Origin of the sequence: uncultured Campylobacter sp. (assembly GCF_937997535.1) — a bacterium.
In the GTDB taxonomy this organism is placed as follows: domain Bacteria; phylum Campylobacterota; class Campylobacteria; order Campylobacterales; family Campylobacteraceae; genus Campylobacter_B.
The window spans coordinates 1-44,121 of the sequence record NZ_CALKTT010000101.1 but is presented as its reverse complement, the minus strand read 5'-3'; the positions used below and the strand labels follow the sequence as shown (position 1 = coordinate 44,121).

Annotated in this window: 45 protein-coding genes and 2 pseudogenes; 24 read left to right on the top strand and 23 right to left on the bottom strand. The window is 46.8% G+C overall.

The features are described from left to right. The 9 genes and pseudogenes from Q0117_RS10225 to Q0117_RS10185 all read right to left on the bottom strand — a co-directional run. Positions 1–472 (bottom strand): annotated as a pseudogene (locus tag Q0117_RS10225) (membrane protein insertase YidC); the annotation flags it as partial. Continuing rightward, positions 472–810 carry a membrane protein insertion efficiency factor YidD gene (gene yidD, locus Q0117_RS10220; protein ID WP_297926654.1) on the bottom strand — a complete coding sequence of 113 codons (339 nt, stop codon included), beginning with the start codon at positions 808–810 and terminating at the stop codon, positions 472–474. The pseudogene Q0117_RS10225 and the gene yidD, both read right to left, overlap by 1 nt. Next, the gene (gene rnpA / locus Q0117_RS10215) at positions 807–1,115 is read right to left on the bottom strand and encodes a ribonuclease P protein component (protein WP_297926656.1); all 309 of its coding nucleotides are present in this window, start codon (positions 1,113–1,115) and stop codon (positions 807–809) included. Before rnpA ends, yidD begins: the two co-directional genes overlap by 4 nt. A 14-nt stretch (positions 1,116–1,129) precedes the next feature. Further along, on the bottom strand, positions 1,130–1,264 hold the full coding sequence (gene rpmH / locus Q0117_RS10210) for a 50S ribosomal protein L34 (RefSeq protein ID WP_005873223.1): 135 nt from the start codon (positions 1,262–1,264) through the stop codon (positions 1,130–1,132). Positions 1,265–1,339: 75 nt separating this feature from the next. Then, positions 1,340–1,693, bottom strand: coding sequence for a hypothetical protein (locus Q0117_RS10205; RefSeq protein WP_297926650.1), 354 nt, complete (start codon positions 1,691–1,693; stop codon positions 1,340–1,342). Continuing rightward, positions 1,690–3,048 (bottom strand): efflux transporter outer membrane subunit, encoded by a 1,359-nt coding sequence (locus tag Q0117_RS10200; RefSeq protein WP_005873225.1) that lies wholly within the window; start codon positions 3,046–3,048, stop codon positions 1,690–1,692. Before Q0117_RS10200 ends, Q0117_RS10205 begins: the two co-directional genes overlap by 4 nt. Positions 3,049–3,061: 13 nt before the next feature. Next, complete coding sequence (locus tag Q0117_RS10195) at positions 3,062–4,990, bottom strand: MacB family efflux pump subunit (protein WP_297926647.1); 1,929 nt, start codon at positions 4,988–4,990, stop codon at positions 3,062–3,064. A gap of 21 nt (positions 4,991–5,011) precedes the next feature. After that, complete coding sequence (locus Q0117_RS10190; RefSeq protein WP_297926643.1) at positions 5,012–6,196, bottom strand: efflux RND transporter periplasmic adaptor subunit; 1,185 nt, start codon at positions 6,194–6,196, stop codon at positions 5,012–5,014. A 64-nt stretch (positions 6,197–6,260) separates the two neighbouring features. Further along, a complete protein-coding gene (locus tag Q0117_RS10185; RefSeq protein WP_297926639.1) occupies positions 6,261–7,130 on the bottom strand; it encodes an EamA family transporter in 870 nt (289 codons plus the stop codon). 150 nt (positions 7,131–7,280) lie between these two features. On the opposite strand from Q0117_RS10185, the gene glmU reads away from it, so the two are divergent. The 16 genes from glmU (at position 7,281) to Q0117_RS10105 (ending at position 24,803) form a co-directional block, all read left to right on the top strand. Further along, a complete protein-coding gene (gene glmU / locus Q0117_RS10180; RefSeq protein WP_297926632.1) occupies positions 7,281–8,582 on the top strand; it encodes a bifunctional UDP-N-acetylglucosamine diphosphorylase/glucosamine-1-phosphate N-acetyltransferase GlmU in 1,302 nt (433 codons plus the stop codon). Then, a complete protein-coding gene (gene coaBC, locus Q0117_RS10175) occupies positions 8,575–9,756 on the top strand; it encodes a bifunctional phosphopantothenoylcysteine decarboxylase/phosphopantothenate--cysteine ligase CoaBC (RefSeq protein ID WP_297926627.1) in 1,182 nt (393 codons plus the stop codon). The genes glmU and coaBC overlap by 8 nt, the downstream gene beginning before the upstream one ends. A 3-nt stretch (positions 9,757–9,759) precedes the next feature. Continuing rightward, positions 9,760–10,437, top strand: coding sequence for a polyprenyl diphosphate synthase (gene uppS, locus Q0117_RS10170; protein WP_177387938.1), 678 nt, complete (start codon positions 9,760–9,762; stop codon positions 10,435–10,437). Between the two features lie 337 nt (positions 10,438–10,774). Next, positions 10,775–11,200, top strand: coding sequence for a hypothetical protein (locus tag Q0117_RS10165; protein WP_297926585.1), 426 nt, complete (start codon positions 10,775–10,777; stop codon positions 11,198–11,200). 65 nt (positions 11,201–11,265) lie between these two features. After that, positions 11,266–12,021: an A24 family peptidase gene (locus tag Q0117_RS10160; RefSeq protein ID WP_297926574.1), complete on the top strand. Its 756-nt coding sequence runs from the start codon at positions 11,266–11,268 to the stop codon at positions 12,019–12,021. Next, on the top strand, positions 12,014–13,045 hold the full coding sequence (locus Q0117_RS10155; RefSeq protein ID WP_297916887.1) for an LptF/LptG family permease: 1,032 nt from the start codon (positions 12,014–12,016) through the stop codon (positions 13,043–13,045). Before Q0117_RS10160 ends, Q0117_RS10155 begins: the two co-directional genes overlap by 8 nt. Before the next feature lie 607 nt (positions 13,046–13,652). Beyond that, positions 13,653–14,351 carry a tRNA pseudouridine(38-40) synthase TruA gene (gene truA, locus Q0117_RS10700; protein WP_366807803.1) on the top strand — a complete coding sequence of 233 codons (699 nt, stop codon included), beginning with the start codon at positions 13,653–13,655 and terminating at the stop codon, positions 14,349–14,351. 233 nt (positions 14,352–14,584) lie between these two features. Continuing rightward, the gene (locus Q0117_RS10145; protein ID WP_291937906.1) at positions 14,585–15,526 is read left to right on the top strand and encodes a TAXI family TRAP transporter solute-binding subunit; all 942 of its coding nucleotides are present in this window, start codon (positions 14,585–14,587) and stop codon (positions 15,524–15,526) included. An 8-nt stretch (positions 15,527–15,534) separates the two neighbouring features. Beyond that, a complete protein-coding gene (locus Q0117_RS10140) occupies positions 15,535–17,616 on the top strand; it encodes a TRAP transporter permease (protein WP_297926556.1) in 2,082 nt (693 codons plus the stop codon). Between the two features lie 628 nt (positions 17,617–18,244). Then, entirely contained in the window at positions 18,245–20,368 is a 2,124-nt protein-coding gene (locus tag Q0117_RS10135; RefSeq protein ID WP_297926555.1) for a TonB-dependent receptor, read from the top strand. Beyond that, the gene (locus Q0117_RS10130; RefSeq protein WP_297926550.1) at positions 20,362–21,258 is read left to right on the top strand and encodes an alpha/beta hydrolase-fold protein; all 897 of its coding nucleotides are present in this window, start codon (positions 20,362–20,364) and stop codon (positions 21,256–21,258) included. The genes Q0117_RS10135 and Q0117_RS10130 overlap by 7 nt, the downstream gene beginning before the upstream one ends. Before the next feature lie 168 nt (positions 21,259–21,426). Further along, positions 21,427–21,678 carry a hypothetical protein gene (locus tag Q0117_RS10125; RefSeq protein WP_297926533.1) on the top strand — a complete coding sequence of 84 codons (252 nt, stop codon included), beginning with the start codon at positions 21,427–21,429 and terminating at the stop codon, positions 21,676–21,678. Positions 21,679–21,877: 199 nt separating this feature from the next. Then, positions 21,878–22,336, top strand: coding sequence for a CidA/LrgA family protein (locus Q0117_RS10120; RefSeq protein WP_297926528.1), 459 nt, complete (start codon positions 21,878–21,880; stop codon positions 22,334–22,336). Then, positions 22,333–23,025, top strand: a complete 693-nt coding sequence (locus tag Q0117_RS10115; protein ID WP_297926515.1) for an LrgB family protein — start codon at positions 22,333–22,335, stop codon at positions 23,023–23,025. The genes Q0117_RS10120 and Q0117_RS10115 overlap by 4 nt, the downstream gene beginning before the upstream one ends. 9 nt (positions 23,026–23,034) lie before the next feature. Then, on the top strand, positions 23,035–23,601 hold the full coding sequence (locus Q0117_RS10110) for an AAA family ATPase (protein WP_297926502.1): 567 nt from the start codon (positions 23,035–23,037) through the stop codon (positions 23,599–23,601). A gap of 518 nt (positions 23,602–24,119) precedes the next feature. Further along, entirely contained in the window at positions 24,120–24,803 is a 684-nt protein-coding gene (locus tag Q0117_RS10105; protein ID WP_297926491.1) for a tetratricopeptide repeat protein, read from the top strand. Between the two features lie 250 nt (positions 24,804–25,053). Here Q0117_RS10105 and Q0117_RS10100 read toward each other — a convergent pair. Next, positions 25,054–25,218 (bottom strand): annotated as a pseudogene (locus tag Q0117_RS10100) (flagellar basal body rod C-terminal domain-containing protein); the annotation flags it as partial. Between the two features lie 213 nt (positions 25,219–25,431). Here Q0117_RS10100 and Q0117_RS10095 point away from each other — a divergent pair. Then, positions 25,432–26,490 (top strand): hypothetical protein, encoded by a 1,059-nt coding sequence (locus Q0117_RS10095; protein WP_297926468.1) that lies wholly within the window; start codon positions 25,432–25,434, stop codon positions 26,488–26,490. Positions 26,491–27,116: 626 nt separating this feature from the next. On the opposite strand, the gene folP is transcribed toward Q0117_RS10095, so the two are convergent. The 5 genes from folP to Q0117_RS10070 are packed head-to-tail and all read right to left on the bottom strand — an operon-like array spanning position 27,117 to position 31,078. Beyond that, positions 27,117–28,253, bottom strand: a complete 1,137-nt coding sequence (folP, locus tag Q0117_RS10090; protein WP_297926460.1) for a dihydropteroate synthase — start codon at positions 28,251–28,253, stop codon at positions 27,117–27,119. Next, positions 28,250–28,873, bottom strand: a complete 624-nt coding sequence (locus Q0117_RS10085) for a DNA polymerase III subunit delta' (protein ID WP_297926453.1) — start codon at positions 28,871–28,873, stop codon at positions 28,250–28,252. Before Q0117_RS10085 ends, folP begins: the two co-directional genes overlap by 4 nt. After that, positions 28,870–29,403: a HobA family DNA replication regulator gene (locus Q0117_RS10080; protein ID WP_005873254.1), complete on the bottom strand. Its 534-nt coding sequence runs from the start codon at positions 29,401–29,403 to the stop codon at positions 28,870–28,872. Before Q0117_RS10080 ends, Q0117_RS10085 begins: the two co-directional genes overlap by 4 nt. Then, positions 29,403–30,608 (bottom strand): aspartate kinase, encoded by a 1,206-nt coding sequence (locus Q0117_RS10075; protein ID WP_295151394.1) that lies wholly within the window; start codon positions 30,606–30,608, stop codon positions 29,403–29,405. The genes Q0117_RS10080 and Q0117_RS10075 overlap by 1 nt, the downstream gene beginning before the upstream one ends. Beyond that, positions 30,608–31,078, bottom strand: a complete 471-nt coding sequence (locus tag Q0117_RS10070; protein ID WP_005873256.1) for an RNA pyrophosphohydrolase — start codon at positions 31,076–31,078, stop codon at positions 30,608–30,610. Before Q0117_RS10070 ends, Q0117_RS10075 begins: the two co-directional genes overlap by 1 nt. Positions 31,079–31,214: 136 nt before the next feature. On the opposite strand from Q0117_RS10070, the gene hemW reads away from it, so the two are divergent. The 6 genes from hemW to Q0117_RS10040 are packed head-to-tail and all read left to right on the top strand — an operon-like array spanning position 31,215 to position 36,356. Beyond that, the gene (hemW, locus tag Q0117_RS10065; RefSeq protein ID WP_297926434.1) at positions 31,215–32,288 is read left to right on the top strand and encodes a radical SAM family heme chaperone HemW; all 1,074 of its coding nucleotides are present in this window, start codon (positions 31,215–31,217) and stop codon (positions 32,286–32,288) included. A 57-nt stretch (positions 32,289–32,345) separates the two neighbouring features. Continuing rightward, entirely contained in the window at positions 32,346–33,038 is a 693-nt protein-coding gene (gene tatB, locus Q0117_RS10060; protein ID WP_297926422.1) for a Sec-independent protein translocase protein TatB, read from the top strand. A gap of 15 nt (positions 33,039–33,053) precedes the next feature. Then, positions 33,054–33,809, top strand: coding sequence for a twin-arginine translocase subunit TatC (gene tatC / locus Q0117_RS10055; RefSeq protein WP_297926387.1), 756 nt, complete (start codon positions 33,054–33,056; stop codon positions 33,807–33,809). A gap of 1 nt (position 33,810) precedes the next feature. Beyond that, positions 33,811–34,830: a tRNA preQ1(34) S-adenosylmethionine ribosyltransferase-isomerase QueA gene (queA, locus tag Q0117_RS10050; RefSeq protein ID WP_297926357.1), complete on the top strand. Its 1,020-nt coding sequence runs from the start codon at positions 33,811–33,813 to the stop codon at positions 34,828–34,830. Next, positions 34,827–35,864: a hypothetical protein gene (locus tag Q0117_RS10045; RefSeq protein ID WP_297926354.1), complete on the top strand. Its 1,038-nt coding sequence runs from the start codon at positions 34,827–34,829 to the stop codon at positions 35,862–35,864. Before queA ends, Q0117_RS10045 begins: the two co-directional genes overlap by 4 nt. Before the next feature lie 39 nt (positions 35,865–35,903). Beyond that, on the top strand, positions 35,904–36,356 hold the full coding sequence (locus Q0117_RS10040; RefSeq protein WP_297926343.1) for a hypothetical protein: 453 nt from the start codon (positions 35,904–35,906) through the stop codon (positions 36,354–36,356). 601 nt (positions 36,357–36,957) lie between these two features. Here Q0117_RS10040 and Q0117_RS10035 read toward each other — a convergent pair. The 8 genes from Q0117_RS10035 to Q0117_RS10000 form a co-directional block, all read right to left on the bottom strand. Continuing rightward, complete coding sequence (locus Q0117_RS10035) at positions 36,958–37,455, bottom strand: hypothetical protein (RefSeq protein WP_297926331.1); 498 nt, start codon at positions 37,453–37,455, stop codon at positions 36,958–36,960. 97 nt (positions 37,456–37,552) lie between these two features. Then, positions 37,553–37,849, bottom strand: a complete 297-nt coding sequence (locus Q0117_RS10030) for a hypothetical protein (protein WP_297926320.1) — start codon at positions 37,847–37,849, stop codon at positions 37,553–37,555. A gap of 117 nt (positions 37,850–37,966) precedes the next feature. Beyond that, positions 37,967–38,227, bottom strand: a complete 261-nt coding sequence (gene rpsR, locus Q0117_RS10025; protein WP_295151385.1) for a 30S ribosomal protein S18 — start codon at positions 38,225–38,227, stop codon at positions 37,967–37,969. A gap of 13 nt (positions 38,228–38,240) precedes the next feature. Further along, a complete protein-coding gene (locus Q0117_RS10020) occupies positions 38,241–38,843 on the bottom strand; it encodes a single-stranded DNA-binding protein (RefSeq protein ID WP_297926309.1) in 603 nt (200 codons plus the stop codon). A 10-nt stretch (positions 38,844–38,853) separates the two neighbouring features. After that, complete coding sequence (gene rpsF / locus Q0117_RS10015; protein WP_297901550.1) at positions 38,854–39,267, bottom strand: 30S ribosomal protein S6; 414 nt, start codon at positions 39,265–39,267, stop codon at positions 38,854–38,856. An 84-nt stretch (positions 39,268–39,351) separates the two neighbouring features. Further along, positions 39,352–40,356 carry a DNA polymerase III subunit delta gene (locus Q0117_RS10010; protein ID WP_297926286.1) on the bottom strand — a complete coding sequence of 335 codons (1,005 nt, stop codon included), beginning with the start codon at positions 40,354–40,356 and terminating at the stop codon, positions 39,352–39,354. Further along, complete coding sequence (locus tag Q0117_RS10005) at positions 40,356–42,278, bottom strand: ribonuclease R family protein (protein ID WP_297926249.1); 1,923 nt, start codon at positions 42,276–42,278, stop codon at positions 40,356–40,358. Before Q0117_RS10005 ends, Q0117_RS10010 begins: the two co-directional genes overlap by 1 nt. Beyond that, positions 42,275–43,546 carry a hypothetical protein gene (locus Q0117_RS10000; protein WP_297926234.1) on the bottom strand — a complete coding sequence of 424 codons (1,272 nt, stop codon included), beginning with the start codon at positions 43,544–43,546 and terminating at the stop codon, positions 42,275–42,277. Before Q0117_RS10000 ends, Q0117_RS10005 begins: the two co-directional genes overlap by 4 nt. Before the next feature lie 256 nt (positions 43,547–43,802). Here Q0117_RS10000 and Q0117_RS09995 point away from each other — a divergent pair. Continuing rightward, a partial coding sequence (locus tag Q0117_RS09995) for a hypothetical protein (protein ID WP_297926228.1) occupies positions 43,803–44,121 on the top strand: 319 nt, incomplete at its 3' end.

Genomic DNA, 44,121 nt, shown 5'->3' with positions numbered 1-44,121 from the left:
CATTTCGTACGTCCAGCTCGCTAGATGAAGCGCTGTAAGGAGTATCGAAAGCCATTGTATTCAACGCCGCGTCCTCGAAGCGCATCTCAAGCGGTTTAGAATGTGATTTAGGATCAATTAAATTTATCGCATCGCCGTTTTCATCACGGAATTTAGCATCGTTTAGCACATACGAGCTTATGCGACCGAGCCCGTCGATCGTGAAATTTGCTTCTTTGCCAACCACGCGCACTAACGGTGCGGAGATGGAATTTGAGGTATTTAAATTCGCTCCTTGCGCGCTCACGCCAGCGGCGGTAGTTTGCGGAGCGGACTTGGCGGCATTTTTTTGCGCGATTTGCGCTGCGGTTGCGTTTGCCTCCATAGCGGCGCGAATTTTTGATAAATAAAAATGATCGTAAGCTACGAAAAATATGAGCGCAGTTGCTATTGCGATAGCAAGGCGCTTTGATTGAGGAAGTTTATCTAGCACTATTTTTCTCCTAGTCGTATGACGTAATATCTATTTTTTTTATATGGTATGAACCAAAGCTTAAATTTATCCGCAGAGGCATTGCTGCTGCGGATTTTAGAAAATACGCAAAATTTGAAATTTCGCGCGATTATCGGATAATCTATGCCACCGCTAAAGAGCGGATTGCATCTTAAAATTCTAGCCGTTACAGCGCAGAGCGCGCCAAGGACGCCGTTAAACTTAAACTCATAAAGCGCGTATTCCGAACAGCTCGGATAATAACGGCAACAGCGCGGTAGCAAAGGCGAAATAAATTTTCGATAAAACCCGATCGCGACTATAAAAAATCTCTTCATTTTACTGCGACGATCTTTTTAAACGCCCATTTTAAATTTCGCTCAATGTCTTCAAAACTCATATCTATGATCTGCTTTTTTGCGATTAATATAAAAATTCCGCTAACAATGGCGTCTTTTTGATTATAAAACGCGGCGCGCAAACGTCTTTTGGCGCGGTTTCGCGTGACCGAATTGCCTATTTTTTTGCTGGCGACCGCGCTAAATTTACGCTCTTCGCTAGCTAAAAAATACACAACAGCGCATTCGCAATGCCACTTCGCCGCACTTTTATAAACCTCCGAAAAAACCCTGCTATCGCTTATCGCAGTAAATTCGCCTACGCAGCCAATCTTCTTCTGCCTTTAGCGCGTCTTGCGCTTAAAACTCTGCGGCCGTTTTTTGTTTTCATGCGGACGCGAAAGCCGTGAGTGCGCTTTTTAGGGGTATTGTGAGGTTGGTACGTTCTTTTCATAACTGTTCCTTAAAGAAAATGTAAAGCGGAGATTTTATAGAAACTTTACTTAAAAACCGATAAACAAAAGCAGCCCTAGCGCCGATAAGCGTCGCCTTGCAGCTTTTTACGGCGCAGTTTTAAGTCTTGCTCATTTTTATTGTTTCGCTCCTTGATGTCTTGCATCGGCTGCTTTTTCATCGAAAAATCATCGTGGTCGCCTACGCCTTTTGATTCACGTTGCAAATTATTTTGCAGGCTTTGCCTATCTAATTCATTTTTTTGACGATTTAGCAGAATTTCACTATGGTTTTTCTCAAATTCTGATTGTTTATCGTTCGCAACGTAAGCGCTGGCACCAAAGCTTACTGAGTCATCTTGCGCGCTTAGTGCCGTGGAATCAGCAAATATTGCGCCGCAAAGCAACCAAAATATCAAAACCTTTTTCATTTGCGTTTAAATTTGCCTGCCATCGCGCGATAGATCGCCGCCTCATTTTGTAGCGTCAAATATCTTTGATTTAGCTCGTTTATCTTGGCATTTACGGCGTCGGTGCGGGCTTCTAGCATATCCTTCAGCTCACTTGAGCCAGCTTCGTATTTCGCAGCGTAAAGATCGGCAATACGCGCCTTTTCGTCATAAGCGGCACTTAAATTTTTAAGGCTAGCCAGATTGATCTGATAAATTCTATATAAATTTAGCACCTCATTCGTAGCGTTAGAGAGCGTCTGTTCGTAATTTACGACGTTTTTGCGAAAAGCGATCTCTGAAATTTTAAGGCGGTTTTCAACCCTCGCATAATCCAAAAACGGCAGACTTATGCTTACGTTGCCACTTAAAAAATTTAGCTTGAAGCTATCGTTAGCGCTCACGCCTTGCCCATTAGTAAGCCCTGCGCCCAAATTCACGCTAGGAAAGAAATTTAACTTAGCGGTCTGTTCGTCGTAAAAGCTGGAATTTAGCCTAGCGATCGCAGCTCTAATGTCGGGGCGGTTAGCAAGCGCTGTGTAAGGTACATTTAGATCAACGCCTTGGAATTCTATGGAATTTATCGAATCTGTGTTATCATCAAATTGCAAGCTGGAGGAGATGAGATTTCTCATATATTTATGATTATCCTCAATATTTTTTTGAATGCTTAATACCTTGTTTTCAAGCCCTAGAATAGAATTTTGAATCTGCCTGTAATCAAGCTGTTCGGACTTGCCGTAATCATATTTTGCCTTGATTATCTTTTCGATCTCTCGGTAATCGCTTAAATTCTGTTTTGTCCATTTTAGGGAATCGTTTAAATAAAGCATTTCGAAGTAGCCGCTTACGACAGAATTTATAAGAGTCAGGCGAGTATTTTCAAGGTCAAACTCGCTGGCTTTAGCGTTCCAGCCCTCGGCATTTACCGCCGAGCGGATCTTGCCGAAAAGATCAAGCTCATAGCTTACGTTAAAACCAGAGCTATAGGTTTTGTTCCAATTCGAGCCGGTGCTTATGTCGCGATTAGCGCCCGCACTCCACGAGCTGCTTAGCGTAGGAAAAAGATCAGCCCTGCTTAGCCCTAAATTTGCATAAGCACTCTCAACGTTTAAAGCCGCTGTTTTTAGATCGTAGTTATTCGCAAGGGCTTGATCTACAAGCTTATTTAGGTACGATTCGCCATATTTTTTATACCACAGCGTATCGATTTCATAGCTTGCATTTTCGTCCTTGAAATGCTCTACAGGTTTAAATTCGACCTCACTTTGATTTGAGGCACAACCGCCGATAAAAACAGCTAAAACGCCGCTTAAAATTACTTTGGAATTTATCATTTTCTCTCCTTGTTTATTCTTGTGCTAAAGCATCTATCGGATTTAATCTGCTGGCGTTTCTTGCCGGCAGATAGCCGAAAACTATACCGATCGCAGACGACGCCACAAATGCGATCACGAAAGGCGCGGTAGTAAATTTCATCGCAAAATCCGGGCTTATGGTATTAAATGCAAATCCAAGCGCCAAAGCGATTAAAATTCCTAAAGCTCCACCGATCGAGCAAAGCAAGATCGCCTCTATCAAAAACTGCTGCAAAATGTTGGATTGCTTCGCGCCGATCGCCATTCTGATACCGATCTCGCGCGTGCGCTCGGTGACGCTTACGAGCATTATATTCATCACGCCGATACCGCCCACGACGAGCGAGATCACCGCGATCGAGGAGATCAGAATCGTCATCGTGCCGGTAGTGCTTTGTATTGTTTGTTTGATAGTATCTGCGTTCATCGTATGAAAATCCCGCGAACCGTGTCTTTGGATAAGTAGCTGTGTTAGGCTCTCTTCGGCCACTTGAGTATTGACATCGTCTTTTATTTTGATGGTGATAGAGCTGATTTTTCGATTGCCCGTGATTTTATTCATCACGGTTGAGTACGGCGCATAAATTCTTAAATTTTCGTTACTTCCGAAGGCATTCTTATCCTTACCTGAAACCCCTATGATCTTAAGCGGCTTACCCGAAAATAAAATCGTCTTGCCGATCGGATCTGAATTTTTAAAAAATGTTTTTTTAGTGTTTGGATCGATAATCGCGACGGAGGCAGAATTTTTAATATCATCGTCGCTAAAATTTCTACCATCTTCTATATCTATGCCATTAACCGCCAAAGAATTCACGCCGCCGCCGCGCAGTTGAGCCTTGGAGCTTAAATTAGCATATGTTGCCGTACCGCTTGCAGAAGCATTTGGTGTGGCATAATCGACGTAGGGCTGGCGCGCCAAAACCTTCGAATCGCTTATCGTAAGGGTGCTCACGAAGCCCGCACGCACGTCGCCGAAATTTTTACCGGGAAAGATATCGATCGTATTGGTGCCAATTTTACGGATCTCAGATAAAATTTTCTCCTCCGAACCCTTACCGAGAGCTACTACGCAGATAACAGATGCAATGCCGATGATGATGCCTAACATCGTCAAAATCGATCTTAGTTTATGCGAAAATATCGCGCTAATCGACATTTTAAAGCTTTCAATGAGCTGGTCTTTACAAAATATAAAGGAATTTTTCGTTTTGATATGCTCTTTTTTGCGCTCAAAAATCCGCTCAGCTTTTCTTTTATCGCTTAAAATTCTGCCGTCTTTGATCTCGATGATGCGATCCGCAAATTCCGCAATATGCGCATCATGCGTAACTATGATGATGGTATGGCCCTCTTTGTGCAGCGCCGTTAAAATTTGCATCACCGTCTCGCCGCTTTTGCTATCAAGCGCGCCAGTAGGTTCGTCTGCCAAAATCACTTCGCCGCCGTTTATCAGAGCGCGAGCGATACTTACGCGCTGCTGCTGCCCGCCGCTAAGCTTGCTCGGTAAATTTTTGGTGCGATCGCCAAGCTCCAGCTTATTTAAAAGCTCTACCGCTCGTTTCGTCCGTTCGCTTGCCCCTACGCCCGCATACACCGCAGGCAGCGAGACATTTGCGGTCGCGTCCATCGTAGCAATGAGATTGTATTTTTGAAAGACAAAGCCAAATTTTTTACTTCTAAGTGCCGCGAGCTCGTCGCCGCTTAAATTCGCAGTCTCGCGACCTTCGATCTTGTAGCTTCCGCTGCTTGGCGTATCGATGCAGCCGATTATATTCATCAGCGTCGATTTTCCACTTCCGGATTGCCCTATTATCGATATAAACTCGCCCGCTTCGATATTCAAGCTTACGTCCTTTAGTACGTGGATTTCGTTATCGCCGAGAATGAATTTTTTGTTTATATCTTTAAGCTCTAGCATCTTCACACCACAAAATTTTAACTAAAACACCATCGGAGGCCCGTCCATATTTAACGGCGCGGCTTTTCCGTCAGCGATAAGCACCTCATCTTTTTCATCCAAACCGCTTAAAATTTCAGTATTCAAATCGTCGCTGACGCCCGTTTTTACGTATCGTTGCTCAGGCTCTTTGCCGTTAAGCACCGTGACGTAATCGCCTCCCCCGTCTCGCTTGATAACGGAGGTAGGTAGGTAGCTCGTATTGTTCGCTTCGCTTACGATTATGTTGTTTTCGGTCGTCATTCCGATCTTTAAAAAATCGTTTTCGTTATCCACGAGCATCTTTGCATAAAAATAGATCGCGCTGTCGCTGCTGCTCGAAGAATAGGACGAACCGCTAGAGGTTTTATCGTAAGTCCCGTCGCTAAGCGTGGTAAGACCGGGGTCGATCTTGTAAATTTTAGCCTTTTTGATATTATCCAGATCCGATAGTATGGAGTATTCTACGTCCATTCCGACCTTTACTTTGGATATATCGCCCTCTGCGATTTGCATCTTGATCTCCATCTTGCTTAGATCGGCGATCTTTACGATCGTAGGCGTGGTTTGGTTGGAATTTACCGTTTTGCCCTCCTCTACCGGCATGGAAACGATCGTGCCGCTTATCGGAGCCGTGATCTTGGTGTAGCCAAAATTTGTCTCCGCAGTGCTTAGCTGAAGTTTGGTCTGCTCGATCTGCGCCTCGATCTGCTTCTGCTCGGCTTCCTTTAAAGCGGCGCTATTTTTAGCATTTTCCACCGCCTCTTTGGAAGCGGCGTTTCTTTTATACAACTCAAGCTCGCGGTTATACTGCGTTTTGGCGTTTGCCGCGGCGATCTTTGCAGAAGCCAAATTGGCTTCGTGGATCAGAAGCTGCGCCTTTTGCTGCGCGATCTCGTTTTCTTGCGTGACGGAATCGATCTGTGCGATCATATCGCCTTTTTTTACGATATCGCCCACTTTGACGTAGAGCTTTTTGATCTGACCGCTTACCTGCGCGCCCACATCGACCAAATCCCTGGCGTAAACCTCTCCCGCAGCCGTCACCGTGCCTCTTATATCGCCCTTTTCAAGCCTTGTGGTGAGGGCTTTCGGTGCCTCTTCTTGCTTAAAAAATTTACCGTATAAAAAATATATCGCAATAAAAATAAGTACGATAGAGCCGATAAATTTCAAGGTTTTTTTCATTTTGCCAACTTCAAATAAAATAACGGCTAATTCTAATGTAAAAATATAAAATTTTAGTTAAATACTAAATTCTTTGCTCGCGCACGGCGTAAAATTTCATGATCTTTTTATGCAAAATTAGCGAAACATAAATCAACGCCGAGCCTGCAAGTAAGCGCGCCAGATCGGCATCTTTTTGCCAAAATACTAAATTTACGACGATTGCTGCGGGGATGAGCGCGTTATTCATAATCGCAAGCACGCCGCTATCGACTTCGCACGCGCCTTTGTTCCACAAAAAATACCCAAGAGCGCTAGCTACTGTGCCCAGATACACGATCACCGCGCCTTGCGAGAAGCTAGGATTAAATTTAGAAAAATCCCCGAGCACGATCGCGGCAATCGCCGTAACCGCGGTAGCCCCCACGAAAAAGTAGCCGAAAAGCTCCTTCTGCTCGCTAAAGCCGTGGCGCTCCAGCATAAATTTATACGCGCTCTGTCCGAGCCCGAAGCATAAATTTGCGCCCTGCACGAGCAAAAAGCCCGTCAAAAACTCGGAATTTATCGCGCCGAATTTGATCACCAAAGCACCTAGCACCGCGACTGCGACGCTAAAAAGATATAACGCGCGAAATCTAAGCTTAAGCGCGTCGTAAAGCAGCGTCACGTAAAACGGAGTAAATATCGTAAAAAGCGCGACTTCATAGACCTTCAAATACGCAAAGCTGCGGTAGTAGAAGATATACATCACGCCGATCTGCACGGCGCCCACGGCGCAAATTTTAAGCGCCAGAGCGGGATTTACGCCGCGAAATTTCATAAACGGCAAAAAACAAATTAGCGCCAACGATACGCGCGAAAATGCCAAATACGCGCTGTCTATGCCGCGCAAAAACTCGCCTATCAGAGAGAAACTAAAAGCCCAAATACAAGTAACCAAAATCAGTTTTTTCAAAACGTCCGCCTAAGCTTTAAAATTTAGGCGGAATTTTATAAAATTTTAGTTGAATTTGGGATTTAAATTTCGCCCGCGCGGCATAAATTTAGGTTTTTATTTATTTTAAATGTGTTAAAATTATCCGATTTTTGAAATTTAAGGGTAAAAATGAACGACGTTTCGGTTATAGTTCTTGCCGCAGGACTCGGCACTCGGATGAAGTCGCAAAAAGCTAAGGTTCTTTTCGAGCTTTGCGGCGAGCCGATGATAATCCACATCCTAAAGAAAGCTTACGAAATTTCAAACGACGTGAGCGTGATTTTACACTATCAATTCGACGAGGTTAAAAGCGCGGTTCTAGCGCACTTTCCAAACGCTAAAATCTACAAACAAGACCACGAGCATTTCCCCGGCACTGCAGGCGGACTAAAAGAGGTCGAAATCAGCGGAGCCAAAACGCTCATAATCTGCGGCGATATGCCTTTGGTAAAAAGCGCCGAGCTTCGCAAACTCTGCGAGGGGGACGCGGAGGTAAATCTAAGCGTTTTTAGCGCGCGCGATCCATTCGGATACGGCCGCGTAATCACCAGAGGCGGCGAAATTTTAAAGATCGTCGAGCAAAAGGACGCAAGCGAGGAAGAAAAGGCGGTAAAAGACGCAAACGCAGGCTGCTACTGCTTCAAAAGCGACGCGCTAAAACAGATCCTACCGCAGATCAAACCCGATAACGCGCAAAAAGAATACTACCTCACGGATGCAATCAAAATCGCCAAAGATATGGGCTTAAAATGCGCCGCCGTGTGGGTAGACGAGCAAAGCTTCATGGGGATAAACGATAAGCTCGCCCTCAGCATTGCCGAAAATTTAATGCAAAACGAGATCAAAGAAAATTTGATGAAGCAAGGCGTTTTGATGCGCCTACCGCAAAGCATCTACATCGACAGCAGGGCGAAATTTATCGGCGAATGCGAGCTGCAAGAAAACGTAAGCATCATAGGTCCTTGCGTGATCGAAAGCTCGCTCATCAAAAGCGGCTGCGTCATCGAAGATAGCATCGTAAAAAATTCCGACATCGGTCCGATGGCGCATCTGCGCCCAAAATGCGAAGTTACAGGCACTCATATTGGAAATTTTGTCGAGCTTAAAAACGCGAAAGTAAACAAGATCAAGGCGGGGCATTTAAGCTATCTTGGAGATTGCGAGATCGATGAGGGCAGTAATATCGGCTGCGGCACGATTACGTGCAACTACGACGGCAAGAAAAAATACAAAACGATAATCGGCAAAAACGTCTTTATCGGCTCGGACACGCAGCTAGTAGCGCCCGTGCGGATAGCCGACGACGTCATAATCGCCGCGGGCACGACGGTTACAAGCGACGTCCCAAGCGGCGCGCTGGCGATCAGCCGAAGCAAACAAATCAACAAAGATGGGTTTTTCCATAAATTTTTTAGGAGCGAAGATGAGTAAGAAAAAGGTTTTACTGGCGGTTTGCGGGAGTATCAGTTTTTACAAAGCGTTTGAAATTTTATCCGCTCTGAAAAAGTCGAATTTCGACGTCTATGTCGCGCTTAGCGACGGCGTGCAGGAGTTTGTCAGTTACAAGGCATTCGAGGCACTGTGCGATCACCCAGTACTTTGCAAAGCTAACGAAAACTGGCAGGCGGGTATCAACCACATCACTTATTCCAAGGTGGATTTAGTTTTGATCGCGCCTGCGACGGCAAATACGATAAACAAGCTCGCGTGGGGCGTCTGCGACAACGTATTTTTAGAGGTGCTAAACGCGGCTTTCGCTCACGCCAAGGTAGTTATCGCGCCTGCCGCAAATCCCGCGCTACTTGAAAACAATATCACAAAAAACTGCATCGATATGCTAAAAGCAAGCGTCAATGCGTATTTTGTGGATCCGATAGAAAAAACCCTAGCTTGCGGCGACACCGGCAAGGGCGGGCTAGCGAGCACCGAGGCGATAATGCAGACGCTAAAGCGCGCGCTTTACAACGATAAATTTTGGGAGGATAAAACCGTCATCATCACCGGAGGCGCCACGATCGAAAAGATCGACAGCGTGCGCGGCATTACGAATTTCTCCAGCGGCAAAACCTCCAAAGCGATTGCCGATGCGCTGTTTTACCTAGGCGCGGACGTGACGCTGATTTCTAGCAACGAATATGAAAATTTACCGTACAAGCTCGTTAAATTTGAAAGCACTATCGGGCTAAAATCGGCGCTTGACAGCACAAAATTCCCAGACGGCGCGTATTTGATAATGGCTGCCGCGGTAAGCGATTACTCGCCGAAGGTGCGCTACAAAGATAAGGTGAAAAAAGCGGAGATCGGCGAAATTTGGAATTTACGCCTGGGCGAAAACGAGGATATCTTAAGCTCCGTGCGCGGAAATATCAAAAAAGTAGGCTTTAAACTCGAAACCGACCGCGAAAACGCCGTCGGCGAGGCTAAACGCATGCTAAACGAAAAGCATCTCGACGCCGTATGCCTAAACGTACTGGACGACATCATCAAGCTCGGCGGCGACGTCCTTAAGGTCACCTTCATCACGAAAAACGATCAGGTCGTGATCGACACCGCGCCGAAGGACGAAGTCGCCCTAAAAATCGCGGCTGAGCTGAAAAAAATCTGATCCGTGAATAGCCTAAATCATCTAGCCCTCGTGATGGACGGCAACGGGCGCTGGGCGAAAAAGCGCGGTTTGCTGCGCACCGGCGGGCACGAAGCGGGCGCGGAGGTCGTGGAGCAGATCTGCGAGTTTTGCATCGACGAAGGCATCGCAAACCTCACGCTCTACGCCTTTAGCACCGAAAATTGGAAACGTCCGAAAAGCGAAGTGGAATTTTTGATGAAGTTGCTTCAAAAATTCCTAATCTCGCGCCGCGAAAAATTTATCCAAAATGGGATAAAATTCTATCCGATCGGCGATATATCGGCTTTTGAGGGCGATCTGCGAAGCGAGATAGAATATCTTTCAAATTTAACCCAAAACGGACGAGCGCTAAATTTTAACCTAGCGATCAACTACGGCTCGCGAGACGAGATCGTGCGAGCATGCGAGAGGCTGCTTGCAAGTGGCGAGCGACTAAGCGAAGCGGGCATCGGCGCGCATCTGGATACCGCGCACAGCGGCGACGTGGATCTGCTGGTGCGCACGGGCGGCGAGCAGCGGCTATCGAATTTCTTACTCTGGCAAGCAAGCTATGCCGAGCTTGCGTTTACGCCGACGCTGTGGCCCGATTTCACGCGCGAGGAGCTTGCGCGCATAGTGGATGATTTCCGCCGCAAACAACGCCGCTTCGGCGGTCTTTAAGCTGCGGCGCAGTCGCTCTAACGGTCGCTTTAAATTTTAAAATTTTAATTTGCAGAACCGCCCTGCGACGCAGTAAATTTTAAAATTTAATCAGCTGGCGCTCGCGATACCTTGAAATTTTAAAATTTCAGGATTTTAATTTGCAGCGCTGTAAAATTTAAAATTTTAACTACGTAGGCGCGCGGTGCCGCGAAATTTAAAAATTTTAGAATTTTAAAATTTCGCCCGCTTAAATTTAAAGCTCTAGCGCGAGCTGAGTTGCGCGACGCGGTAAATTTAACGCAGCAGGATTTTAAAAATCACGCCGCGCGTTCATGCAAAGACCGAAAGGAAGGCTATGAGCTACTACATACAATGCGGTTGCGGCAAAAAACTTACCAAAAAGCCGATGAAAACTCTAAGATGCCCAAGATGCGGCAGCGTGTATAAAAAACCAAAGAAATTTATATTGGCGGTCTACATTTGCCTGCTCCTGTTTTTCGTGCTAGCGTTTGCCTTCATCCCCGATAAAATGGGAATTTTAGCATCTGCAGGCAGCGGGATAGGCGCATATATTATGTTTTTATGGATCGTAGATACTTTGAACTTCGATCTTTTAGACGCCGTGATACTGGTGGCTGGATTTTTGATTTTCGGCGGATTATATGGGGCATGGGGCGAACCGCTAATCGCGGGGCTAATAGCTATTTTATTTTGCGTAGGCGCGGCGGCGATTTTCGTAAAATTTTTCCCCTATGAGAAGCAAAAAATCAATGAAAACTAAGAAATTTCTCGCTACCATAGAGCGTTTGATTAAATTTTAAAAAGTTAAAGCTCCAAAGGAAAAAGATGGATTTAAATATCGTTTACGGCGTGATTTTTGCGGTATTCGGCACCTGCGTAGGCTCGTTTTGCAACGTCCTGATCTACCGCTTGCCGCGCGGACAGAGCGTAAATTTCCCCGCTTCGCACTGCCCCAAATGCTCTCACGCTTTAAAATTTTACCACAACATTCCGCTGCTTTCGTGGCTCTTTTTGGGCGGCAAATGCGCCTTTTGTAAAACCAAAATTTCGATCCGCTACCCGATCGTCGAGCTTTTAGGCGGCGCGCTTGCGCTTGCGGCGTATTTCGGCGAGCCCGATCTTGCAAAAGCCGCAGTGCTCGGGCTTTGCTTTATCTTGCTTATGGCGCTTTCGGCGATCGATTTTGAATATAAAGCCGTACCGGAAAGCCTTCTTTACGTAGTTACGGCGCTTTCGCTTGCTTATACGCTGATGTATGATTTTAATCTTAGCGGCGTAGGAGCGGCGGCGGGATACGCGGCGATATTTTTCGTGTTGCGCCTCATCGTCACCTTCGTGCTAAAGCGCGAAGCGATGGGAAGCGCGGATATTTTTATCGCAGGCGTCATGGGAGCGATTTTGGGCTGGAAGCTGGGCGGCATCTCGATCTACATCGGCGCGATTTTGACACTGCCTGCGTATCTCATCGCAAACAAAAAAGGCTACGAGCTGCCGTTCGTGCCGTTTTTATCGATGGGGCTGCTTCTTACCTTTATCTTCAAAGATCAAATTTTAAGGCTCTTGGACGTCATTTATGGATAGGGTGCAGCGATATTTATTTAGCAATTTCGTCGGTTCCTTCGCGTCGCTTTTCAGCACGCTTTTTATCATAATGTCGATCGTCTTTTTCCTTCAGATCGCGCGCATTACGTCGTTTATCGAGATAAATTTTTCAGAGCTAGTCAAGCTCTATCTTTTCATGCTGCCGCGCATCCTCATATTTACGGTGCCGATCGCGTTTTTCGTAGCGCTTAGTATCTCGCTTTTTAGGCTATCTAAAGAGAACGAAACCATCGTCATATTTACGATCGGCTACGCCACGCGCAAGATCGCGCTATTTTTTGGCATAAGCGCCGCGCTGTGTTCCTTGGCGCTACTTTTCGTATCGCTTTTTATGATGCCGATAGCCGAAAATTTAAAGGACAATTTCATCGATTACAAAAAGATCAGCGCGACGCTAAATATCAAATCCAACGAATTCGGGCAGAAATTTTCTGACTGGCTCGTTTTTATCGATTCGCAGGAAAACAACGGCACAAGCACGCTGTATAAGGATCTGGTGCTGTATAATCCGGGCAACTCGCAAGATCACGAGCGGATGATCGTAGCGCGCAGCGGCGAGTTTAAAAACGAAAACGCAAGCTTTTCCGCGATGCTGCACGACGGCAAAATTTACACGATGGGCGGCGAGCAGTGGCACGTAAGCGAGTTTGAAAGCCTAACCCTACGCACGCAAAGCGACCGCAATATCCGCGGCGGAGGCGGCGTGATCGGATACTGGAGCGATATGAGCGGCAGCGAGAAGCGTAGGAAGGAATTTAGCATCTACACCCTAGTCTCGCTCTTTCCGCTGGCAAGCTTCCTGTTTGCGCTAAGCCTCGGCATCGTGACCTATCGCTACGAAAAGGGCTTCGTTTACGCGGGGATCTTCGGCGTGCTTTTTAGCTACTTCGCGATGATCATGCTGCTCTCCAAATACCCAAGCATCGCGCTTCCGGTGACATTCGGCGTTACGCTTATCGGCTCGCTGCTATACTACAGGATCAAAATTGCCCCGAGATACTGAAAAAGACTCCGAGCTTTGCGACGGCGAAATTTTAAACGAAAGCTCGTCCGCTCGAAATTTAGCGGATAAAATTTCGGCGAGCGAGCCTAGCGCGTCTAAAATTTTGCGTGGCGTAAATTTAAAGCATGAAGCGCAAAACGGCGAGCAGGTTTTGATATTAAACGACGGGTTTTCAAATTTTAAAAATTCCGCCATCGCGAGCTCGGCGAGCGATATGGCTACCCATGCTGCGCCCGATTGCGGTTTGAATCACGAAAGCGTCAGGCGGAATTCGGACGCCGTTTGTGCCAAAGAGGTCGCGCGCGCGGCAAATTTAAATTCCGCCCGCAAAAATTCCGCCGATTCCGCCGCTTCCGATATTTGCGCGGCAGGCATAGAAAAAATTTACACAATTCATCCCGCAGACGCCCGCAAAGCAGATGCCGCCTACAAAGCGGGCATTTCCGCAAACACCCTCGCAAGCGCGTCCGAACTAAAAAATATTCTTGAAAGCTCGCCCGCAAGCGACTTTGTAGCGAGCGAGCTTACACACATAGGCAAAATAAGCGCCACGCCAAATACCCCCACAGATGCGTGCGCATATGCCGCGAGCGCGAACTCCGAGCGCATGAAGCTCAAGCTCGTCTATTCCTACGACGGCTCGAAATTTAGCGGCTCGCAGTCTCAGCCTCACGGGCGCGGCGTCGAGGACGTGCTACGCGCGGCTTTGGGGCGCGTGGGGATCTTTGCGCCGCTCATCAGCAGCTCGCGCACCGATAAAGGAGTGCACGCGCTGCGGCAGGTAAGCTGCGTCGAATGCGCCGTGCACTGGGAGCTGTCGCGCCTAAAAGAGCTCATAAACCGCCACTGCGCGCCCTATATTTTTGTGCAACACATCAGCCAGGTACCGCGCGATTTTCATCCGCGTTACGATGCCGTAGCGCGCTGCTATCGCTACGTTTTAAACCACGGACGTCCAAGCCCCTTTCTTAGCGATTTTTGCGTGTTTTATCCGCGCGTGGATCTTGCCGCGCTCAATGCTGCGCTTGCAAATTTCGTCGGCGAGCACGATTTTAGCGAGTTTATGAAAAGCGGCAGCGACATAAAAAGCCCTGTGCGCGAGCTCTACGTCGCGCGCGCCTACTCTTTTAGAAATTTGACTTTGATAAATTTTAAAGCCAACGGATTTTTGCGAGCGCAGGTGCGGCTGATGGTCGCAAACGCGCTAAAATCCGTGCAGAGTGGGCGCAAGATCAGCTTCTCTCGAGCTCTTAGCAGAATCCCCTTTCCGCCGAACGGGTTGTATCTTAGCGGCGTGAGTTATTAAGACTTGAAATTTATAGCGTTAAATTTTATCCACGAGCGTTTGGATTTCAAGCTTAGAATTTTATCGCGGTAAAATTCTGCATATGAGAGTAGATCGCCACCCTACTTTGATATTAAATCACCTGCACCACGATGTGTAAAATAGTAAATTTGCGCGAAATTCGATCTGTTTTTATTAGAATTTTATAGAAATTTAGCAATACTTTCAAACTTTTAACTCAAAAAGGAGCAAAGATGAAAAAATTTTCTGTTGCTTTGGCCGGTTTGGCCTTACTAGCTAGCGTTTCAGGCGCTAAGGAGTTCATCAATATCGGCACCGGCGGTATGACCGGCACCTATTATCCGGTAGGCGGCGCGATTTGCCGCTTGGTAAATATGGATAAAAATATGAAATGCTCTGTGCAATCGACGGGCGGCTCGACATATAACGTCAATAACGTGCTTAAAAAAGAGCTAAATTTCGGCTTCGTTCAAAGCGATGTCGTCTATGATAAATACAACGGTACGGGCAAATTTCAAGGCGCGGCGGATAAAAATTTACGCTCCGTAATTTCGATTTATCCGGAGCTTTTGGCTTTCGTCGTCTCTAAGGAGAGCGGTATCAAAGCCTACGGCGACGCTGCGGGCAAAAAGATCAATATCGGAAACCCAGGCAGCGGCAACGAGTTAACCAGCACGATAGTTTTTGAAAACTACGACTTCGATCTTAAAAAGCTCGCCCAGCACGGTGTCTTAACCGCGCAAGAATGCCCTATGGCGCTAAAAGATAAGAAGATCGACGGATACTTCTACGTCGTAGGACATCCGACCGCAAATATCACTGATGCGGCGACTTCGCTTCCTATCGACTTAGTTAGCATCGACGATGAGCATATTAAAAAAATTCTAGAAAAATATCCATATTTTGCCAAAGGCGTGATACCTGCAAAAATGTATGACGGGGTAGATCACGATACGCAGACTATCGGCGTAAAGGCTGTACTCGTAACTGACGCTAGCCAAAGCGACGAAGCGGTTAGGGCGGTAGTTAAAGCTATACTTGATAATTTTGACGAGTATAAAAAGCTACATCCTGCGCTAAATTTGGTAAGCAAAGAATCTCTTTTAGAGGGGCTTAGTGCGCCGCTTCATCCTGCGGCAGAGGCGGTGTATAAAGAAGCCGGACTGCTGAAATAGGCTAGTTGATGGAGAAATCTACACAAAACGACGAGCAGGTTTTAGAGGTAAAAAGTAGAGAATTTACCTCTAAAAAGCTCTTCTGGCTCGTGACGCTGGTCTGCTTCGCGTGGTCGGTCTTTCAGCTTTATATCGCGTATTTTACGCTAAATACGAATATCGCGCGCTCGATCCACTTGGCGTTCGCTGTTTTTATAATTTTTTCGCTTTTTCCATTTCGCCCGCGCTCTAAGGCGCATTTTTATATCCCGTTTTACGATTATATTTTATTAATCGTCGGAGTCGCCGCAATCTTGTATCCTGCGATAGAATTTAACGGGCTAGCGCAGCGCCCGGGAAATTATCTAACCAGAGATATCGTAGCGGCCTTTATCGGAATTTTCATACTCTTTGAAGCAGGTCGCCGTATGATGGGACCAGCGCTTGGCATTATCGCTTTTACCTTTCTTCTGTATTGCTACTTCGGTCCTTATATGCCCGATATCATTGCGCACCGCGGCGCAAGCTTTGAACTGCTTGCAGGGCATATGTTTTTAACTACAGAGGGCGTATTTGGCGTACCAGTGGGGGTCAGCACCAGCTTCATCTATCTGTTCGTGCTATTCGGCGCGCTTTTGGAGCGAGCCGGAGCGGGGCAGTATTTTATAAACGTAGCGTTTGCGATTTTAGGTCGCTTCCGCGGAGGGCCTGCTAAGGCTAGCGTAATCGCCAGCGGACTAACCGGCATGGTAAGCGGCAGCTCGACCGCAAATGTCGTGACGGTGGGCACCTTTACGATCCCGCTAATGAAAAAAGCGGGGCTTACCGCCACTAAAGCGGGCGCTATCGAGGTCGCCGCAGGCGTAAACGGGCAGCTTATGCCGCCTATCATGGGCGCTGCGGCATTTATCATCGCGGAATTTTTAGGTATGAGCTACACCAACGTAATGATCGCGGCGGTGATCCCCGCTTTCGTCTGCTACGCGGGGTTATTTTTCATCGTGCATCTTGAAAGCTGCAAGCTAGGGCTTCGCGGCAGCCGCGATTACGCCAAGGTTTCAAAGCTAAAAATTATATTTAGCGGCATTCATTACATAATACCGATTTTGGTGCTTCTTTTTACTCTATTGATTCTGAAAAAAAGCGCGATCTCTGCGGCGTTTAACTCGATCTGCGTGCTATTTTTAATAATGATCGTACAAGAGCCCGCTAAAAAAACGATATTTGGCGAAAAGGTTGGCAAGTCCGATTTTATCGTCGGCTTTGTCGATATCTTTTGGGCTATGGTGGGTGCTGCTAAAAATATGGTCACGGTCGCCGTAGCTACCGCGCTAGCGGGCATCATCATCGGCTCGATCTCGCTTACCGGGCTGGGACAGGTTCTTTCAGAGCTCGTGGAGGCGGTCGCGGGAAATAGCATAGTTCTGATACTTCTGATGACTGCGATAATGAGCCTGATTTTAGGCATGGGACTTCCTACGACGGCGAATTATATCGTCGTTTCAAGCCTGATTGCGCCAGTGATTTTGATACTAGCGGGCAAAAACGGCTTTTTGATCCCTGCGATCGCAGTGCATCTTTTCGTATTTTATTTCGGAATTTTAGCCGATGATACCCCTCCGGTGGGCATCGCCGCATACGCTGCGGCGGGCATCGCAAAGGCAAATCCCGTAACTGTGGGACTTCAGGGCTTTGTGTATGATCTGCGCACGGCGGTGCTTCCGTTTGCGTTTTTCTTCAATAATAAGCTGCTTTTGATCCAAAGCATCGGCGATCCGATGGATTCAAAAAGCATCGTTTGGATCAGCGATCCACTGCAAATCGTGCTGATTTTTGCCACGGCGATCGTGGGTATGTTTGCCTTCAGCTCCTCGCTGCAGGGCTGGTTCGTAACAAAATGTAACCCGATAGAGCGCCTGCTATTGCTGCTCGTAACGCCGCTAATGCTGGTGCCTAATATCTGCGCGAAATTTATTGAGTTTATCCCGAGCGAATACGCAAGCTACGGCATCGGCGCTGCGATCTACGCGCTGATATTTGCAAAGCAGTGGGTTTTAAGACCTAAAGACTCAGATGGTATGCACGCCGAAAATAGCGCGCCTGCGGCGTAAAATCAAATTTGATCCCGCTAAATTTTAGATAAATTTGCGGGGTCTTATTAAATTTATCTTCTTGCTTTTTATTCTTGCACCAGGATTTTAAATTTGAATTGACTCTTTGTTCTAAATTTAAATCCGTCTATCTAAACTACTAAAAATTTTAAATTGCGCCGAAGTAATTATGCTGCTTAGTAGATGAATTTATTCATACGAAGGTACCGTGTTAAAACTATCGTGTACTAAATCCATGCTTGTCTATATGATTATCGCAAGCCACAGGATACGCGAAATCAATAGAGCAAAATCCGTTTTTGTCTTGCCGCTTGAAATGCCTTCGATGGGTTAAATATACACGTCCACAAAAGCGAGAATGATTCTTAAAGCAGATAAAATCAAAAACTGTGCAAAATTTCTCCAAAATAACTTGATGATTAAGGATTAGCGTCACAAAATTTTACTTATTTAGAGTGACTCCTTGATTATATGTTGTACTTTATTTAAAATAATTTTTATAAAAATATCGATGAAATGGGGAATTATTAGTTAAATTTAATTCTATAAAAATACTTTAATAATTAATATTAAATTTATCCGCTTTGAGTTATAATCCACGATTAAATTTCAAAATAGAGGAACAAAAATGCAAAAAGATATGTATTTTAAAAAGGCGAAATTTATCGCATTATCTATATGCGCGAGCGTTTCGATTTTATGCGGCGTCGAAGGCTCACACCTAAGCAGTGACGCAAATAGCACGAATCTTGGCGAGATCGTAGTAAGCGCGAGCGGCTTTCGCCAAGATATCAGGCAGGCGCCGGCCTCCATCTCCACCTTGGATAATAAAGAGATATCAAGCGGCAGCTTCACTTCGCTGCACGATATCGCGAATAAAATGCCGGGCGTCAGCGTTATCGCAGGCGACGACGGCCCGGCAAGCGGGATATCCATCAGAGGAATGGAAAGCTCTCAAACCCTTGTGCTTATCGACGGCAAACGCGTAAGTTCCGCGGCGGCGAACCCAAAAGGCGGAGCGGGCGATATGAACTCAAATTTTATCCCGCCCGCAGGAGCGATAGAGCGTATCGAGGTTATTAGAGGACCTATGAGCTCGCTTTACGGAAGCGATGCGGTAGGCGGTGTGATAAATATCATTACGAAAAAGAATTTTTCTAAATTTAGCGGAAGTGCTGCTATATCTACAACTATCCAAGATCACGAGGGTATCGGAGACGGCAAGATGGGCGAAGCTTACGTCAATATTCCCTTTGGGCAGTATGTGGCACTTCAGCTGTGGGGATATAAAAAGCTGCGCGACGAGGATGGCTATAAGGGAGGCTATCAGAAGAGTGATAAATCAGATTCTAACGCAAAACTTTGGCTAATGCCGGATGAAAATAATAAATTTTACTTTCAAACCGGAAGGCAAAATCACGATTATTCAAGGACTCTTGGTAAAACCGCCGTTTATCCCAACGCGCGTGGATTAAATCACTATAAATATAAAAGAGAAAATCACGGCGTAGGATATTTGGGTGAGTTTGAGAGCTTAAGTGCTGATATAAGTTATTTTTGGGATAAGACTCGCCGTACGAGCATTTTTGATAGCCTTTCTCCCGCAATCGTAAAAAATAGAAATTTTAATTCCAAATTTACGACTTATCTCGGTATAAATACGCTTACCTTCGGCTATGATTTTAGCAAACAGGATGTGCGAACGACTTTTATCGTTTCAAACGCGAGCAGGCAAAATTTACGCTCTCCGCAGCGATTTTCTATGAACGAGCATGCGGGATTTTTAGAGGACGAGATTGAAATTTTGGAAAATACGCTATTTTTAACGCTCGGCGGCAGGCTCACGCACAACGAATACTTCGGCAACCACTTTTCACCCAGAGCCTACGCGACGTTTAATATAGGCGATACCTGGACGATCAAAGGCGGCGTCGCAACCGGTTATAAAACTCCCGACGTCAATCAAATTTCGCCTGAAGTAGGCACGATTCAGGGCGGCTGGAGGATTATAGATTTCGGTAACAAGGATTTAAAGCCCGAGAAAAGCACGACCTACGAGATCGGGCTTTATTACGACAATGCAGACGATCTGCGCGGCAATATCACGCTATTTAAAAACGACTTCAAAGATAAAATTTTAGATACCGATGGCAGCAATATTAATAGGATTCCCGCTTACGGAGGCTGCGCCGGCGCGCCGAGCGTTAATTGCCCGGGTTGGGGAACGTATTTTAATATAGAAGGAGCCGAGGTTTACGGCGTTGAGCTGAATGGCGATTACGATATTACTAAAAAGCTAAATTTCAAGGCAAACTACACCTATAGCCACTCCGAGATCGAAACCGGGGATCCTACGATCTATACGCCAAACGGCGCCGTTAAATTTAGCCAAACCAATCTTAGTAGGCTGGATGGCAAATCCCTGACCGCTACTCCGAAGCATGCCGCACATGCGACGCTTAGCTATAGGCCTATCGCTCCGCTTTCTACCTTTATCGGTCTTAATTACGAAAGCGAGCTTACAAGCGTGCAATTCGGTCCGGGCAATAGGGTTAGCAAAAACGACAAAAAGCTTTTTACTACGGATTTGGGCGCACAATACGATTTAAACGATAATCTGAGCCTAAATTTAACCGCTTATAATATCTTTGATAACGTCCGATACGACGAGGGTCTCGCAGACGACGGCAATTACTATTGGTACCCCGAGGAGGGCAGGAGGTTTTGGTTTAAGGTAAACGCTAAATGGTAAGCCTAAAGAGCTTTCTTGCGGTATTTGACGCGCTATTTTTGGCGTGCTTATTCGCTTGCGATCTGGGGGCAAAACCGCCGCAAAAGATCGAGCGGATAAGCGAGACTGCACGCGAGATATTTAGCGTGAGCGATTTTATTCTAAAAAGCAAGAACGGCGAAAAATATAAAATTTTTATAGCTCGCCAAAAAAATGTCGCTCGCTACGATAGGGTAGTTTTTATGGTTGATGCGAACGCGCAGTTTCCGATACTTTTAAACTCCTATGCGAAAATTTATGCGAATGGCGCAAAGCAAAACGCAAAAGCGGTGCCGAAATTAAGCAAAACCGTCCTTATAGTAGGCATCGGATACGACAGCCCGCTAGCATATGATATTAAGCGTCGCACGAGAGATTTAACGCCCGCGGCGAGCGGCGAAGAATATGCAAACGGCGGCGGCGCGGCAGAATTTTACGATTTCGTAAAAGATGAACTATTTCCGCTCGTGGAGAAAAAATACTCTACGGCAAAAAGCGATAAAATTTACTTCGGACATTCTTTTGGCGGGCTATTCGGTATTTATGCTTTGCTGCGCGACGATGGGATTTTCGACGAGTTTTTTATCGCCTCACCTTCGTTATGGTGGGGCGAATCACAGCTGATCAGAGATGCCCTAGACGAGGGAAAGCTTAGATCAAATTTAAAAGCAAAATTCATAATACTCGTTGCCGGCTCGAGTGAAATGCGTAAAGGGAAAACCGATAAAGCGGGAATTTTAAAAGTAGCCGATCTAGCTGAAATTTTAAAAACAAAGGGGCTTTCTTGCGAGTTTAAGCTCTACGAAGGCGCTTCGCACGGCGAAGTAATCCCATTGGCTTTGCAAGATTTAGCGCTATTTACGCAAAGATAATCTTCTATTTAGCCGGTAAGCCCCAATCTAAACCCGGCTCGTTTATATTTGCAAGCGCAAGACCGAGCGGCGCAGGTTCGCTGATCGCGCCGAAACGCGTCGTCGAATTTAAGAAATTAAATTTTAAAGCCCTTTTAGCTAGTATCGCACAAATTTAAAGGAGCGAAAATGCAAAGTTTCAAATGGCAAATTTCAAAGCGGCTCAAGCAGGCGATGCGCGAGCGAGATATCGATAATCTCACGCTCGTGCGCCGCACGGACGAGCTGTATTCGCGCTCGCACCCGGGCCATGACGAGGATATGCGCGCCGAAGTTTACACCGTCTTGGACGAATACGCGCCCAACGTCGATATTGAAATTTTCGATCTAGTCTGCAGGGTGCTCGGCGTCAAAATAGAGCTAGGCGAGACGCTTGATTGAATAGTCATCGCCAGATTTTATCCGTGCCGCAAGGCTAAATTTAGCGCTATAATAAATCGCAAAATTCTACCTACAGCCTAGCTACAGAGCTTACTTAAGTAAATTTTGCCGCAAAATTTCGCCCAAACCTAGCAAGATTAATATCTATTTTAACTGCAAAGTGCTAAATTTAGCCCTAAATTTTAATCCGAGGTAAACTTTGAACTACTTAATCCAATTTAGTGTGATTTTAGGAATATCTTTTGTTGCGGAGATTTTGGCGGCGCTCGTGCCTGTGCCGATCCCCGCTAGCATCTATGGGCTAGTCATTATGCTTTTAGCCCTGATCTTCAAACTCATCAAAGTATCGCAGATCAGAGAAACCGTGTCGTTTTTTATGCAGATTATGCCGGTGATCTTCATCCCGGCGGGCGCTGCGATCATCATCGCAGGCGACGCGCTACGCCAGCATCTTTTCGCAATCATCTCGATTACGGCAGTCTCTACGGTAGTAGTCATCGGTGCAAGCGGCGCGGTAACGCAGATCTTTTATAAAATCGCCCTCGCCCGCGTTAAGCGCAGGCTTTACGCAGCCGCGCACGAACAAGACGGCGCGAATACAAAGGGCGTGGATGCGAAGCTGGAGCGCGAAATTTTATCCGGAGACGACAAAAAATGAGAGAAATTTTAATGAACTCCGCTTTTTTCGGCGTATTTTTGTGCCTAGGCTCGTTTGAGCTGGGACTTTATCTAAAAAAGCGCTTTAAGCTAACTGTTTTCAACCCGCTTCTAATCGGTATCGTGCTTACCGTCTGCGTGCTTTTAATCTTTAAAATTCCATACGAGAAATTTAATGCGAGCGCCTCGCACATTAGCTTTTTCTTAACGCCGATTACCGTCTGTCTAGCCGTACCGCTATACGAGCAGCTGGCGCTTTTGCGAAGTAATTTTTTAGCTATTTTTGCAGGACTGATTTCGGGTATGATCGCAGGACTAGGCAGCATCTACGCGATGTCGGTGATATTTGGGCTAAATCACACAATGTATGTCACGCTACTACCGAAATCCGTCACGGCGCCGATCGGTATGGGTATCAGCGAAAGCTTAGGCGGCATCGTGACACTAACGGTGGCCTGCATCATCGCTACGGGCATCATCGGCAGTGTATTTGGCGAGGCGCTACTTAAAATTTTTGGCATCAAAAAGGCGATGGCAAAAGGTATCGCCCTAGGCTGCGCGAGCCATGCGATGGGAACGGCGCGCGCTCTTGAGATCGGTGACGTAGAGGGCGCGATGGCGTCTTTAGCGATGGCAGTTACGGGACTTCTTACCGTCATCGGTGCCGGTATTTTTGCACATTTCATCTAAGGAGAAAATATGATAATCTCGATCGCTAGACAAACGGGCGCAGGCGGGCGCGAAACCGCGCGCAAACTAGCCGAGCGCTTAGGCTACACCTATCTAGCCAAGGCGGATCTGCTCCGCAAAGCAGACGAGCTTGGCTGCTTCGAGCAGATGTATGAGTTCTACAACGAAATGCCCGTAAATACGCTGCTTCAGGCAATATCGCACAACGAGCTAGCCAATGAGCAGAAGCGCGATCGTATCGTAGCAATCTACGAAAAGATCGTCTCGGGCGGCAACGTTATAGTGCTTGGGCGCTGCGCCGGGTTTTTCTTGCGCGGACATCCGGATCTGCTGACGGTATTTTTACGCGCGAGCGATGAGTTTAAGCTCGCTAGATTGGAAAAAGAGGGCCATACCGACGCGCGCGAGTATATGGAAGAAAGCGACGCGGGCAGGATGAGCTTTCATCAATACTACACCAACCAAGTCTGGGGTGCGTCCGCAAACTACAATATCTGCATCGACACGTCGTATTGCGGCATCGATAATGCGGTAAATATCATCGAGTATCTGGTTAAAAACCACGATAAAAAGTAAAATTTGAAACTTTGCGACGGGCGCGGTAGCGAGGCGACATTGCTGCGACGATGAGAATATCGGCGATGGCGAAATTCTATCGACACCGTAACGAAACTATAGCTGCGACAACGAGGCTACGGCAATGAAATTATATCGGCGCAATATCGCTGCGGGTGGCGCGGCATCGTTGCGGGGTAACGAGATTATGTCGCTGCGGCATTGCTACGGCGAAATTTTATGCTAAGGTTTAGGAAACATGACGGCAGTAGCGATCTCGTTTGCGGCGAATTTTACGCGGTTTATCGGCGGCAAATTTCTGGGTGCAAGCGAGCAAATTTACGGGTTTTTGCGGCAGCGTTTGGCGTTCAATTTACCCTAAATAGGCTAAATTTGACGGCTTTCTTTTGCGGCGCGATTTTGAGCAAACTCGGCAAAAATCAGGCTTGATCGAATTTCAAACCTTTAACGTAAATTTACATTTTTTTTAATGCTAAATTTTATAAAATACCGATAAAAATTTTGGTAGGAGTAAATTTATGAAAAGATTAATCGCAGCGCTCTCCTGTGCTATGGTTTTGTTTGCGGCGGGCGAGGATATAGGAGCACTACAAAAAGCGTGCGACGACGGAAATGCAATTAGTTGCGGTTCCCTCGGATTTTTATATGTCAAGGGCCAGGGCGTAAAGCAGGACTATAAAAAAGCGAGCGAACTATTTTCTAAAGCTTGCGATAGCGGAAATGCAATTAGTTGTTCTAATCTCGGGCTTTCATATGCTAACGGACGAGGCGTAAGGCAAGACTATAAAAAAGCAAGCGAACTATATTCTAAGGCTTGCGATATGGGATATGCAGACGCTTGCTTTAATCTCGGGGTTTTATATTATGATGGTAAGGGCGTAAGGCAGGACTATAAAAGAGTTAACGAGTTATCTTCTAAGGCTTGCGATATGGGAGTGGCAATTGGTTGCTATAGTCTCGGAGTTTTATATGATGAAGGTCGAGGCGTAAGGCAGGACTATAAAAAAGCGAGCGAGCTATACTCTAAAGCTTGCGATATGGGATATGCAGGCGGTTGCTATAATCTCGGGGTTTCATATGATAATGGACAAGGCGTAAGACAAGATAAAAGAACGGCAAAAGAGTATTTCGGCAAGGCTTGCGATTTAGGCAATCAGGGCGGTTGTAATAATTATAAAATCCTAAACGAGCAAGGATTGTGAGTTAGGACGCTAAAAGGCGGTAAATCCAGGTAAATTGAGCCGCCTTGACGCCTCAAAAAACCGCGCCGCTCGTAAAATTTAGCCCAAATTTACTCAAATTTAGCTTTCGCTAGTCGCAGCGTAAAGACCGCTAAATTTAGCCTAAATTTAATCCTCGGGCGGCAAAAGCGGGCCAAATTTAAAAAGCCGCCTAACCCGAAATCCGCAAAGCAGTTTCAGGCCAGACGGCGTAAATTTAGCCTATTTTAGATTATCTTTTTAGGCTATTTGCGATCGAGAGCATATCGTCGCTCGTCGTGATCGCCTTTGAGTTGGCCTCATACGCGCGCTGAGCCGTGATGAGGTCGGTCATCTCCTAGGCTAGCCGTACGTTGCTCATCTCGACAAATCCCTGCCTGATCGTGCCTAGGCCGTCGAGCTCTGCCGTGCCGACTGCGACCTAGCGCAGATCCCATTCGGCGAGCTGGTACAGGGCGAGGGGGTCATATACGTGCAGATCTGTGAGAAATGCGAGGTTTTGGGCGGCTGCTTTCAGTGCACATGAGGGCGGGGCTTTTAAAATTTGCGCCCCGAGCCCGCGCAAAAAATTAAGCTATAATTGCGTTTAAATTTAATTAAAGGAGAGATTATGGGATTATTCGGTTTGAACAAAAAGGCTGAGAAAGCGCAGGAGCCGAGCACGTTCGCGGGCAGAGTGGATAAATTTTGGGCGGAATTTAGCGGTATGGTAGACGAGATCAAGGCCGATCTGGCGGCGAAGGAGTTTGAAAAGGCGATGCAAAAGACCGATGAGAAGCTTCGTATCTGCCTTGCTGAGCCCTATTTTATGACCGGGCTTGCGGGCGATAAGCTTGATTTGGTGCTGACTCCCGAGGGCATGAGGCACCGCCTCTTTTGGCTAAGCTTTATCAAAAACGCTATGCCCAAACAGCTCGAGTCCAAAATGCTCTGCACGCTCGGAAAGCCGCGCGCGCCGCGAGGTATCGGCGGGATCGAGATGTACGATACGCGCGTAAACGCCGAGGACTCGATGATCTATGCGCAGTTTAACGAAAGCGACGTGGATATTAAAATTTACAACGAAAATCTAGCGGCTCTGCTCGCGCAAGACGAGGGCAAGGCCTACAACCTTAGCTTTATCCTGCTTGACAATATGATCGGCGAAACGGCGATCATAAATACGCTAGGCGAGCTTGAGGTACTGGCTCAGCCCAAAGAAAACGGCGTGCCGCTAAGCGAATTTGCCGATCTGGTCGATGAGAAATTCGGCGAAAAAGCCGCACGCGAACCGCTAAAGAATTTTTTCAGCTACGAGATGGAACCGCGCGGTAGCGAGGTACGCGAGGACGTGATCGTGGGCACCACCTGCCTAACGGCCATCGTAAATCAATACCTAAGCGGCGAGCGCGACATCTATAACGAAGCCTTCGAGCTTGGCATAAAATTTTGCTTTCTTAGCATCGGTAGCGGCGGCGACGTGCAGGCGGGCTTTGATCTGCGAAACAAGATCGAGGACGAGGAGCTAGAAAGCTGCGGCTCGTTTTTGGAGATAATCGGCGGCGCAACCGGGCAGAGGCACGCATACATCGATCTCATCTGCTATGACGAAGAAAGGCTTAAAGAAAAAGTAAGCGAGCTTTGCAAAAAATATGACGCAAATATCGAAATCCACGACTTTAAGCGGTAGCGGCCTCTGTTTTGCGGCAGATAAATTTAAAATTTTGCGCCATCGCAGAAAATAAATTTTAAAACTCTACGCCGCCGCGTAAAATAAATTTAAAATTTGCCGCACCGCACGCTTTTCGTTCGGTTTTGTCGTTCCGCTGGTACGCGCTAAATTTGATCAAATTGCAAGCTTGCGGTGCAAATTATAGTGGCGCGATTTAGGATTTTGTTTATGCACGTGATTCGCTTGCAATGTAGATCAGCGTGGGCGTTTTTTATAAATATACACACCGCTTGCAAATTTCACGCGCTGTGCCTGTTCGCATACATAGGCTCGCTACGTAGAATTTTTATCGGCCACAATAATCCTCAGCGCGAGATTTGTTAAGATTTAAGCACCAACGCATAATTTGATAAAATTTTAGAAACGGACACGCAATAAATTCCAAGAAAAAAACCAAGCACGAAAGAATTCTAATGAAATTTTGCAAAAGCTCTTTTGCAAAATTTCTAAAAATTATAAAGATTGACTAGGACAAATTTTAAGATTTTATAAAAGCGGATTTAATCAACATCCTGCAAGGACATGAAATTTCAAGAAAATCCCATAGAATTTCGCAGAATTCCGATAAGTTTTTTGAAATTTTACTATAGCAGAATCCGATCCATCGCGCGCATTAGCCGCAACATTTGAGCGTGTTCGAAAACATCGTGCGTGCGGATGATCGCAGCGCCGTTTAAAGCGGCGATCTGGTGCAGATACAGCGAGCCTGCGAGCCTATCCGCGACAGCAGAGGGGCTATAAAAATCGATAACGCTCTTTCTGCTCGCGCCTACAAGCAGCGGGCAGCCGAAGTGTAAGAAATGCTGTAAATTTTTAATCAGCACCAAATTTTGCTCGGCGGTCTTACCAAAGCCGATGCCAACGTCGAGGATGATCTTTTTAAGCCCCGCGCTTTGCAGCTGCTGCAAATTCTGCGCAAAAAACTCATCGATCTCGCCCATCAGATCGTCATATTTAGGCGCAAGCTGCATATTTTGCGGATTTCCCTGCATATGCATCAGCACGTAAGCGGCGTCGTAGCGAAGCGCAAGCGGGGCAAGAGCGAGATTTGCGCTGATGTCGTTAATGATGCTAAAGCCCCGATCTAGCGCAAATTCCAAACAATACTCATCGAAGCTATCGAGGCTAAATTTAGCCTTTTCATGCAGGCTTAGGCGGTAAATTTCGTTCACGACGTCCTTTATGCGCGCAAACTCCTCATCCCTGCCGCAGTACTGGCTACCCGGGCGTGAGCTCACGCCGCCAATATCGATGATAGCGGCGCCCTGCTCGATCATCTTTTCGATCTTATTGGTCGCCTCTTTTAGGTTTGCCGCGCGGCTTGCGGGGTTGAAGCTATCGGAGTTGATATTGACGACGCCCATTATTTCGCAGCTTTGCGGCTTAGCAAATTTCTCGCTTAAAAATTTCGCGAGCTCCTTTAGCCCGAAATCCTGCAGCGCTTCTTTCTGCGCTAAAGCCTCAATCTGGCGGTCATTTGCGATCAAAACCGCATCCGTATCATCGCGTCCTAGGATCACTCCTTCGTTACACGCAAGCTCGGCACCGATGCTAAGGGCATCTTGCTTTAAAATATTCGCCGCGGGCGCTCGCAGGTCTTTTAGATAGAAAAGGTTTAGGCGCGATTTTTTCTGCATTATCGCCCTTCCCGCATTTCGCACGCCGATGCGCTCGCAAATCAGCGCAAAGTCGGCATCGTTTGAAATTTTATAAATTTTCATCTTTTTTTCTCCTCGATCATCAAAAGCAGCGGAGTAAGCACGGCATGGGCTTTAGCGTTGTGCTCGGCAAGATAACTCAAGCGGTCAATCCGCTGTAGTTCATCGCCGCTTAGCCTGACGCCTGTTTCGAAACACTCTAGCGCGATCTCGCCGATGAGCGCTTTTAGCGCCGTCTTATCCAGCTCGCCCTTACGCTCCAGCGCGATCTGCGCGTCGATAAACTCCACCGCTTCCTTTAGGCTGAGCCTAGTTAAATTTAACCCGGTGCGGCATCTGGGCTTTCGCACGCAGAGATTTTGCACCACGAGGCGCGAGCGGATGGTGGGCAGTAGGGCGTTGATGAAGGGGGTGATCAGGAAAAATACCGTATTTTTAGGCGGCTCCTCTAAAATTTTAAGCAGAGCGTTTTGCGCCTCCTCGCCGAATTTCGTAGCGGCGATGACGATGATCTTATCCTCGCGCTCGGCGACGTAGGCTTCGTCTATGATCTTTCGCGCCTCGTCGATCTTAAGCTCGACGCTTTCGAAAAACCTTAAATTTTTGCGCGGAATTTCGGCTAAAATTTTATCTTTAAAGCCCTCATAATCGCCCGTCAAAACGATCTGATTTATGATTTTCAAAGCACCACTTCGTCAAAAAGCACGGCGTCGATGCTTTTGTCTAAAATTTTAAAAAGTTGGATCAGTTTTAGATCCAGGCTCGGATCGCTCTCGCTCATGTAAAAGCTATTTTGCAACCTCTCGTCGATGAGCCACAGATAGCTGTCCTCGTGGCTTTTGGCGATTTTGGCTAGTGGATGGTTGCCGTTGCCGATGTAAAAATATATAAAGCCGTTGGCAAACGCGAGGCTTAACATATCGTTTAGCAGCAGCGCGTCCTCTAGGCTATTTACGCCGCCGCGGTAGAGCGAGCGCAGCGAAAAAAACGGCAGCAGCGGGCGTGAGTTGGTAGAGGAGTTGATCTTTTTGATGATGTATTCGCTAAACCAGCTTCGCTCATCGTCGCAGATGACGATGAAAGCAAAGCCGTCGTGGAGGAATTTTAGCTTTGATGCTAAAAGCGGCGTCCAGTCCTCCTTACGATCCTCGAGCCACTCAAGTCCGGGCTCGGAGCGCATCGCCGTGACGCTCCAAGTGTGCAGATCCTGCATTATTTATCCAAATCGTAGGCTTTATGCAGCGCGCGCACGGCGAGCTCGCCGTATTTGGCCTCTACGATCATCGAAATTTTAATCTCGCTCGTGGAGATCATCTGGATATTTATCCCTTCATCCGCGAGCGTCTTAAACGCCTTGCTGGCTATACCGCTGTGGCTTTTCATACCCACGCCTACCAAAGAAACCTTTACGATATCGGCGTCCGATTCAATGATGGAATTCGGATTTGGATTTACCTCTTTCATTACCGCATAAGCAGTCTGCAGCTCGTTTTGCGGCACGGTAAAGCCCAAATTCGTCTCGCCGTTTCGTCCGATATTTTGCACGATCATATCGACGTTGATCTCCTTGCTCGCGAGCGCAGAGAAAATTTCAGCCGCGACGCCAGGGCGATCCTCTACGTTTCTAATCGTGATTCTTGCTTGATTTTTATCCAGTGCAATGCCGCTAATTACCGCATCTTCCATCTTTTCTTCTCCTGTTATGAGTGTTCCTTCATGATCGTTAAAACTGCTTCGCGTCACCAAATTTACGTTTAATTTCTTCGCAAGCTCGACGCTTCGATTTTGCAAAACTTTCGCTCCCAAGCTCGCAAGCTCAAGCATCTCGTCGTAGCTGATGCGATCAAGTTTCTTGGCTTTCGGCTCAATGCGCGGATCGGTCGTATATACGCCGTCCACGTCTGTGTAAATTTCGCACAGATCGGCATTCAGCGCTCCTGCGACGGCGACTGCGCTAAGATCGCTTCCGCCTCGCCCGAGCGTAGTTACTTCGCCTGCGGTGCTGATGCCTTGGAAGCCCGCGACGACGACGATTTTGCCCTGCTTTAGCGCCTCTTGCATGCTTTTTGGATCGATAGAGACGATGCGAGCTTTGGTGTGAAAATTATCCGTCACGATGCCCGCGCCTCGCCCGCTAAATGCGATCGCAGCATAGCCCTTGGCGTTTAGCGCGATAGCTAAAAGTGCGCTCGTGACGCGCTCGCCCGAGCTTAGCAGCACATCCATCTCTCTGCCTACGGGAGTTTTAGTAAAAAATTCCGCCTGCTCGATGAGCTGATTGGTAACGCCGCTCATCGCAGAGACGATTACCGCGACATCGTGTCCTTCGTTTTTAGTCTTTATCACGCGCTGCGCAACCGCCTCGATCCGCTCTAGCGTGCCGACGCTCGTACCGCCGTATTTTTGAACGATCAGCATTAAATGTAACCCTCCTCCTTAAAATATTTTAAAACCGTCGCGTAAATCGGCTTTTTGAAGTGATTTACGTGCCTTAAAACCTCATTCGCGCCTACGAATTTAAATGCGTCGAACTCCGGAAGTTTAGTATTGATGTTTATATCGGCTAAGCTTCGCAATCTCACCAAAAAATACCTTTGAATTTGCCCGTCGTATGGGCGCATCTTTTGAGCTACCCCATCGGGAAAGTCGTAGCTAAGCCACTTCGGGCACTCAGCGATGATATCGACTTTGCTTGTTCCGATCTCCTCACCTAGCTCTCTGCGGATCGCCATCTTAGGCGTCTCACCATCGTCGATACCACCTTGAGGAAACTGCCAAGCGCCTTTGATGTCGCTTCGTTGCGCGATTAAAATTTCGCAATTAAACGGATACGAGGGCGAAAGTACTATTGCAGCGACATTTGGTCTGTAATTTTTCTCTTTTTCCATCTCGTTTTCTCACAAAAAATTTCTCAAAATTCTACCTAAAAATATTAAAATTTGCGTTAAGAGGCTTAAAATTTATATAAATTTTCAAATTAATTCGCTAAATTTTGTGACGTAAATTTAGCCCATAGGACCGACCTTGCACATCTATATCCACGTGCCGTTTTGCACCTCCAAATGCCCGTATTGCGCCTTTGGCTCCTTCAGCGATAAGTTTAGCCTCGCAAAAAGCTACTTTCGCGCGCTAGAGCTTGAGGTACGCGACTTTTTGACGAAAAATCCGCACGCGCAAATTTCGACGCTTTTTATCGGCGGAGGCACGCCAAGCGCCGTAGATGCGGGGCTTTATAATGAAATTTTTGCGCTGCTCGCGCCGCGTTTTGCCGCCAAAGCCGAAATCAGCTCGGAAGCCAACCCAAACTCCGCTAGCCCCGCTTGGCTTAGGACGATGCAGGGGCTCGGCGTAAATCGCATCAGCTTCGGCGCGCAAAGCTTTAACGACGCCAAGCTAAAGTTCCTCGGTCGCGCGCACAGTGCGGCGCAGATTTTTCTGGCGGTGCAAAATGCCAAAGCAGCGGGCTTTGATAATATAAATTTAGATCTAATCTATGCGAGCAAATTTGACGATAAAAGGAATTTAAAATTTGAAATGGATGAGCTTGCGCACTGTGAAGTGCCGCATCTAAGCGCCTATGCGCTAAGCCTTGAGGAGAATACGCCCTTTTTCGGGCGCGAAAGCTTCAAAAAGGAAAGCGTGGCTCTAGCCAAATTTCTCTTTGCTCTTGCGGCAGATAGCGGCTTTAGCCAGTATGAAATTTCAAATTTTGCCGCGCGCGGACTGCGCTGTAAGCACAATCTCTCCTACTGGCGCGGCGAAGATTACGCTGGATTCGGAGCATTTGCGGTCGGAACTAGCGGATGGGTGCGCCTTAGCTCGCCTAAAAATTTGCGAGACTACATTGCAGATCCGCTGCAAAAACAGCGCGAAGCTCTAAGCGCGCAGGATAAAAAGCTTGAGCGCATATTTCTCGGGCTGCGCTGCGTTTTGGGGCTTGAAGCGCAAATTTTAGACGCCGCGGAGCTAAGCAACGCGCGGCTGCTAGTGCAGGCAAAAAAGCTGAAATTCGGCGAGGGTAAATTTTATAATCCTAACTTTTTGCTCGCCGACGAGATTGCGCTTTTTATCACGCAAGAAAGCCGCCGCGGGCGCTAAATTTAAGATTAATGAAATTTTAGTTAAAATACGCCACTTTTTACGTTAGGAAATTTTATGTTTGGTATCAGTATGCCTGAAATTACGGTCATTTTAATCATCGCGATAATCGTGCTGGGGCCCGAAAAGCTTCCAAAAGTGCTGGTCGAGCTCGCGAAATACTTCAAAGTCATCAAAAAAACCATCAACGACGCAAAATCGAGCTTCGATCAGGAGCTTCGCATCGCCGAGCTCAAAGAGGACGCCAAAAAATATAAAGAGAGTATCACGCAAGCAAGCGAAGGCGTGCGCAAAAAGCTCACGTTTGAGGAGCTTGACGAGATAAAAGGCGGTATCGACTCGGTCAAAGAGACGCTAAATGCTGGGCTAAAAAACATAGAAGGCTCCGTAAAAGATACGCTAAATTCCGCGGAAGTCTCGGCGCAAAAACAAAGCGAGACGGCAAATTTAAAAGCAAATTCGAGCGGCGGAAATTCCGCGCAAAGCTCGGGCGCCGCGAACTCTGCGCAAGGCTCCGCCGGCGGCGTAACAAATTCTAGTGCCGGAGACAAAGGCAAAAATTCTAGCGCCGAAAGCGAAAGTGAAAATTCCATGCCGAGCGCGGGCGGCGGCGCGGAAAATTCCGCACAAAATACCAATGCAAGCGGCGAAGCAAAAAGCGGCGCGGAAAATTTAAATGCAAATTTAAACGGCGATGCGCAAAATTCTATGCAGAATTCCGCGCAAAATAACGAAGTGCAAAAATCATAATGAGAGAGAAATTTAATGTTTGAAGAGCTAAAACCGCATCTAGCCGAGCTTCGCAAGCGCCTAGTTATCTGTGTTCTGTCCGTCATCGTCCTTTTCATCGCGTGTTTCGGCTTTTGGGAGGATATTTTAGGCTTTATGACCCGCCCGCTAGTGCGCGTGCTTCCCAAAGGCAGCGAGATCATCTTTACCCAGCTCGGCGAGACCTTTTTTACTGCGATGAAGGTGTCGTTTTTCACCTCGTTACTTCTAGCGATGCCGATAATTTTCTGGCAGGTGTGGCTTTTCGTAGCGCCTGGGCTTTACGACAACGAGAAAAAATACGTCATCCCCTTCGTTAGCGGCGCGAGCATTATGTTCTTTTTAGGCGCGGCGTTTTGCTATTTTTTCGTAATCCCCGTCGCGTTTAATTTCTTGGTAAATTTTGGCGCCAAGCAATTTACTGCGATGCCTACAATCGGCGAATATGTAGGCTTTTTCGCCAAGCTCGTCGTCGCATTCGGCATCAGCTTCGAGCTTCCGGTGGTGACCTTTTTTCTCGCCAAGATCGGGCTTGTGACGAACAAAAGCCTGAGCGATTTTTTCCGCTACGCAATCGTCATTATTTTCATCTTTGCAGCGGTCATGACGCCGCCGGACGTGCTTAGTCAGTTTATGCTCGCAACTCCGCTAATTGCACTTTATCTGCTCTCAATCTTCATCGCCAAAATGATAAATCCGTATAAGCAGGAAGATGACGAAAGCGAAAATTCCACGGACGTAGCGCAGGCGTGAGATGGCGGATCTAAATTTAGTTGGCAGCTACGATTACGAGCTTCCTAGCGAGCTCATCGCAAGCGCGCCCATGATGCCCAAACAAAGCGCGCGCCTGCTGATCTATGATCGCGCCAAAGAGCAGATCACTCACGCGCACTTCGGCGATCTGGCGGACGTCCTGCCGCCCTGTGATATTATTTTTAACGACACGCGAGTAATTAAGGCGCGCCTATTCGGTCACAAAAATAGCGGCGGCAAGATCGAGCTTCTGTTAAACTCGCCGCTTGAGGGCAATAAATTTAGCGCCTATATTCGCGGTAGCGTCAAAGCAGGCAGCGAATTAAAATTTCAAAGCAATCTTAATGCGCGCGTTTGCGAGCTGATGGAAGGCGGGCTTCGCATCGTGCAGTTTGAGCAGGGCGGCGAAGCTTTAAACACCCATGATGTTTTTGAAATTTGCGAACGTATCGGCCATGTGCCGCTGCCACCGTATATCAAGCGCACCGATACCAAGCAGGACGAAAGCTGGTATCAAAGCATCTTCGCGCGCGAGCAAGGCGCCGTCGCCGCACCCACCGCGAGCTTGCATTTTGATAGCGAGATGATCGCCGATTTGCGTCAAAATCACGATATCCACTTCATCACGTTGCACGTGGGCGCGGGCACCTTTAAGCCCGTGGAAGTAGCGGATCTGCGCGATCATAAGATGCACGGCGAGCTCTACTCTATCCCGCCGCAGACCGCGCAAATTCTAAAAAGCGAGCGAAAAATTTTAGGCGTGGGTACGACGGTGACGAGAACGATCGAAAATTTTGCACGCAATGGGCAAAGCAGCGGAATCTGCGAGCTGTTTTTGCACCCGGGCAACCCGCCGATAAGACAGAATTTTTTGCTTACAAATTTTCACCTACCTAAATCCACGCTGATAATGCTCGTAGCGAGCTTCATCGGGCTTGAGCGCACGCTTGAGCTCTACCGCATCGCAGTGGAGCAAAGATACCGCTTCTACTCCTATGGCGATGGGATGCTTGTGCTATGAAAGCCGTGGTTTTAGGCGCGCTAGCAATATTGTCTGCGACGGCAGGTTTTGCGGCAAGAAAACTTTTTGCTAAAAAGCCCGCCGTAAGCGGCAAAATTTTCTCCGCTGCGCCTAAAGCCAAAGAAAGCGATTCCATCGTGCCTAGACGCGAGGATATCGCGCAGATCGATATTTTAAAAATTTTAAAATTTCAAAGCGAAATTTTATTTGAGGAGTGCACGAAATACGACAGCACGCTCTATCTTAGCTTTCCACCGCAGCTACCGCGTATCTACGGCGGCGAGGTGCTAAATCTCACTAGCGCGGTCTTTGACGCGTGCGAGTTCTTCCTACAAAATATTGCTGAACCGATCCGCGTAAGCGTGGAATTTAGTAGTAAGGAACTTAGAGCAAATATGAGCTCTATCAAGCTTGACGTGCGAGTAGGTATCGATCGCGAGCTAAAGGATCCGCGCACCTATGCGCTTAAAAGTGCACTAGAAAGCGCCGCTAGTACGGACGATGAGTATCTTACTTCAGCGCAGACCCATTTGCGTGCACTCGGTTCGCATCCAAGTATTGGAGCCGACGGGCGCGGAACCTTTATCAAAATGGATGCCGTGCTTAGCTGCTTCGCGCAGCAGAGCTTTAGCGCCAAAAAATACGACTACAACGTCATCATCACGCATAAAAACCGCGCGATCTTCGAGGAGCTGCGAGATTTTTTGAACGGGCTTGGTTGCGACGTGATGCCAAACTCCAACTGGGAGAGCGCAAAGAGGCATCTAAACGACTTCATCTACGTAGCCGACGTCGTCATCCTTGACGCCGAGATCCTGCGCGCCAATATAAGCGAAATAAACTACCTCAACGCGCTGGAAAAAGACGGGGTGTTTTTCATATTTTTACTTAAAAACAAACACTCATTCAAGGTGCTGGAAGGGCTAAATTTTAAATTTTTCAAGCTTGAAATGCCATATTTCTACGACGAGTTTTACGCCACGCTTGATCTCATCGAAAAGATCAAAAACGATGAGAACTTCTTGGGGCTGTAGCGAACGGGTAACGACAAATTTAAAACCAAAGAGATTGAAGTGCTATATTTTGACTTAGATTGGATCAGGGGCAATATAAAAGATAGCGAATATGCTTTAAGAGAGCGGCGGTACGAGGCGTATTTAGCAGGGCTGCATAAAAATATGCATACGCTAGAAAGAATTTTTGCGGGCATAAACTTCAACGATGCGCTATTGCTACCCAAAAAGCAAATTAATGAAAAGTTGCATTTGAAATTTTACATCGGAGATTTGCAAAATGGATATTATGAACTAAAATGCGCTATGAGCTCGGATCAAAGATGCGACGCGGCGCCCGGGGAAATAATAACGAGCGAGATATTTTACGAAAATGGCAATTACCGCTTCTCTTTCATTCTCGCTTGCTTGAAGGAATACGCCGTTAATTTCTCCAGTATAGATAGCCTTAAATTTAACGCGATTTCGCAGAAAAAATATAGTCGCGAGTTTAAGAAATTGAAACTTTCATAGTAAATCCAAACCTCAGTTTTTTACATATAAAATTTCATCCGCTAAAGATTGCCGCCTCAGTATTTATCTCATTTACAATCCAAAATTAAAAATATTAGCTAGCGAGGTTTTGGGAGGTATGGATTTTGATTTAGGCACGAGCTTTCTGGTAAACTATGCGAGCTTCGGAGGTATAAAAATTTTAGTTTTTCGTGACTTAGAATGTGTCGCGTACTTCAGGTCAAAGCGTAGCGATGTGAGATAAAATTTTGCTCGCTCGAGTGCTGAGGCATTATGCTTTTAGAAAAGACACAAAGTAACGTAAATTTCGCTGTGTCTTGTAGCTAAAATCCATTAAATTTAAGCCAGAATCATTCGGCGGCAGTGTTATTCGCCAAACCCTCTAAGGCAAAATCTCTAAATTTAAGTTCTGGACATCATATGCAAGCAGATTTCCTTCTGCCCTTAAAGCATTCAAATCATATTAAAATTTGAACTTCCAAGCGAATCTAAAGAATTTTGGAAATCACTACGTTGCATTTAAAAGCGCGCTAGATAAGAGATATAAAAAACTAGCAAATTTTAAAATTTAGCCAGACGAACTTTGTTCGCGATTTAAATTTTATCTTTCGCCCTCTTTTTTAGCCCTGACCGCCTCATAAAGTTCGTCGATCGAGGTTGCGGACGAGCCCGAATATTTCTGCGCCACTCGCATGGTCTTTTTGCCCCACTTACCGTCGATTGTCACGCCGTAGCCGTTAAACATCAAATTACGTTGGATATAATAGACTTTATCTTGCTGCGTCATATTTTGTTGCTTCTGCACTTCGCGCTCAGCATCTTTTGCCTGCTCACTTTCATATACGGAAGCACCCGCTAAATACCCTAGAACTAAACCTCCCACAATTGGTACGACAGACGCAATAAATCTATTATTTACGCTAGAAGTCAAGCCTTCCAAAAATGCCTTTGCAATGCAAAACACTATAAAGCCCGGAATAAAAGCGAGAACGGCATTGAAGCCACCACCTATCACGTATGCGAGCATACAGACTAAAATAATAGCTACAAGCCCCTCACCCAAACCGCTACCGGCAAGGAAGCCTAGGAAAAAATTCATAATCTATCTTTTAAAATTTAAGTAATGTAATTCTCCAAAATTTAAATTTAATCGGAGAATTACAAAATTTCTCCGCCAGTGAACGGCGGAATATAGACTATTTAACGTGCTTCATAGTCCTATGAAATCGCAGACTGTGATCTCGCGCCATAAAAAAAGAACTAATTACGCCTATAACTCCTACAGCTATAACAATGTAAAATACGGTATCACTATTCTTAGTAAGAGCTCCCGCAAACCAAAGCCAAACTATAGAAATAAGAAGCGTCTTTATCCAAGGTCTGCTATAAGAGATCTCCGCCTGGCACCCACCGCATACGACCGCACCGTATTTGATGTCATCTTTGCCGCAAAAAGGACATTCCAAATATTCCGCCCGCTCATTCTCTGCCATAATTTCTCCTTTGAAAAAATATAGGTGGATTATATATATATATATAAGAGCGAGCTTAAAATTTAAAAAATTAGAATTTAAAATGAGAGAATTTTAGCGGCTCTACGCCGCTAAAATTTAAAGATTTTCGAATGGATTTACGACCACGTCTTTGCGATCGACTATGTAAGGTATAAGGGCTGCTTGGCGTGCGCGCTTGATAGCCTTTTCTACCATCTCTTGGTATTTTTTGCTAGTGCCGGTTAAGCGGCGCGGCATAATCTTAAAGCGCTCGCTTAGGCAGTGCTTTAGCAGCGCCGTGTCCTTATAATCGATAAATTCGATCTTTGCTTCCGTAAATTTGCAATACTTCCTAGTATATTTTCTCTTATCTGCCATGATTTTTCCTTAATTAAAATGGGATCGTGTCGTTGCCGTCATCGTATTTATCGGCATCGACGTCGACTTCCGGAATCGTGCTTTCGTAACTCTGCTCTTTTTGTTTAGGCGCATTGTAATCGTTTTTTGCGCCCCTAGAATTTGAGTTTTGTCTGTTAGCATAGCTATTTCCGCCGCCGTAATTACTACCGCCGCCATAGTTAGAATTTCCCCCGCCATAGCCGCCGGAGCTTCCGCCATAATTGCCGCCCTCGTAATTACCGCCTTGGTTATAACCGCCGCTTCCACCTTGATTGCTTCCTAGCATCTCCATAGTATCTACGCTGATGGAGTGCTTGCTTCGGTTCTGTCCGTTTTGATCCTGCCACTGATCTAGCTTTAAGCGGCCTTCGATCAAAATTTTACTGCCTTTTCGCAAGTATTGGTTTGCGATCTCAGCCGTACGACCGAAAAAATCTATGTCTATAAAGCACGTTTCTTCGCGTTTCTCGCCGTTTGAGCTATTATATCTGCGCGTGACGGCGATGCCGGTTTTACCTACGGCGGTGCCCGTTTGCAGATATCTAAGCTCGATATCTCGGGTCAAATTACCTACCAAAACTACTTTATTGAACATATTTTATCCTTTATTCGCCCTCTTTGGCTGCTTCTTCGGGTTCTTTCGGCTCTGCCGGCGCTTTTGGCTCGCGCTCTTTTTTCGCAGGGCTTAGCTTGATACCTTTGCTTAGCTTGTCCCAAGCGGAAATTTCACGCTTAGTCTCATATTTGACGGTTAAAAATCTAATGATATCTTCGTTGATGCGCAGATTTCTAACAAGCTCGGAGATCAAGTTCGGCTCGGCTTTAAAATAGATTACGAAATAAACTCCGCGCTCATATTTGTCGATCTTATAGGCTAGCTTTCTAGCGCCCATTTCGATTACGGAAGCGATCTCTCCGCCGTTTTTGGTTATGATTTCTTTGACGAAATCGACTTTTGTTTTAACTTCATCGTCTGTAAGCGTGGGCTTAACGATGAATAAAACCTCGTAGTTTCTCATAAATTCTCCTTATGGATTTTAGCTCGCAAACAGCGTCTGCGGGCAAGGATTTTGCAAAAAATGCGAAGGGATATTACTAAAATTTCACTTAATATTTGCTTTTTGCCCGAGCGAACTTAGCAGCATGCGCTGCAACCTCAAAAACGACGCGAGCAAAAGCTCGTCCTTCGCTACGTTCTTTTCGCTTTTGAGTTCAAATTCCAAATCGTTTAAGTGAGCGAAAATTTTATAAAACGTCCGCGTTGAAAAGCTGGTGGCGTAGCGCTGCATCTGTGCGGCCACGGAAGGGGGCGGCAGGTAGCCTAAAACCGCCTTAAAATCAAATCTACCGTTTATTTTCACGTAAGCGTGCAGCCGAAAAATTCTATAAATCAAGCGGTAGAAATAATTTATCAGCTCCATCTCGTTGTATCCGCCGCCCAGAGCCATTTTGTAAAAATCTACGCGAAAGTCGCTTAGTCCAAAAATTTTATCAAAAAGCTCGTCGTAGCTTACCTCGCTAAGGCCATAAACCATCAAATTTACGTTTTGCAGGTTAAGCTCTAACCCCAAACTTGCAAATTTCTCTATCTCGCTCGCGCTTAGGCTCAGGCTTTCGTTGTGGATGGCGTAGATCCTGCTAAGCGCGGCAGTGTTTGCAAAAAGCCCGCACATCTCGCATTTTTGCACAAGCAGCGCTATGGCTTCATTCACGCCCGAGGGTTTGAAAAACCTCACTTCGTTTCGTTCAAATTCCTTGATAAAATCCGCGCTCACCGAAATTTCGCTATCGTTTAGCTCATAAATTAGATGATTGTTCGCGTCCGCCTTGCACAGCGCGATGAGCCTTCGTAGCTCCTCTTTTTTGATGAGCGAGGCGGTTTTGATATGAAGCGTGTTGCTGCCGCCAAAAAGCGAGGGCTCCAAGAAGCTTCGCGCCTGCTCAAAATCATACTCCAAAAAATACAAACTCAAAAAATTTTTCGAGGCGTAAATTTGCTTCAGGCGCTGCGCGTAAAGCTCGTTTGAAAAATCGTCTCCGCCGCGCAAAAGCACGAAATTAGGCACCCTTCCGCTTGCGATAAGCCCGTCAAATTCTTTTCTATACATCAGATTTTCTTTACCACCCTGCCTAAGATCACTCCGCTAGCGATGTTTGCGTCCGTAAGCTCCACTAGTACGGGCGTTAAAATGTCGCCGGCGAAATTTGAAACCAAAATTTTAGCCCCTTTTAGCTTGTCGTCTAGCTTTGCGGTGACGGAATTTCCGTTTTCGTCGATGTAGCAGCGGAATTTTTTGCCCAAATTTTCTGCGGCCCAGCGCGCAAATTTTCGATCCATAAAATCAAACGCGACTTTGTCCGCCTCGCGCTCGAGCTCGTTTAGCCGCGTGCACGTCGCGTCTATGTTTAAAAGCAGGTAATTATAAAATTTCTCATCCCCCCTCATCTGCGCCTTTAGCAATCGGTGCAAAATGAGATCGGAATAGCGCCTAATCGGGCTTGTGAAGTGCGTGTAGTTATCAAATCCGAGCCCGAAGTGCCCGCGCGATTCGGACGCATACTCGGCGCGCTTTTGAGCCTTGATGATGAGCTTATCGACCTCCTCGCGGATCCCCATGGCATTGGCTTGAGCCTGGATTTCGCCGATCATTTTAGCAATGTTGCTCTGATACGGCGCGTCGATGCCAAACAGCGCCAGATCGTCAAGCAGAGCGTAAATTTTTTTAAGCTCCGCCGAGCCGTGATTTCTAAAAACGCCCCGCTCGATACGCGCCGCAGCGGCTTTGTTAGCTAGCAGCATACAATCCTCGATGAGCTTGTGCGACGGAGTGTCGGTCTCGAAACGGGTGGAGCTTATAAAACCGTGCTCATCAAGCGTGATGCGAAGCTCCTTGGTGCGGAAATCAAATCCGCGCTTTAGCCTCGCACGGCGCAGGCGCTCGCAAATTTCATTGAGCGGCAAGAGCCAGCTTAAAATTTCAGGTTCGCACGCCTTGCGGGTGCGTAAAATTTCATCAACCTCGTCGTAATTGTAGCGGCGCTTTGATCTTATAATCGCTTCGAAAAGCTCCTCTTTTTGCGGGTTTAAATTTTCATCCAAAGAGATTTTAAAAACAAAGGCCAGCCTCGGCAGATCAGGCATCAACGAGCAGATGTTTTCACTAAGCTCGCGCGGTAGCATCGGCACGGATCGGTGCGGGAAGTAGATCGAAAAGCCGCGAAATTTCGCCTCCTTATCGATCGGCGAGTATTCGCTTACGTATTCGCTCACATCGGCGATCGCGACGTAAAGCGTGCGCTTTTTTATGTCAAAATAGATCGCGTCGTCGAAGTCCTTGGCATCGATAGGATCGATGGTGCAAAAGGGCAAATGCTGCAAATCTACGCGCTGCGGATACAGCGCCTCGTCCACTTCGCTGCCGAAGCTTGCGGCTTGCTGCTTGCACGCTTCGTTAAATTCGTCGTTTTTATCGTAGATCGCTAAAGAAATTTTCTCATCGACGAAGGGATCGGCTAAGTTTCCGATCACCTCGGTAATTTCGTTCGTTAAATTATCGATCTTTAAAAGGGTATTCGGCGGTAGCTGCTTGAGCGATTTTTGCGTAGCTTTGAGCGGATTTGCGAGGCCGGTTTTGACGTTTACGCCTAAAATTTCGCGCCCGAAGCTTTTGATATAAACCACGCTCGTTAAAAACGCGGGCTTAATGCACATCAGCACCTTTGCGTGCAGGCGGGACTTTCTTGAGCTTAAAATTTTTGCTAGGATCAGATCGCCCAGATGCACGCCGCTTAAATATCTGTTTTCGATGATGAGATCAGCTTTGAAGCGATCGTCGAAGCTTTGCAGATAGCCCGTGCCGTCGCGCGCGATGTCGAGCCTGCCGAAAACATAGCCGTCGTTTAGATAGAGCTTGCCTTTGTGCGCGCTGATGGCGCCGATATTTAGGAGGTTACGCACGAGCTCCTTTTGCTCGCCGCTAAGATCCTTTTCAAATACGCCCGAGTTAAAGGCGCGCAGGAACTCTCTCATATCGAAATTTCGCCTTTAGCCTCTAAAAACGCCTCTTGCTCGAAGCCGAACTCGACTAGTAAATTTAAAGCGTTGTCGATGCTAAGCTCGTCGAAGTGATGGTAGATATTGACCGCGGTTTTGGCGATCTTTAGCATCGCGTAGCGGGATTTGTTCTCAAAAGGCGCGTCGTCGGGGGCGTTTGAATACAGCGCATCCTGCGCGATCTGCTCTAGCCCGAAATGCGCGAATAGCGCGTGCGAGACGCTTTCGCGGTTCGTGCCGCTAAATTCCATCTCCACGTCGGTAAAATCCTGCGGAAAGATCGAGCCCTTGATGGCGTGGTAAAATTCCTCCGCCTTGCCCGCCGCGCACACCTGCTCGTCGATAAAAACCCGCCCAAACTCCACTAAAATCACGCTTGAGAGTATGTTTTGCTCGATCTGCGGGTAGGATTTGATCCACGAAAACATAAGCAAATTTCGCAGCAGCGAGACCTGCGTGAGCTTTTCGCGGTCGATGCGATACGCATGTAGGCTCGGCTTTAGCATCTCGTCAAATACGGCGAATAGAAAAAACGCCCGCATCTGCTCGCGCCCGTAAAGCTCGAACGCTCGCTGTAAATTTAGCGTCTTTAGCGCCGTGTCGCCTTGCTCCTGTTTCGGCGGCTGCTCTCGCCCCTGCTCCTGCGCCCTTCCCCATTCTTGCTCCTGTTTTTGTTGCTGCGCTTGCCCCTGCTCTTGTATCGGCTCTCGTCTATGCACTCGTTCGGCTTGCGCGGAAATGCTCGAACCTAGCGCGCAATCAGCTCTCATGGCGGCGCTCTGATTTTGTGGCGGCATATCGCTCGCAGCTTGCGAGGGGTTAAATTTAAAATTCTCGTCGCTGTAGTTCACGCCGTTTGCGTCATTTGAGTGATTAAATTTAAGACTGTCGCTCCGATCTGCTAAATCTGCGCCTTCTTGCTCGCTCAAGATGCACTCGTTTTGCTGCCACTCGTCTGTAGCATCTTGTAAGCCGTATCCTATGGACTTCACAGGCTCCGTGCTTTGGAGATCGCACTGCTCATCCGCGGCACCGAAATTTTGCCGCGCGAGCTCTTCGGCGCTAAATTTAGACAAACCGCAAAAGGCCAAATCTAAAATTTTATCCGCCAGGGGGGCATTTTTTGAAATTTGCAAAGCGAGCCTGACATCCGAACTATCCGCGTCAAACGATGCTAAAATTTTTAAAATTTCATCGCTAAAACCCGCGAGTGTGCCTATTTTTTGGGTTATAAATTTATTCATTTTAAAAAGCCGTTCAATATAAATTTCGCACAATCATATCAAATTTTAACTCAAATTGCAAAGCAAAACGCCGCCGTTGCGCCCAAATTACGCTTCGACTCGCGAGGCTTTTGAAGCGCTTTTTTTACGCCAAAAAATCGCGGATCAAACCGCCATTTATCGTGACGGCAAAACCGAAATTTCATACGCTGTTTTATAAAATTTTAATCCCCTTTCGTATAGAATGCATCGAAATTCCGTTTATAAAGAGCTTGATTTGGATAAATTTGAAGTCAGCACTGCGCTAAGAAAAGAAAGGACTAGTGACTACGACAAAGAGCCGCTAGTTTTGCGGGATTATTCTGGCTTTCCTTTAATTTTACACTATTTGATTATTTTAATATTTTGGATTACTGCTTCTGGGTTTTGCATTAGTTGCTTAGACGATTTTGAAAGCGGTATTTTAGATTTTGATCGCGACGAAGACGGCAGTCCAAACGATACTTTTCCAGATACGACTCCGGCTTCGAATAAAACTTCACCTATTGTGATCGATTTAAACGGCGACGGAGTAAAAACAATATCAAGAAAAAACG

Bases quoted from the DNA above. Each gene is read 5' to 3' on its own strand.
- yidD (WP_297926654.1), bottom strand. From the start codon at position 810: ATGAAGAGATTTTTTATAGTCGCGATCGGGTTTTATCGAAAATTTATT.
- rpmH (WP_005873223.1), bottom strand. From the start codon at position 1,264: ATGAAAAGAACGTACCAACCTCACAATACCCCTAAAAAGCGCACTCAC.
- Q0117_RS10205 (WP_297926650.1), bottom strand. From the start codon at position 1,693: ATGAAAAAGGTTTTGATATTTTGGTTGCTTTGCGGCGCAATATTTGCT.
- Q0117_RS10200 (WP_005873225.1), bottom strand. From the start codon at position 3,048: ATGATAAATTCCAAAGTAATTTTAAGCGGCGTTTTAGCTGTTTTTATC.
- Q0117_RS10195 (WP_297926647.1), bottom strand. From the start codon at position 4,990: ATGCTAGAGCTTAAAGATATAAACAAAAAATTCATTCTCGGCGATAAC.
- Q0117_RS10190 (WP_297926643.1), bottom strand. From the start codon at position 6,196: ATGAAAAAAACCTTGAAATTTATCGGCTCTATCGTACTTATTTTTATT.
- glmU (WP_297926632.1), top strand. From the start codon at position 7,281: ATGAACGACGTTTCGGTTATAGTTCTTGCCGCAGGACTCGGCACTCGG.
- coaBC (WP_297926627.1), top strand. From the start codon at position 8,575: ATGAGTAAGAAAAAGGTTTTACTGGCGGTTTGCGGGAGTATCAGTTTT.
- Q0117_RS10165 (WP_297926585.1), top strand. From the start codon at position 10,775: ATGAGCTACTACATACAATGCGGTTGCGGCAAAAAACTTACCAAAAAG.
- Q0117_RS10160 (WP_297926574.1), top strand. From the start codon at position 11,266: ATGGATTTAAATATCGTTTACGGCGTGATTTTTGCGGTATTCGGCACC.
- Q0117_RS10155 (WP_297916887.1), top strand. From the start codon at position 12,014: ATGGATAGGGTGCAGCGATATTTATTTAGCAATTTCGTCGGTTCCTTC.
- truA (WP_366807803.1), top strand. From the start codon at position 13,653: ATGAAGCTCAAGCTCGTCTATTCCTACGACGGCTCGAAATTTAGCGGC.
- Q0117_RS10145 (WP_291937906.1), top strand. From the start codon at position 14,585: ATGAAAAAATTTTCTGTTGCTTTGGCCGGTTTGGCCTTACTAGCTAGC.
- Q0117_RS10140 (WP_297926556.1), top strand. From the start codon at position 15,535: ATGGAGAAATCTACACAAAACGACGAGCAGGTTTTAGAGGTAAAAAGT.
- Q0117_RS10135 (WP_297926555.1), top strand. From the start codon at position 18,245: ATGCAAAAAGATATGTATTTTAAAAAGGCGAAATTTATCGCATTATCT.
- Q0117_RS10130 (WP_297926550.1), top strand. From the start codon at position 20,362: ATGGTAAGCCTAAAGAGCTTTCTTGCGGTATTTGACGCGCTATTTTTG.
- Q0117_RS10125 (WP_297926533.1), top strand. From the start codon at position 21,427: ATGCAAAGTTTCAAATGGCAAATTTCAAAGCGGCTCAAGCAGGCGATG.
- Q0117_RS10115 (WP_297926515.1), top strand. From the start codon at position 22,333: ATGAGAGAAATTTTAATGAACTCCGCTTTTTTCGGCGTATTTTTGTGC.
- Q0117_RS10110 (WP_297926502.1), top strand. From the start codon at position 23,035: ATGATAATCTCGATCGCTAGACAAACGGGCGCAGGCGGGCGCGAAACC.
- Q0117_RS10105 (WP_297926491.1), top strand. From the start codon at position 24,120: ATGAAAAGATTAATCGCAGCGCTCTCCTGTGCTATGGTTTTGTTTGCG.
- Q0117_RS10095 (WP_297926468.1), top strand. From the start codon at position 25,432: ATGGGATTATTCGGTTTGAACAAAAAGGCTGAGAAAGCGCAGGAGCCG.
- folP (WP_297926460.1), bottom strand. From the start codon at position 28,253: ATGAAAATTTATAAAATTTCAAACGATGCCGACTTTGCGCTGATTTGC.
- Q0117_RS10080 (WP_005873254.1), bottom strand. From the start codon at position 29,403: ATGCAGGATCTGCACACTTGGAGCGTCACGGCGATGCGCTCCGAGCCC.
- Q0117_RS10075 (WP_295151394.1), bottom strand. From the start codon at position 30,608: ATGCTGATCGTTCAAAAATACGGCGGTACGAGCGTCGGCACGCTAGAG.
- Q0117_RS10070 (WP_005873256.1), bottom strand. From the start codon at position 31,078: ATGGAAAAAGAGAAAAATTACAGACCAAATGTCGCTGCAATAGTACTT.
- tatB (WP_297926422.1), top strand. From the start codon at position 32,346: ATGTTTGGTATCAGTATGCCTGAAATTACGGTCATTTTAATCATCGCG.
- tatC (WP_297926387.1), top strand. From the start codon at position 33,054: ATGTTTGAAGAGCTAAAACCGCATCTAGCCGAGCTTCGCAAGCGCCTA.
- queA (WP_297926357.1), top strand. From the start codon at position 33,811: ATGGCGGATCTAAATTTAGTTGGCAGCTACGATTACGAGCTTCCTAGC.
- Q0117_RS10045 (WP_297926354.1), top strand. From the start codon at position 34,827: ATGAAAGCCGTGGTTTTAGGCGCGCTAGCAATATTGTCTGCGACGGCA.
- Q0117_RS10035 (WP_297926331.1), bottom strand. From the start codon at position 37,455: ATGAATTTTTTCCTAGGCTTCCTTGCCGGTAGCGGTTTGGGTGAGGGG.
- Q0117_RS10030 (WP_297926320.1), bottom strand. From the start codon at position 37,849: ATGGCAGAGAATGAGCGGGCGGAATATTTGGAATGTCCTTTTTGCGGC.
- rpsR (WP_295151385.1), bottom strand. From the start codon at position 38,227: ATGGCAGATAAGAGAAAATATACTAGGAAGTATTGCAAATTTACGGAA.
- Q0117_RS10020 (WP_297926309.1), bottom strand. From the start codon at position 38,843: ATGTTCAATAAAGTAGTTTTGGTAGGTAATTTGACCCGAGATATCGAG.
- rpsF (WP_297901550.1), bottom strand. From the start codon at position 39,267: ATGAGAAACTACGAGGTTTTATTCATCGTTAAGCCCACGCTTACAGAC.
- Q0117_RS10010 (WP_297926286.1), bottom strand. From the start codon at position 40,356: ATGTATAGAAAAGAATTTGACGGGCTTATCGCAAGCGGAAGGGTGCCT.
- Q0117_RS10005 (WP_297926249.1), bottom strand. From the start codon at position 42,278: ATGAGAGAGTTCCTGCGCGCCTTTAACTCGGGCGTATTTGAAAAGGAT.
- Q0117_RS10000 (WP_297926234.1), bottom strand. From the start codon at position 43,546: ATGAATAAATTTATAACCCAAAAAATAGGCACACTCGCGGGTTTTAGC.